Source organism: Sinomonas atrocyanea (genome assembly GCF_030812675.1).
Taxonomy (GTDB): Bacteria; Actinomycetota; Actinomycetes; order Actinomycetales; family Micrococcaceae; genus Sinomonas; species Sinomonas atrocyanea_B.
Genome location: NZ_JAUSTE010000018.1, coordinates 1 through 43,190 on the forward strand (window position 1 = coordinate 1; position 43,190 = coordinate 43,190).

Consider the following 43,190-nt stretch of genomic DNA (forward strand, 5'->3'; position numbering starts at 1 on the left):
CTACCCCCCCCCCCCCCACCCAACACCCCGCCCGGCGCGCAACCCCCCCCCCCCCACCCCCCCCCCCCCCCCCCCCCCCCGGGGCGCCCCCCCCCGGGGGGGGGCCCCCCCCCCGACGTCTGTGCCCGGGTGCGGCTTCGCTCCCCCGGGCCGACGGGTCCGGCGGCTCAGCCCGTCCGGCGGGCGGCGCGGCGCTTGCTCAGCTCATCCCCGGGAAACGTCTGGTCTGCGGCGTGTTCGCTCGGCAGCTCGGCGAGACTCCCCTCGACCTCGCGCCATACGCGTCCGACGGCGATGCCGAAGACGCCCTGCCCTCCTTGGACGAGGTCGATCACCTCGTCGGCCGAGGTGCACTCGTAGACTGAGGCGCCGTCACTCATGAGGGTGATCTGCGCGAGGTCCTCGACGCCGCGCTCCCGGAGGTGCCCGACGGCGCTGCGGATCTGCTGGAGCGACACCCCGGTGTCGAGCAGCCGCTTGACCACCTTGAGGACGAGGATGTCGCGGAAGCCGTAGAGGCGCTGGGAGCCGCTGCCTGCGGCCCCGCGCACTGTGGGCTCGACGAGGCCCGTGCGGGCCCAGTAGTCGAGCTGGCGGTAGGTGATCCCGGCGGCCTTGCACGCGGTGGGGCCGCGGTAGCCGGCCTCCTCGTCCAGGGCGGGGAGGTCGTCGTCGAAGAGAAGGCCCTGAGTGCCGGTCGGCGTCTCGGTGCCGCTGCCGGAAATGTGCCTGAGATCTCCGTGCTCGCGCTGGGGACTCACTAAACCCTCCTTCACAGCTCCCCTGGGGGAAATCGCATCCTCCGCCAGGAAGCCTCGAAAGTGCCCCTCGTGTAATTACACTCGGGTCCACCCTCCAGTGTCACCTGAAGCTGTCGGGGAAGCAATGGGAGCTTGTCTCTAACGACGTTAGAACCGTCGGGAGCCGAAATCAAAGACATCGCGCCCGGCGGCGGGGCGTGTCGGCGGCAGCCGCGCCGGGGGTGCCCGGCGGGGCGGCTCATTCGTCGAAGTCCTCCGGCTCCACGTCGGCGAGGAACTCGCGGAAGCGGCGCATCTCGGTCTCCTCCTCCTCGGCGTTCGCGCCCTCCTCGGTCCCGTCACTGCCCTCGGCAAGCTGGACCCCGGCCTCCTCGAGGACGGCGTCCGCGCACCAGATCCGGCAGTTGACCCGCAGGGCCACGGCGAGGGCGTCGGAGGCCCGCGACTCGACGGTGGTCCCGTCGTCGAACCCGAGCTGCGCGTAGAACACGCTGTCCTCGACGGCCACGATGGTTGCGCTGACGATCTGCCGGCCCAGGCTGTGCACCACGCTCACGAGGAGGTCATGGGTGAGCGGCCGGGGCGGCACGACGTGCTGCTGGGCCAGGGCGATGGCACTGGCCTCCGCGGTGCCGATCCAGATCGGCAGGTGCCGCTCGCCGTGGGCCTCCTTCAGGAGGACCAGGGGCTGGTTGGACGGCAGCTCGATGCGGACTCCTACGACTTCTACCTCGATCATCAGCCATCCATCCTCGAGATCAGTCCGTGGACCAGAGCACGGTGCAGGGTCAGGAACAGCTCCCCGAGCTCGCGCGCCTCCTCGGCAGCCCGGACCCGCGAGGCGGGGTCCCGGCGCGACGCGCTCGGCGCCACGGCGCGCTCGATCAGTGCCACCTCCCGCTCCGCGGTGGTCTGGAAGGGCCGCAGGTGCCGGGGCTCGAGGCCGTGGTCCGCGAGGGCCACGCAGGAGCGGGCGACGGCGAGATCGTGCTCGTCGAACCGGCCGTCCTCGGCGCTGATGAGTCCGAACGTGGCCATGGCCTCGACGAGGGCAGCGCTCGCGCCGGACTCCGCCCGGAGCTGGGCCTCTCCCAGCGAACGGGGGCGTGCCCCGCCCCACTGGGCTCCGGGCTCCTCCGGGACGGCCAAGGGGGCGATGCTCGCTCCGCCCGGAAGGCTCTCCGGCCGTTCACCGCGGTCGACCGCGTCGAGGTAGTCCTTGATGACCTTCAGCGGCAGGTACTGGTCGCGCTGCAGCGCCAGGATGAAGCGGAGGCGCTCGACGTCGCCGTCGCTGTACTGCCGGTAGCCCGAGGGAGTCCGGTGCGGCGCGATGAGGCCCTTGTCCTCCAGGAACCGGATCTTGGACGCGGTCATCGACGGGAAGTCCTCGGCCAGGGTGGCGAGGACCTCACCGATGTTCAGGGCCACGGCCCCTTTGCGCTCAGGCTGGGCAGCTGCCATAGATCCGCCCCTCAGGCGGTAGGCCGCACCGGGCTCTGTGCGGGGCTGAGGTAGAAGGTGAGCCGGAACTTGCCGATCTGCACCTCCGAACCGTTGCGCAGGGCAACCTGGTCGACCCGGTCGTGGTTGACGTAAGTGCCGTTGAGGCTGCCCGCGTCGACGACCTCGAAGCCCCGGCCCACCCGCCGGAACTGCGCGTGGCGGCGGGAGACGGTCACATCGTCGAGGAAGATGTCCGCGTTCGGGTGCCGGCCCGCCGTCGTGACGTCCGAGTCGAGCAGGAACCGTGCACCCGCGTTGGGACCGGCATGCGCGATGAGCAGCGCCGAGCCATAGGGCAGCGCGGCGACCGCCTTGGCCTCCTCGGCGCTCAGCGCGGGTGCGATCGTCGTGTCGGCATGGATCGGCGGCATGTGGATCGACGTCGTCTCCGACGCCGATTCCTGACGCTGCGTCACCTCGTCGGCGCCGACGTCCCGGCGCTCGTGGCTCGCCATCAGTTCCTCCTGAACAGTCCCGGAATCAGACTTCTACCCTACCTGCTGCTCGTACTCGGCGGCACTGAGGAGGCTGTCCGTCTGCGCGTCGTCCGCGAGCCGGACCTCGAACAGCCAGCCCTCGCCGTAGGGATCGGAGTTCACGAGGGCCGGATCGGTGTCCAGGGCCTCGTTCCTCGCGACGACGGTCCCGCCGACCGGGGCGTAGATGTCGCTGACGCTCTTGGTCGACTCGACCTCGCCGACGACGCCGTTGGCGCTCACCTCGGTGCCGACCTCGGGCATCTGGACGTAGACCACGTCGCCGAGGGCGTCCTGCGCGAAGTCGGTGATGCCGATGCGCACCACGCCGTCGCCCGGCTCGGCCGAGACCCACTCGTGCTCTGCCGTGTAGGACAGCTCGGCGGGGACGTTGCTCATGGGGCTCGCCTTTCGTCGACGTCGAGGCCTGCGGGCGTGCCCGGGTCGCCTCTGGGTGCGGTGTCGCTGAAAGTATAGGCACAAGGACCGGCGGCGGATTCGCCACGGCCCGCTGCGCCGGGCGCCGTTTCCTGCCACGATGGAGCACGAGCAGTCCATCGAGGGTCAGGAGGGGTCCCATGCCGGAGCTGCCCGAGGTCACGGCACTGGCCGAGTACCTCGACCGGCGCCTTGCCGGGGCGGTCGTCGACCAGGTCCGGATCGGGGCCATCAACGCGCTCAAGACCGCGGATCCGCCGTACACCGCCCTCGTGGGACGGCGCGTCGACTCCGTGGGCCGCCGCGGCAAGTTCCTCGTCATGGTCACCATGCCGCCCTCTGCCGGGGATGGCGCATCCCCCGGCGGCGGGGCGGACGACGCCGGCCCGCTCGCCGTCGTCGTCCATCTCGCCCTGGGCGGGTGGGTACGGGTCACCGACCGCCTCCCCGAGGCGGCCCCGCCCCGGGGCAAGGGCTATGTCGCCGCGCGCTTCGGGTTCGTGCGGGACGGCGAGGAGACCGGAATCGACCTGACGGAGGCGGGGACCTGGAAGCGGCTCTCCGTGCACATCGTGCGCCGCCTCGAGGACGTGCCCGCCATCGCAGACCTCGGTCCTGAGCCGCTCGCGGAGGACTTCACGCTCGAGGCCTTCCGGAAGCTCTTGAACCACCGCAAGCAGGTCAAGGGCCTGCTCCGCGACCAGAAGACCATCGCCGGGATCGGGAACGCCTACAGCGACGAGATCCTGCATGCAGCGAAGATCTCTCCGTTCGCGATCGCCTCGACGCTCGACGATGCCTCCACCGCCCGGCTCTACGAACAGATGCGGCGGGTCCTCACGGCGGCCGTCGAGGAGGACCGGGGCCATCCCCCCGAGGAGCTCAAGGACGAGAAGCGCCGGATCATGCGCGTGCACCGGCGGGCGGGCGAGCCGTGTCCGGTGTGCGGGGACACGATCCTGGAGGTCTCGTTCGCGGACAGCGCGCTCCAGTACTGCCCCACGTGCCAGACCGGCGGGAAGCCGCTCGCGGACCGCCGCACCTCCAAGTTCCTCAAGTAGGCCGGAGGGCGTCCGCAGGCGCGCGGCCGGTGCGGGGCAGGCTCAGATGCGGTCGAGGAAGGCGAGGACGCGGTCCACCGCCAGCGATGCCGCAGCCGCGTCGAAGCCGGTCTGGCTCGAGTCGGCGAAGTAGTGGGCGGAGGACGGGTAGAGGAAGAGCTCTGCGTCCTGTGCCCCGGCGACGATCGCGCGGGCCGCGTCGACGTCGCCCTCCTCCATGAAGATCGGATCCTGTTCTGCCCCGTGGACCTGGAGGGGGACGCCGGCCGGCCACGGTCCGCCGAACTCCTCGGCCGGCACGCACGAGTAGAAGAAGACCGCGCCGCGCGCTCCGGGGCGCGTCTGGGCGAGCTTCTGGGCCGGCAGCACGCCGAGGGAGAGGCCCATGTACACGAGGTTCTCCGGCAGGGCCGACGCGGCACGCTCCCCCCGGGCCACGATCTCGCCGAAGCCGATCCCGCGGGCGTGCTCCACCCCCTCGTCGATGGTTGCGAAGGTCTTGCCCTCGAACAGGTCCGGCGTCGTCACGGTGTGCCCGTTGCGGATCAGGGTCTCCGCGAGGGACGCCACGCCGGGCGTGAGGCCGAGTGCGTGGTGGAACAGGAGGATGTCTGCCATGCCGCACACGCTAGCCGGAGCGCGGCCGGACGGCCAGCGGTGCGGCATCGGCGCGCGGCGGCGGCACGGTCAGGCGACCGGATCGCCCTCGACGGGGCCATCCGTGTTGGGCTTCCAGCCGAGCTCCGGGGCAACGAACCGGGCGAACGATTCGAGGATGTGCAGGTTGTAGTCGGCCCCGAGCTGGTTCGGGATGGTCAGCATCACGGTGTCGGCGGCCATGACGGCCGAGTCGGCCCGGAGCTGCTCGACCAGGTCCTCGGGCTCGGCCGCGTAGGTCTTGCCGAAGGTGGACTGGAAGCCGTCGATGATGCCGATCTGGTCCGAGTCCGTGCGCCGGCCGAAGTACATCGCGTCCTTGGAGTTGACGATCGGAAAGATGCTGCGGCTGACGGACACGCGCGGGGGCCGCGTGTGCCCGGCGTCCCTGTAGGCGGCCCGATAGGCATCGATCTGGTCACGCTGGAGCTCGTGGAACGGCACCCCGGTGGCCTCGGTCAGCAGGGTGGAGCTCATGAGGTTCAGGCCGAGCCGTCCGGTCCACTCGGCCGTCGCGCGGGTGCCGCTCCCCCACCAGATCCGTTCACGCAGGCCCGGGGAGTGGGGCTCAATCGGAAGGAGGGTCCCGGCCGGTGCCTGGCGCGGGTCCGCGGGTGCGAGGCCCTCGCCGTCGATGGCCCTGAGGAACGTCTCGAAGTGGGCCCGGGCGAGGTCTGCGCCGCGGGGGTCCTCGGCCCCCGCGTAGCCGAAGGCCTCGTACCCGCGCAGGGCCGGCTCGGGCGAGCCGCGGCTGACGCCGATCGCGATCCGGCCGGCGCTGATGATGTCGAGGGCCGCGAGCTCCTCGGCGAGGTAGAGCGGGTTCTCGTAGCGCATATCGATCACGCCGGTGCCGACCTCGATGCGCGCCGTCCGGGCGGCGATCGCGCTGAGGAGGGGTACCGGCGCGGCCTGCTGCGGGGCGAAGTGGTGGACGCGGAAGTAGGCGCCGTTCACTCCGAGCTCGTCTGCCCCGACGCCGAGGTCGACTGCCTGGCGGATCATGTCAGCCGCGCTGCCCGTCTGCGAGCCCCGCGCGGGGGCGTAGTGTCCGAAGGAGAGGAATCCGAAAGCCTTCACGGGGGCGTCAACTGCATGCATGCGCATGCGTATTCCTCGCGGGGCGGAAACGAGAAAGGGACCCGACCCGCGTCCGCGGATCGGATCCCTCCTGGTCGGGCTGACAGGATTTGAACCTGCGACCCCTTGACCCCCAGTCAAGTGCGCTACCAAGCTGCGCTACAGCCCGAACATCGCCCGCGCCCGGCGCTCTCACGCCCGGCGAAGCAACCGCTCCAGCATATCCGACCGGGGCGCTCGGCGCGAATCGGGAAGGGGTCGGCGAGCCTCCCTCACCGCGGCCACGGGGCGCTGTACGCGACCGTCAGGTTCTGGGGCTTCCGGCGCCCTCAGGCAGGACGGGGACCTGCCCCGTGGTGAGCGCCGCCGGCGGCGTGAGCATCGAGGCGGCCGAGTGCTCGGCAGAGTAGGCGAGGAACGCCAGGTGCGCCTCGTAGCGGTCGAGGACGTCGTCGATCACCTGCTGCCGGCTCAGGCCCATGAGGTCGTACCCTTCGGAACCGGTCTGGGTGAACACCTCCAGCCGGCAGTACGACTCCTCCTCCGGGTTCGCGCGGCCTCCGAACACCGGCACGGGCGCCTCGACGGCCGCGACCTCGTAGTGGAAGTCCCGCTCATGGTCGATGGCGACGGCGAGCGTGTGGCGGAAGATCCCTGTCCGCTCGTCGGGGAGGGTCCTCAGGCTCGCGTCGTGGCCCTGCGCAGCGAACTCTGCGGACACGTCCGTCAGGGCGGGCCGGACGGTCTTCTCCATGAACTGCGCCACTGCCCTGGCCGAGGGGTAGGAGCGCAGCCCTGCGATGCGCTGGCGCCAGCTCCGTTCTGGGACGGCGCCGCCGTGGGCGGCAGTGGTCCTGCGTCGGAGCACCTGCCCCTCGCGCTCGGCACGTTCCATCCGCAGCGCCTTGGAGAAGGAGGCCATCACGAGGTAGGCGATGACGGTCACCGGCAGCGCGAAGACGAGCGTCGCGTACTCCATCGTCGCCACGCCGCCCGCCACGAGCATCGCCACGGTCAGCACTGCCGTCAGCACGGCCCAGAAGATGCGCAGCCACCTGGCCCCGTCCTGGCCCGGATCGGGGATGGACGAGGAGAAGTTGGACATCACCATGGCCCCGGAGTTGGCGCTCGTGAGGTAGAACAGGAGGCCGGAGAGAGTCGCCAGTCCGATGAGGAACGGGGCTCCCGGGAACATCTCCAGCAGCGCGTACCAGCCCCGCTCCGGGCTCTCCATCGCGAGGTGGGCGAAGTCGAGATTTCCGCCCAGCACCTCCGAGAGGGCGCTGTTGCCGAAGATCGCGACGATGATGACGTCGCACAGCACCGGGGCGGTGACGGCCGCGATGACGAACTCCCGCAGCGTGCGCCCGCGGGAGATGCGGGCCAGGAACAGCCCGACGAACGGCCCCCAGGCGAGCCAGAACGCCCAGAAGAACAGGGTCCACGATCCCATCCATTCCGAGCCGCCGTCCTGGTAGGCGAAGGTCTGGAGCATGCGCTCGGGAAGGGTGGCGACGAACCGGCCGATGTTCTCCACGGTGCCGTTGAGGATGAACGAGGTCTTCCCCGTGACGAGGATGTAGAGCACCATCGCTGCCGCGCTCCAGAGGTTCAGCTCGGAGACGAGGCGGATGCCCTTGTCCACCCCGGAGGTGCAGGCAGCGACGGTCATGACGACCGCCACGACCACGAGCGCGATCTGGAGGCCGAGGCCCTGCTCGAGCCCGAACAGCACGGAGAACCCGACGTTGAGGAGCACCACTCCGATGCCCATCGACGTGGCGACTCCGAACACGGTCCCGACGAGCGCGAAGACGTCGATGGCGTCCCCCATGGCTCCCCGGACGCGTCTGCCCAGGAGGGGGTAGAGGGCGGCCCGGATCGACAGGGGCATCCCCCACCGGTGGGCGAAGTAGCCCATGGCCATGCCGAGCAGGGCGTACATGGCCCACCCGGCGATCCCGTAGTGGAACATCGTCCAGACCACCGCGTCCCGGGCGGCCTCCGGGGTCTGGCCGGTGCCCGAGGGCGGGGCCATGTACTGGGTGATCGGCCCGGTGACGGAGTAGAACAGCATGTCGATGCCGACCCCGGCAGCGAAGAGCATGGCAACCCACGTGAACAGGCCGTACTGGGGACGGGAATGGTCGGGCCCCAGCCGGACGCCGCCTTCCTTGGACAGGGCGACCCAGAGGACGAAGACGATGACGACCGCCACGGTGAGCACGTAGAACCAGCCGACGTTCACGGAGATCCACCCCACCGCCGCGTGCATGGTGCCCGCGGCCTGCCCGGGGGCGAGGATGGCCCAGAGGGAGAAGGCGAGGATGACCGCCGACGCGACGACGAGGACCCTCCAGCGGACCCGCGGGCCATGGCCGTCCGCAAAGTCTGCGGGGCCCCAGCGCAGTTCGGTGCTCGAGACGGGGGGTCTGCCCTCGCCTCCGCCGGTGCGGCGCCTCTCGGTGCCGCCCCATCGGCTGCGTTCGATGGTCGCCGCCGGCGACTCGGCCTCTGGTCCTCGGACATCCGCTGCTTCGGTCACTCATCCTCCTGTTCTGCGGCAGGACGGACCGAGGCGAGCGTGCGGGAGAACCTCCCAGATCTCAGGGGAACGGGGCGCGTGAGGTGCGTCGCCCGCTGCGCGGGGACGTCCTACCGGCTCCTTCCACTGTAGCTCCTCCCGAGGACGACGCCGGCGGCCCGCCCGCGAGGGGCGGCCCGCCGGCGAGGGGCGGCCCGCCGGCGTCGTGCGGGGCTACTTCTTCTTCGAGCGGCGCTCGCGGACGCGCATGCTGATCTCGATGGGCGTGCCCTCGAAGCCGAACGTCTCGCGGAGCCGGCGGGTGATGAAGCGGCGGTAGCCGGGGTCGAGGAACCCGGTGGTGAACAGGACGAACTTCGGCGGCCGGCTCTGGGCCTGGGTGCCGAAGAGGATGCGCGGCTGCTTGCCCCCGCGCACCGGGTGCGGATGCGCGGCGACGAGCTCGCCGAGGAACGCGTTGAGGCGGCCCGTGGGGATGCGGGTGTCCCAGCCGGCGAGGGCCTTGTCGAGCGCGGGCACGAGGCGGTCGCGGTGCCAGCCGGTCTTCGCGGAGAGGTTGACGCGCGGCGCCCACTCCACGTGGGCGAGGTCCTTCTCGATCTCGCGCTCGAGCCAGCGGCGGCGCTCGTCGTCCATGAGGTCCCATTTGTTGAACGCGATGACGAGGGCGCGCCCGGACTCGATCGCGAGCGAGAGGATGCGCACGTCCTGCTCGGAGAGCACCTCGTCCGAGGCGAGGAGCACGACGGCGACCTCCGCCTTCTCGAGCGCGGCCTGGGTCCGCAGGGACGCGTAGTACTCGGCGCCCTGGGCCATGTGCTGCCGGCGGCGGATGCCCGCGGTGTCCACGAAGCGCCACGTCCGGCCGCCGAGCTCGATGTACTCGTCGACCGGGTCGCGGGTGGTGCCCGCGAGCTCGTTCACGACGGAGCGCTCGGAGCCGGCGAGCTTGTTCAGGAGCGAGGACTTGCCCACGTTGGGGCGGCCGATGAGGGCGACGCGGCGCGGGCCCCCGGAGCGCTCGACACCGGCGATGGCCGAGAACTCGGGCAGGACCTCGAGCGCGGCGTCGAGCAGGTCTGCCACCCCGCGCCCGTGGAGGGCCGAGACGGGGTACGGCTGGCCGAAGCCGAGGCCCCACAGCATGGAGGCATCGGCCTCCTGGGCGAAGTCGTCGACCTTGTTCGCCACGAGCAGCACGGGCTTCTTGGACTTGCGCAGCATGCGCATGACGGCCTCGTCGGTGGCTGTCGCCCCGACCGTGGCGTCGACGACGAACAGGACGGCGTCCGCCATGCTGACGGCGACCTCGGCCTGCTCGGCGACCATCGCGTGCAGGCCCTTGGCGTCGTGCTCCCAGCCGCCGGTGTCCACGAGCGTGAACTTCCGGCCGGTCCATTCGGCGGGGTAGGAGACGCGGTCGCGGGTGACGCCGGGGACGTCCTCGACGACAGCCTCGCGGCGGCCGAGGATGCGGTTGACGAGCGTCGACTTGCCCACGTTGGGGCGGCCGATGATCGCGAGGACGGGGTCCATCCGCGTCGGCGTGTCCGCGTCCCAGTCCTCGCCCTGGCCGGCGAGGAGGCGCGCGTCCTCCTCGTCCAGGTCGTAGTCGTCCAGGCCCGCGCGCAGGGTGGCCGCGCGCTGCTCCGCCTCGGCGTCGTCCATCGCGGCGAGGTGCTCGGCGACCTGGTCGGCGCCCTCGGGCACGTACTCGTCGTTCCCGGCGGCGCCGGCGGTCCCGGTGTCCAGGGAATCGGTCATGGGGGTCTCCTTGAAGGGTGTCAGTGGGCCGGGCTCACGCGCCGGCCGGGCGGCTCACGGCCGCGTGCACGACGCCGAGGACGGCGTCGACGGTCTGGTCGAAGTCGAGGTCCGAGGAGTCGACGGTGTAGACGCCGTCGGCGGCCTGGGTGAAGCTGGCCACCGCGGAGTCCTTCGCATCCCGGGCGATGACCTGCTCGCGGAGTTCCTCGGCGTTCTGGGTGCCGCCGAGCTGGGCTCCGCGGCGGCGCATGCGGGCCTCCTTGGAAGCGGTGAGCAGGAGCCGCACCTCGGCGTCGCGCGCCACCACGGTGGTGATGTCCCGGCCCTCGACGACCATGCGCCGGCCGTGGGCCGCGATGATCGCGCGCTGGCGGCGGATCAGCTCGTCCCGCACGCCGAGATTGGTCGCGACGGCGCTCACCGAGGAGGAGATGCGGGGCTCGCGGATGGCCGCGGTCACGTCCGCGCCACGCACAAGGACCCGCTCCGTGGCGGGGCTCGTGCTCAGCTCAAGGTCGAGCCCCCGGGCGGCGGCCTCCACGAGGGCGCCGTCCGTGAGGTCGAGTCCGCGCTCGAGGCAGTCCCACGCGACCGCGCGGTACATGGCGCCGGTGTCGAGGTAGGCCAGCCGCAGCCGCCGGGCGACCTCCTTCGAGACGCTCGACTTCCCCGAGCCGCTCGGGCCGTCGATCGCCACGACAAGGGGCCGGCCGAGCCGCAGGGGCTCGGCGCCGGGGGCGGGCATGTAGCGCACGGACGTACCCTGTGCCGTGCTGAGGGAATGGAGCTCCGTCCCGGCCTGCACGCCGTGCTCCGTCTCCCGCTCGCTCATTGCAGTACCCGCCATCCGCGCTCCTCCAGTTCCGCCACCAGGGCGTCGTGCTTGCTCGGCAGCACCGAGATCTCCACCATGCCCACGTTCCGCCCCGACGAGTGGTCGAGGCGGAGGTCTTCGAGGTTCACCCCGATCTCGCCGATCTCCGTCAGGAGCCGGGCGATCTGCCCGGGCCTGTCGTCGACGAGGACCGTGAGCCACGCGAACGCCTGCGGCGGCCCCCCGTGCTTGCCGGGGATCCGCGCCTGGCCCGCGTTGCCCTCGGTCATGAGCTGCGCCAGGTCGAGCCGGGCCCCCGGGGCCGTGGGTGCCTCGAGGGTGCGGATGAGGCGTTCGACGTCCTCGCGCACACCGTACAGGTGCTCGACGATCCTGCCCGCATTCGCCCCGAGGATCTGCACCCACAGGCCCGGGTCGCTCGCCGCGATGCGCGTCGTGTCGCGCAGGCCGTTGCCGGCCAGGGCCAGCAGCCGCAGGTCCGTGCCCTGCAGGCGCGAGGCCAGCAGCGAGGACATGACCTGGGGCAGGTGGCTCACGAGGGCGACCGCCTCGTCGTGCTCGTCGGCGTCGAACTCGACGACGATGCCGCCGAGGTCGGAGCCGAGGGCCTTGGCGAGGCGGACCGCGCCGGGCTCGGACTCGGGCGCCGCGCAGACCACCCAGGGCATCGAGGTGAACAGCTCGCCGCGGGCGGCGACCGGGCCGGACTTCTCCCGGCCCGCCATCGGGTGCGTGCCGACATAGCGGGCCAGGTCTGCGCCGCGGGCGCGCAGCCCGCGCACGATGGCGCCCTTGACGCTGGCGATGTCCACGACGGTGGCGCGCGGCCAGCGCTCGAGGGCGTGCGCGGCGACGTCGACGGCCACGTCGGGAGGCGTGGCCACGACGACGAGCTCCGGCTGGGCGCCGCGGTCCGCCTCGAGCTCGGCGACCGGGCGGCCCGCGCCGATGTCGACGGCGACGGCCTGGTTGGTGGGCGAGGTGTCCTCGAGGAAGACCGGGACGCCGCGGTGCTCGAGCCCGAGGCCGATGCTGGTCCCGAGCAGCCCGGTGCCGATGACGACGACGGGCCCGTGCAGGTGTGTTGCGGACATGCTCTCCCCCTACAGGCCGACGGCGGCCATGAGGTGCCCGATCTCCTGCTTGCCGAGCCGGCGGATCGTGCCCTGCTTCTGGTCGCCGAGCCCGATCGGGCCGATCTTGGCGCGCACGAGCCGCTGGACCGGGAAGCCCACGGCGTCGAACATGCGGCGCACGACCCGGTTCTTGCCGGAGTGCAGGACCACCTCGACGAGCACGAACCCGGGCGTGGAGTCCACGAGCCGGAACGAGTCGACCTTGGCGAGGCCGTCCTCGAGCTCGACGCCGCGGCGCAGCTGGGCGCCGATGCCCTGGGGCATGGGGCCGCGCACCTGCACGACGTACGTCTTGGGCACCTCGTAGGAGGGGTGCGTGAGGCGGTTGGCGAGCTCGCCGTCGTTCGTCAGGAGCAGCAGGCCCTCGGTGTTCGTGTCGAGGCGGCCCACGTGGAAGAGGCGCTCCGGCGAGCCGGGGCGCAGGTAGTCCGTGATGCACGGGCGGCCCTCGGGGTCGTCCATCGTGGAGACCACGCCGCGGGGCTTGTTGAACGCCATGTAGACGAGATGCTCGTCGGTCTGGACGCGGACCCCGTCGACGTGGATGACGTCGGTCTCGGGGTTGACCCGGGTGCCGAGCTCGGTCACGATCTGCCCGTTGACCTCGACGCGGCCCTCGGCGATGAGCTCCTCGCACACCCGGCGCGAGGCGACGCCCGCGTTGGCCATGACCTTCTGCAGGCGCACCCCGTCCTCGGCCATCTGGGCCCGGGTCCGCGGCTCGTGGGCCGGCAGGGCGGCCGGCTGCCTGCGGGCCGCGCCCTGGCCGGCCTTGCCCACCGGGCCGAGGCTCCTGCCGAAGCGCTCGTTCGCGAAGGGCGCCGCGCCCGTCCCCTTGGGGGTGGGGCGCTCGCCGCGCTTGCGCTGCCCGCCCTTCGGGGCGCCCTTGGCGCCTCCGCGCGCCGCGCTGCCGCGCGCGCTGTTCCTGCGGGGGTTGTCCCCGTTGCGTGGTGAACCCTGGCGTCCCGCCTGTGCCATAACCAATGCCTCTGCAGTATGAAGCAGCCCCTCCGGGGCCGCGTTGGTGGTAGAAAGTGGGCGAATGCCCCCGTCAAGGATACCGGATCGGCCCTCCGGGCCCGCCCGGGGCCTCAGAACGGGGCGTCGATGCCGCCCAGCTCGTCGAGCCCGGGCAGGTGCGGCGAGAGCTTGGGCAGCTCGGCTGCAGAGCCGATCCCGAGCCGCTCCAGGAAGTACGACGTCGTCCGGTACAGGATCGCTCCCGACTCCGGGTCCGTGCCGGCCTCCTCGACGAGGCCTCGGGCCACGAGGGTCTTCACCACGGAGTCGACGTTGACCCCCCGGATCGCGGCGACGCGCGAGCGGCCTACCGGCTGGCGGTAGGCGATGACGGCGAGCGTCTCGAGCGCGGCCTGGGTCAGCCGCGCAGTCTGGCCTTCGAGCACGTACCGGGACACGATGTCCGCGTACTCCGGGCGCGAGTAGAAGCGCCACCCGCCGGCGACGGCGCGGAGCTCGAATCCCCTCCCCTGCGTCGTGTACTCGGCCGCGAGCTCCTCGAGCGCTCCCTCGGCCTCGTGCTGGGGCACCTCGAGGGTGGCGGCGAGCTCGGCCGCGCTGATCGGCTCGTCGACGACCATGAGCACGGCCTCGAGGGCCGCGCGGATCGCCGGATCAGCCTGCTGCATGCTGTCCCTCCCTGTCTGGGGCATCCTCGTACTCCTCGCTGACCCGCTCGGCGCTCCAGTCCTCCCCCGCGGTCCACCGCACGCTCAGTTCGGCGAGCGGCGCCGCCTGCTCGAAGGCCACGGCCCGGTCGCGGAAGAGCTCCAGCAGGGCCAGGAAGCGGGCCACCACGACGAGCCGTGTCTCGGCGTCGGCCGTCAGTGCCCGGAAGCTCAGGGGGCCCGAGCCCTGCAGCCGCAGGCCGATGAGCTCGGCCTGCTCGCGCACGCTCACCGGCGGCGCGTGCAGGTGGTCGGTCCCGACCTCGCTCGGCGGGGCCTCCTTGGGTGCGAACGCCTTCGCGGCGAGGGCGGCGAACTGCTCGGGCGTGTGCCGCCACACGAGCTCGGGCAGCAGGGCGGCGAAGGACGGCTCGAGGGTCACCGAACGCGGGAAGCGGCGCGCCTCGGCGTCGAGGGTCGCGGCGAAGATCGCGGCGATCTCCTTGAAGGCGCGGTACTGCAGGAGCCGTGCGAAGAGGAGGTCGCGGGCCTCGAGGCGGGCCACGTCCTCCTCGTCGTCGACCTCGCCCTGGGGCAGGAGCCGGGCGGCCTTGAGGTCGAGGAGGGTCGCGGCGATGACGAGGAACTCGCTGGCCTCGTCGAGCGCCCAGTCCTCTCCCCTGGCCTGGAGCGCCCGGGTGTAGGCGATGAAGTCGTCGGTGACGGTCGCCAGGGCCACCTCGGTGATGTCGAGGCGATGCTTGGCGATGAGTCCGAGCAGGAGGTCGAACGGGCCGGTGAAGTTCTCGAGGCGGACCTCGAAGCCGCCCGCGCTCTGCGCGGAGTCGGCCGGCTGGGTGTCAGGGAGCTCCACCGCGGGCCACGAGCTCGCGGGCGAGGCTGCGGTACGCCTCGGCGCCCGGGTGGTTGGACGCGTACCGGGTGATGGGCTCCGCGGCGACCGTGGCGTCGGCGAACTTGATGGTCCTCTTGATGACGGTCTCGAAGACCTTGTCGCCGAACGCCTCCACGAGGCGGGCGAGCACTTCGCGGCTGTGCAGCGTGCGGGCGTCGTACATGGTGGCGAGCACGCCGTCCACGACGAGGCGCGGGTTGAGGCGGTCCTGGACCTTCTCGATCGTCTCCACGAGCAGGGCCACGGCACGCAGCGCGAAGAACTCGCAGATGAGCGGGATGACCACGCCGTGCGCGGCGGTGAGCGCATTGACCGTGAGGAGGCCGAGGGAGGGCTGGCAGTCGATGAGGATGACGTCGTACTCGTCCTCGACCTTGCGCAGCGCACTCGCGAGGACCTGCTCGCGCGCCACCTCGGTGACGAGCTGCACCTCGGCGGCGGAGAGGTCGATGTTGGCCGGGAGGAGGTCCACGTTGGGCTCCTCCGTGCTGCGGATGGCTTGGCGGACGTCCACGTGGCGGTCCATCATCACGTTGTAGACGGTGGTATCGAGCTCGTGCGGGTTGATGCCGAGGCCGGCGGAGAGGGCGCCCTGGGGGTCGAAGTCGACGAGCAGGACCTTCCGGCCGTACTCCGCGAGCGCCGCGGCCAGGTTGATGGTCGAGGTCGTCTTGCCGACCCCGCCCTTCTGGTTGACCATCGCGATGATGCGGGCCGGTCCGTGCGAGCTCAGGGGCGCGGGGACCGCGAACGTGTGCAGGGGCCGGCCCGTGGGTCCGAGCTCCACCGTGCCCTCCGTGCCCTCGAGGGAGCCGGAGATGCCGTCCAGAGTCGCTGCGCTCTGTTCTGTGCTCACGTGTCCATCCACACTTTCGATCTCGTTGGCGGCGATTCGCATGCCTACGGCGTCCTTGGCTCCCCAGCCTACACACGGGCGACATGCATTGTGCGGACCTTGACAATCGGCCCCCGGCGCGCCTCACCCTCAACTGGAACTTCAAGGTTCGCGGTCGCGGAGGCGAGCACGACGGCGGGCGGGCCACCCCGTGGAGGCGGCCCGCCCGTCGTCGTGCGCGGCATCCGGCAGCGGCCGGTCAGGCGCGGACGAGCTCCTCCTCGGCCCCGGCCCCCGTGGCCCCGACCTCGGCCTCGCCGCCCTCGCCGTGGCCGTGACCGGCGATCATGGTGGTCTCGTCGAACGGCAGGCGGCCGGAGAGCACCTCGGTCGCCTGGGCGGCGTCGATCTCCTTGGTCCAGGTCCCCATGAGGACCGTGGCCACCGCGTTGCCGGTGAAGTTGGTCAGGGCGCGGGCCTCGGACATGAACCGGTCGATGCCGACGATGAAGGACACGCCGCCCACGAGCTGCGGGGCGTGGGCCTGGAGGCCGCCGGCGAGGGTGGCGAGGCCGGCGCCGGAGACGCCCGCGGCGCCCTTGGAGGCGACGATCATGAAGATGAGCAGGCCGATCTGCTCACCGAGGGCGAGCGGCTGGCCCATCGCGGTGGCGATGAACAGGGAGGCCATCGTCAGGTAGATCGCGGTGCCGTCGAGGTTGAAGGAGTAGCCCGTCGGCACGGTGACGCCGACCACCGGCTTGGAGACGCCGAGGTGCTCCATCTTGGCGATCAGGCGCGGCAGGGCGGCCTCGGAGGAGGACGTCGAGACGATGATGAGGTACTCGCGGCCGAGGTACTTCATGAGCTTGAAGATGTTCACGCCGGAGACGACCTTGAGGACCGTGCCGAGGACCACCACGATGAACAGGATGCAGGTGATGTAGAAGGCGATCATGAGCGTCGCGAGGCTGAGGACTGCCTTCCAGCCGGTGGCGCCGACCACGGCGGCGATCGCGCCGAATGCGCCGATGGGCGCGACCCACATGATCATGATGAGAATCCGGAAGACGAGGGCCTGCGCCTGGGCGATGAAGTCGAGCAGCAGCCGGCCGGTCTTGCCCATGCGCTGGAGCGCGAAGCCCACGAGGAGGGCCACGAAGAGGGTCTGGAGGACGTCGCCGGCGGTGAGCGAGGAGAGCAGGGACTTGGGGATGATGCCGAGGAGGAAGTCCGTGGTGCCTGCCGACTCGGTGGCCTTGTAGGTGGCGTCCTTGAGGTTGAGGCCCTGGCCCGGGTGGACCAGGTTGCCCACGACGAGGCCGATGCCGAGCGCGAACGTGCTCATGACCATGAAGTACAGCAGGGCGAGGCCGCCGACCTTCCCCACCGTCTTGGCCTTCGCGATCGACCCGATGCCCAGGACGATCGTGCAGAAGATGACCGGGGAGATCATCATCTTGATCAGGGCCACGAACCCGTCGCCGAGCGGCTTGAGGTTCGCGGCGAACCCGTCCTTGCCCGGGAACATGAGGCCCACGGCCACGCCGAGAACCACCGCGATGACGACGGCGATGTAGAGCCAATGGGTGCGGTCGACCGACTTCTTCTTCGCGGGCGCCGCATCGGGTGCCGTAGGCGACATTGCCACGGAGTGCTCCTTCGTTGATACCTTGACTTCTGGCCCGGGTGGGCCGGTTCACACTCCACTGTGGATGACGCTGTGACAGACCTCACCGTTGCGGTCATATTGGTCACTGGGAGGAGGAGAGCCGATGCGCCCGCTGAGTCTCGCAGCCCGGATGCTCTGGACCCTCGTGCTCGCCGTCATCGTGCTCACGGGGTTCATGGGGACGGCGATGTACGTCGATGCCCGGGACCAGACGCATGAGCAGGCCGGGCGCCGCACCCTCGCCGTGGCCTCGGCCCTCGCGGACAGCCCGTTCGTGGTGGACGCGGCCCGGCGCGCCGCCGCCGTCAGCCCCACCACCGCCCTCCAGCCGTACGCGATGGAGGTGATGGCCGACGCGGGCCTGGACTTCATCACGATCATGGCCCCGGACCGGACCCGGTGGACGCACCCCGACCCCACCCAGATCGGCGGCAAGTACATCGGCAGCATCGACCAGGCGCTCGCCGGGCGCCCGTTCACCGAGGAGGTCGAGGGGACCCTGGGACCCTCCGTGCGCACCATCGTGCCGATCAGGGACGGCGGGAAGGTCATCGGCATGGTCGCCGCGGGCGTCACGGTGAGCGCCATCGAGGTCGCCGTCGCCGGCCGGCTGCCCGCGCTCCTGGCGATCGCCGCCGCCGTGCTCGCCCTCGGCTCCCTCGGCTCGCTCGGCGTGGGGCGGTACCTCAAGCGGGTCACGCGCGGCTACGGGCCCGAGCAGCTCGGCCAGCTCTTCGCCTACTACGAGTCGGTGCTGCACTCGGTGCGGGAGGGGGTCCTCCTCGTGGACGCCAAGGGGCGCGTGGTGATCCGCAACGACCAGGCTTCCAGGCTCCTCGGCCTGCCGGAGGCGCCGGACGCGGACGACGCCGGCCCCCCCGCCTCGCGCGGGCGCCGCCGCTCCCTCCCCGCGCCGCCCGCCCTCAGCCGGCTCGGCGTCCCGGGGAGCCTGCGCGAGCTGCTCGCGAGCGGACGGACGGCGCGCGACGAGATCCATGTGACCGACGAGCGCGTCCTCGTGGTGAACCAGGAGCCCGCGGTGTCGCAGGAGGGCCGGCGCAGCCGCGTCCTCGGTTCGGTGGCGACGCTGCGGGACCAGACGGAGATCGAGGCCCTCGGCAACGAGCTCGAGACGATGCGCACGCTGTCCGACGCGCTCAGGAGCCAGACCCACGAGCACGCCAACCGGCTGCACACCATCGTCTCGCTCCTCGAGCTCGGGCAGACGGACCGGGCCCTGGCCTTCGCGACCGACGACCTGCGGCTGAGCCAGTCGCTGGCCGACGAGCTCGTCGTCTCGATCGACGAGCCGGTCCTCGCCGCCCTCATCATGGGCAAGGCGGCCCAGGCCAACGAGCGGGGGGTCCGGTTCGATGCGGAGGCCACTGCGTCCCTGGCCGGGGCGGGGCTCGCGGCGGCCGACCTCGTGACCATCGTCGGCAACCTCGTCGACAACGCCATCGACGCCGCCGCTGCGGCGGACGCCCCGCGCTGGGTCTCGCTCGAGATCGCCGAGCACGGGACCTCACTCGTGATCGAGGTCGCCGACTCGGGGCCCGGCGTCCCCGGCGGCGAGGCGGAGAAGATCCTGCGCTACGGATACTCGACCAAGCCCCATGCGGGCCACGGCCGCGGGCTCGGCCTCGCCCTCGTGAAGCGGTCCGTCGAGCGCCTCGGCGGCACCCTGTCCATCACGGGCGGGGCCGGGGCCGTGTTCACGGTCGAGATCCCGCGGAAGGAGGCCGCGCCGTGAGCGCCGCGAGGCCCCGAGGCGGCGCTGCCCCCGGGATCCGGGTGCTCGTGGTCGAGGACGAGCCCATCGCCGCTGCCGCGCACGCCGCGTACCTCGGCCGGGTCCCGGGATTCGTCCACGCCGGGACGGCGCACGACGGCGCGTCGGCCCTGCGCCTGGCCGGCGAGCTGGCGGCGGCCGGGGAGCCGGTGGACCTCGTCCTGCTGGACATGAACCTGCCCGACCTGCACGGGCTGGACGTCGGGCGGCGCATGCGGGCGGCGGGCCATCCGGTGGACATCATCGCGATCACGGCGGTGCGCGAGCTCCCGGTGGTGCGCCGGGCGATCTCGGTCGGCGTGGTGCAGTACCTCATCAAGCCGTTCACCTTTGCCGCGTTCGCCGAGCGGCTCGAGCACTACCGCGCCTACCGGGAGGCCCTCGCGGACGGCGCGGGCCCGGCGTCCCAGGCTGCCGTGGACGAGGCGCTCGCGGTGCTCCGCGCGCCGGTCGCCACGCCCCTGCCCAAGGGCCTCTCGGCGGGGACGCTCGAGGCGATCCGCGACGTACTCCGGGCCAAGGGCGCGCCCGTGTCCGCCTCGGAGGTGACCGAGGCCGTCGGCGTCTCGCGGGTGACGGCCCGGAGGTACCTCGAGCACCTCGCCGAGACGAAGGAGGTCACGCGCTCGGCCCGGTACGGCGCGCCGGGGCGTCCCGAGAACGAGTACCGCTGGATCGGCTGAGGGCCGCCGCGGAGGCCCTGTCGCGAGCGGCGCAAGCAGCCTAGATTTGATGCAGGAACAGCGAGAGGACGCACGATGACCCACAGCCTCGATTTCGGCAACACCGAGGACGATGACCTCACCGAGCCCCTCGACGGCCGCGACAGCCAGGCCCCGGAGGGGTCGAGCGACAATCCGGAGACCATGGACGAGCTCGACCCGCTCCACGATCCGCGCCGGATGATCGAGCTCGACTCCGAGGAGGAAGAGAACCCCGACGTCGAGCTCGGCATCGACTGACAGCCCCGGCCGGGAACGGCCGCGCAGAAATAGGTCCTGCGTGGCGCTCGCACCGGCGGCCCCGCTCCTGTACCGTTGTACCTGTAGTCGTTGTGTTTCACGTTGTGCCTGTACGGCTCCTGCCTCCACCGGATGGCCAGGGCGGTGCGTGCTAGCGGTTTTACGAACACCGCTGCATATCAGGTCCCGACCGTCGGGACCTGCACCGACCCCGAAGGGCAGTCATGACAACCGGCACCGTCAAGTGGTTCAACAGCGAAAAGGGCTTCGGCTTCATCGCCCCCGACGACAACTCCGCTGATGTGTTCGTTCACTTCAGCGCCATCGAATCGAACGGCTACCGCGAGCTCCTCGAGGGCCAGAAGGTCGAGTTCGAGACCCAGCAGGGCCCCAAGGGCCTCCAGGCCGCCAAGGTCCGCCCGCTCTGATTCGAGGACGCCCCGCACGGGGCGCCTGTGAGCAGTGAGCCCGAGAGGGCCGGCAGCGATTCGCTGCCGGCCCTCTCGGCGTCTCGGGACCCAGACCCGGCCCGGGGGCGGCCCGGCCGGGAGCCGGATCCTCCTAGACGTGGTCTCGCCAGGAGTGGCGCGGGTCGTACCCGAGCAGCCTGCGGGCCTTGTCGATCCCGAGCAGGGTCTCGTGCTCGCCCAGGCCCTCCCGCACCTGGACGCCGGGGAAGACCTCGGCGGCCAGCGAGGCGGAGCTGCGCGACATGACCGTGTCCGCCGCGGCGATGATGTACGCCTCGAAGCCCGGATGGGCAGACTGGAGGGCGCGCTCGACGGCCTGCGCGCCGTCGCGGGCGTCGATGTAGCCCCACAGGTTCCACTTGCGCTGCAGCGGGTCGGCGTCGAACGAGGGGAACGCGGCATAGTCCTCGGGCACCATGACGTTGGAGAACCTGAAGGCACTGATGCTCAGCTCAGGGTCCCAGCGGCACAGCTGGATCGCCATCTGCTCCTCGAGGTGCTTCACGAGCGAGTAGGTGCTCTCGGGCCGGGCCGCGTACTCCTCGTCGACCGGGATGTAGGGCGGCGGTGTGTCGAAGGGCAGCCCGAGCACGGTCTCGCTCGAGGCGTAGGCGATCCGCTTCACGCCCGCCCGCCTCGCCGACTGGAACACGTTGTATGTGGCCAGCATGTTGTTGCGGAACGTCGCGGCGTCCGGGACGAGCCCGGGTGCCGGGATCGCGCCGAGGTGCACGACGGCGTCGATCCCGGCGTGGCGGTCGTCGACACCGAGGAAGGCGTCCACCACCTGGCCGTAGTCGGTGAGGTCGGTGCGGATGAAGCCGGGGTCCCGCTCCCCCGCCACATCGAGGCTCCACACGCGGTGGCCCGCCTCGCGCAGGTGCGTCAGGACCACCCGCCCGAGCTTCCCGCTTCCTCCGGTGAGCACGATCTCCATGAACTCCCCTTCCCGTGCGGCCCGTGTGGCCACTGCCGACCATCCTTGTCCGGTTGGGCCGCGGCCGCCACCCCTGCGCGCGTCAGAGCGCGGCGGCCCCGGCACGGACGGACTCGAGGGCCTTGGTCCAGGTCACGAGCTGGTCCAGCATCGGATCGACCGAGGCGGCCTGCATCTCGGTCGGAGCGAAGGCCGAGAAGTTCTCGAAGTCGCCGAAGAGCGAGAACATGCCGGTCTTCTGCACGTGGGCGATCTGGAGTTCGGAGAGGATCCCGCGCAGGTGCTCGACGGCGCGGACGCCGAACGCCGAGCCGTAGGAGACGATCCCCGCGGCCTTGTTGGCCCACTCCGCGTTGAGGTAGGAGAGCGCGTTGGCCAGGGCCGGGGCCACCGAGTGGTTGTACTCGGGCGTGACGAAGATGAAGCCGTCGAACTCGTCGATGCGGGCAGAGAATTCCTTGGTGGCCTCGTTGCTGTACTGCTGGTAGCCCGCGGGGACGGCCTCGTTGAGGAGCGGGAGGTTGAAGTCGGCGATGTCCACGAGCTCGAACTCGACCTCGGGCTGGCGCTCCTGGGCGCGTGCGAGCACCCACTCGGCGACCTGGAGGTTGTTGCGGCCCGGACGCGTGCTGCCGGTGATGACGGCGATCTTGCTCATATGCTCTCCTTGTTGACGCATCAATCAAAACTTGATGGTTCAACTACAGCATGGGCATAATTGATGTGTCAAACATCTGGGGACCTGAGGAGACGCTGTGAGCACCCACACCACGGCCGGGCCGCACTGGCTCGACGAACGCGAGAAGGACGTCTGGCTGGCGCTGCGCCGGCTCGTGTGGGGCCTCACCCCCGCCATCGACAGGCAGCTCACGAGGGACTCGCGGCTGTCCGGACCCGAGTACTCGGTGCTCGCGACGCTCTCGGAGTGCCCCGACGGCGTGCTGCGCTCCGGGACCGCTGCGCAGGAGCTCGGCTGGGAGCGCAGCCGCCTCTCCCACATCCTGCGGCGCATGGAGGCCAAGGGGCTCGTCCACCGCAGCTGCTCCGCGGACGACGCCCGCGGTCAGGACGTGACCCTCACCGAGGCCGGGAGGGCCGCGATCACCGAGGCGGCGCCCGGCCACGTCGAGTTCGTCCGGCGCGTTGTCTTCGACCCGCTCACGCCCGACCAGCAGGACGTGCTCGGGCAGGCATGCCACCGGATCGCGGAGGCCATCGCGGCGGCCGAGGGCGGGCCCGTGGGATCCGCCGCGTCCGGGGACGGCGGCCAGTAGACTGCACGGATGACCTGGCATCGCACGGCGTCCCAGTGGTTCCGACTCCCCGCCGGCCCCCTCTGGGAGGTGCTCTCCGAGGTGCGGCGGTGGCCCGAATGGAACCCCGCGGTCGGTGAGGCCGGGCTGGATTCGGCGCTCGCGGAGGGCACCAGGGGCCACTATGCACCCGCCCAGCGGGTCTTCGGGGCCCTGCACCGGCGCACCGCTCCCGGGTTCACCGTCACCCAGGTCGATCCGGGCCGCCGGCTCGTGCTCCGCCAGCCCCAGCCCGGGGGCGGCCAGGAGATCGAGTGGTCGCTGCAGGAGCGGGACGGCGGAACGCTCTTCACCCAGCGCGTCGTGGTCGACGGCCCGCTCGCGCAGCAGTTCGGCCTCACGGCGGGCGAGCCCCTCGTGCGCGGCTTCGCGGAGCAGTGTGCGCGCCTGTACCGGCTCGCGGCCCCCGCCGGCGACACGGACGACACCGCCGACGACGCGGCGCGGCCCCCACTCACCGTCCTCGCCGGCGGCACCGGATACCTCGGCACACTGCTCGCGGCGGACCTCCTCTGCTCGGGGCACGAGGTGGCCCTCCTCACCCGGTCCCGCCAGCCGGGGCCCTTCCGGCAGATCCTCTGGGACGGGCGCAGCCAGGGTCCCTGGAGCGCCGAGCTGGGCGCTGCCGGGAGGCTGGCCCTTGTCAACCTCAGCGGCGTGAGCCTCGACCGGCCGGGCACCGAGGCGAACCTCGCGCTGCTCCGCGACAGCCGGGTCGCGCCCACGCGGGCCCTCGTCGAGGCCAGCCGGACCTGGCCTCGGCCGGTGGAGCGCTGGGTGCAGCAGAGCGCCGTCGGCATCTACGGCGACTCGCAGGAACCGATGGACGAGCGGGCCGCTCCCCCGTCCGACGCCCCCGGCCTCGCGGCCGTGGTGCGCGACTGGGAGGCCGCGTTCGATCCGTCCGCCGCCGCCCGGGCGACGGTGCTGCGCACGGCCGTGGTGCTGGACCGCGACGCCGCGGTGCTGTCCCGGCTCACCGGTCCAGCGCGGCTCGGGGCCGGCGGCCACCTCGGCACGGGCGAGCAGTGGTTCAGCTGGATTCACGCGGCCGACTGGCTGCGGATCGCCCGTGCGGGCCTGGGCGTGCCCCCCTCGGCGGGCGAGGCGCCGGTGGAGCTCCCCGACGGCGTGGTCAACGCGACCTCGCCGCAGCCCGTGCAGAACCGCGAGCTCATGGCGCACATCCGGGAGTTCGTTGGCGTCCCCGTCGGCATCCCGGCCCCGGCAGGGCTGCTGCGCGCGGCCGCCGGCGTGCTGCGCACCAACCCCGACCTCGCCCTCGACAGCGTCCGGGCCGTGCCCGGTGTGCTCAAAGACGCCGGGTTCGACTTCCGCTACCCCCAGCTCGCGGCGGCCTTCCGCGAGATGTCCGCCTAGCCCGACGCCCGGGGTCAGCGCCCGACGGCGTACCCGGCCATCCCCCGCGGGTTCGCCCCGGCGCGCAGCACTCCCGTGGCGGGGTCCCGGGCCACCGCGCACAGGCGCCCGATCTCCCAGTCCCCGGCCACACCGACCCGGTGGCCCCGCCGCCGCAGGCCCTCCACGACGTCCGCCCCGAAACGCCCCTCGAGCAGTGCCACGCCGGGCTGGTGCTCGTGCGGGTAGAAGCTCGAGGGCGAGTGGACGGAGTGGAACCCCGGCGCGTCGATCGCCTCCTGGAGCCCGGCTCCCCGCAGGGCCACGTCGAGGAAGAAGTGCGGCTGCCACTGGTCCTGCTGGTCGCCGCCGGGCGACCCGAAGGCGAGCACGGCCTCCCCGCCGCGCAGGGCCAGGGAGGGCGAGAGCGTGGTGCGCGGCCTGCGCCCGGGCGCGAGGGTGTTGGGCAGGCCCTCCTCGAGCCAGGCCATCTGGAGGCGGGTGCCGAGCGGGAACCCCAGCTCGGGGATGACGGGCGAGCTCGAGAGCCAGCCGCCGCTCGGGGTCGCCGACACCATGTTCCCCCAGCGGTCGACCACATCGACATGGACGGTCTCCGTCCTGGCCCTCCCGTCCGCCGCCGGCAGGCTGCCCGAGGAAGCCTCCTGCAGCGCCCGCACGGCGTTGGGCTCCCCCAGCCCGTTCACCCCGGCCGCGTCGAAGCCGCCCCGCACCACGAGGTCGGGCAGGCGGGGCGCCCTGCCGTCCGGCGAGCCGGGGAGCAGCTCGAGTGAGGCCGTCCTGCCGATGAGCGCCGCCCGCTGGGCCGCGTACCCGGGCGAGAGCAGCTCCGCGGCCGGCACGCCGGGCCCGTCGCCGTACCATGCGTCCCGGTCCGCGAGCGCGAGCTTGGTCGCCTCGAGCACGGTGTGGAGGTAGCCCTCGGTGCCCGGGGCGAGGGCTCCCTCGCCGAAGCCGGGGACCGCGTCCAGGATCGCGAGCTGCTGCAGGAAGGCGGGGCCCTGGCTGAAGAACCCGCACTTGTGGACGGTCCAGCCGCGGAAGTCGAGGGAGACCGTCGGCTCGTAGTGGGGACGCCAGGCGGCGAGGTCCGCCGCGGTGATGAGCCCCGCGTGCGCGTCGCCGCTCGAGTCCCGCTGCGGCGCGCGGCAGAACGCGTCGATCGCCTCCGCGACGAAGCCGTCCGTCCACTCATGGACGGCGGCGCCGATCGCCTCCGCGCGGCCTGCGCCGCCGGCGCCCGCGCGGGACTCGGCGTCGAGGAGCCGGCGCCAGGTGCGGGCGAGCGCGGGATTGCGCAGCAGGCTGTCGGCCGCGACGGGCTTCCCGTCGGGGGCGTACACGGCCGCGGAGGAGGGCCAGTGGCTGCGGAAGTGGTGCGCCATGCGCTCCAGGACGGCGGCGAGGCGCGCCGCGACGGGGAGGCCGTCCTCGACCACCGCCAGCGCCGGCGCGAGGACCTCCGCGAGGGCCAGGGTGCCGTGGTCGGCCAGGAGGGTGAGCCAGCCCAGGGTCGATCCCGGGATGGCCGCCGCCAGGAGCCCCGTGCCGGGCACATGTCCGAGGCCGAGCGCCCGGAACGCCTCGGGCGTCGCCCCGGCGGGGGCGGGGCCCTGGGCGCTCAGGACGCGCGGCGCCTGCCCCGGCTCCGCGAAGATGAGGGTCATGTCGCCGCCCGGGCCGTTCTGCTGCGGCTCCGCGGCCTGGAGCGCGAAGCCGGCGGCAGCGGCGGCGTCGAACGCGTTGCCTCCTCGCTCGAGCATCGCCATGCCTGCCTGCGCGCCGATCCAGTGGGTGGCCGAGACCATGCCGAAGGTGCCGGCAAGCTCCGGCCGCGTCGTGAAGTCCATCACCCCACGCTAGCCCTACCAGAGGTGCGGGGCGGGGCGGCGCGTGCTCGGCAGGGCATTCTCCTCGCGCCAGCGGTGGAGGAACTCGGGCAGCACGAGGTCGGCGGGCGGTCGGCCGATCTCGGCGAAGATCTCCTCGTTGCCCACCGGCCCGGACCTCGAGACGAGGCGCGTGGCGAGGTACGCGCGGGCGTAGATCTCCCCGCCTGCCACCATCCGCTGCTCGAAGAAGATGGCCCTCTCGTCGAACCCGATGATCCTGGTCTCGATGGTGTAGGCCTGCCAGAGGGTCAGCGACCTGCGGAACGTGATCGTCTCCAGGTTCACCACCGGGTTCCAGCCGCGGGCGCGCATGCGGTCCCAGACCCCGGCGCGCACCATGAGGTCGAACCTGCCGAGGTCCATGAGCGAGAAGTACATGCCGTTGTTGACGTGCAGGGCGATGTCGATGTCCGTGGGGAGGACGCGCAGCTTCAGCGACGAGGTCCCCCACAGGCTCAGCGGGGGCCGTCGGCGCGAGGTGACCAGGAGCAGCAGGGTGCGCAGGAGCAGGTGCATGCCGCCATGTTACCGGTCGGTAACCCGTGCTGGTCAGCCGGCGCGGAGGACGGGGACGAGGCGCTCGATCACCTCCGGGTCCTCGATGGTGGAGGGCACCGTGTACTCCTCGCCGTCGGCGATCTGCCGCATGGTCTTGCGCAGGATCTTCCCCGAGCGGGTCTTCGGCAGGGCGTCGACGACGAGGGCCTGCTTGAAGTCGGCCACGGCGCCGATCTGCGAGCGCACGAGCGCCACGAGCTCGGCGGCGAGGGCCTCCTCCGACACCTCTGCCCCGGCCTTGAGCACCACGTAGCCCACGGCGCGCTGGCCCTTGAGGCTGTCCCTGAGGCCGATCACGGCGCACTCCGCGACCGCCGGGTGGCCCGCGAGCACCGCCTCGATGGCTCCCGTGGAGAGACGGTGGCCGGCGACATTGATGATGTCGTCGGTGCGGCCCATGACGAACACGTACCCGTCCGCGTCGCGGTAGCCGGAGTCGCCCGTGGCGTAGCAGCCGGGGAAGGCGCTCAGATAGGAGGAGATGTAGCGCTCGTCGTTGTGCCAGAGGGTGGTGAGGGTTCCGGGCGGCAGCGGCAGGCGCAGGACGATGTTGCCCTCCTCGCCCGCCTCGACGGGCTCCCCGGCCCCGTCCAGGATGTCGAGGTCGTAGCCGGGCATCGGCACCGACGGCGACCCCGCCTTGAGCGGGAGCTCCTCGAGCCCGCGCGGGCTGCCGCAGATGGCCCATCCGGTCTCGGTCTGCCACCAGTGGTCGATCACCGGGACCCCGAGCTTCTCCCCCGCCCAGCGGTAGGTCTCGGGGTCGAGGCGCTCGCCGGCGGCGTAGAGGCGCTCGAGCGTGGAGAGGTCATAGCCCGCGAGAAGCGCGGCCTCGGGATCCGCCCGGCGGATGGCCCGCAGGGCGGTGGGCGCCGTGAAGAGGACCTTGACCCGGTGCTCCGCCGCCACGCGCCAGAACGCCCCGGCGTCCGGCGTGCCTACCGGCTTGCCCTCGTACAGCACCGTCGTGGCCCCGGCCAGGAGCGGTCCGTAGACGATGTAGGAGTGGCCCACGACCCAGCCCACGTCCGAGGCCGTCCACATGACCTCCCCCGGCCCCACGCCGTAGAGGTTCTTCAGGGTCCAGGCGAGCGCGACGGCGTGGCCGCCGTTGTCCCGCTGCACCCCCTTGGGGGTCCCGGTGGTCCCGGAGGTGTAGAGCACGTAGAGGGGGTGGGAGGCCGCGACCGGCACGCACTCCGCGGGCCGGGCGGCCCGGAGGGCGGCGTCGCAGTCCTCCCAGCCGGGGTAGTCCGCGAGCTGGTGCGCGAACCCGGGGCGGACCTTGACGAGGACGGGGACCTGCGGCACCTCCGCGATCTCGAGGGCCTCCGCGACCGCCGGCAGGTATTCGACACGGCGGTTCGGCTCGATGCCGCCGCTGGCCGTCACGACGAGTGCGGGCCGCGCGTCCCTGATCCTCGCGGCGAGCTCCCGCGGGGCGAATCCGCCGAACACCACCGAATGGACCGCTCCGAGCCGCGCGCACGCCAGCATGGCGACGACGGCCTCCGGAATCATCGGCATGTAGATGACGACACGGTCCCCGGTCCCGACGCCGCGGGCGGCCAGGGCGCCCGCGAACCGGGCCACGAGGTCTGTGAGCTGTGCATAGGTGAACGTGGCCTTGGTCCCGGTCACTGCCGAGTCGTAGACCAGGGCTGCGGCGTCCCCGCGGCCGGCCTCGACGTGGCGGTCCAGGGCGTTGTAGGCCGTGTTGAGGGTTCCGCCCGGGAACCACCGGTAGAGCGGGGGCTCTGAGCCGTCCAGAGCTGCCGTGGGCTCCTCCACCCAGTCGACGGCCCGGGCGGCATCGAGCCAGAAGGCCTCGCGGTCCGCCAGGCTCCGGCGGTACGCCTCGGCATACGGTCCCGTCCCCTGCATTCCTGTTGCCTGGGTCATGGCAGCGCTCCTCACTTCCTCGTGATGAGGCCAGCGTAGGGCAGCGGTCCGCGGACGACAAGGGTTCTGTATACATTGAGCAGGCCGAAACGTGCTGCTGGCCTTGATTTCCTCGGATCGTCCTGCGAATGTATACATAAGCGCCGATGGGCGGACACCATGCGGAGGCCGGAGAGGAGAACCGTGAAAGCCAGCGACCGTGCCTACGCCTCACTGCGCGAGGACATCGTGGAATGGCGGCTGCCTCCCGGGACGGTGCTCGGCGAGGTCGAGCAGTCGGAACGCCTCGGGGTCTCGCGCACCCCGCTGCGCGAGGCCCTGGCACGCCTCACCGCGGAGGGCCTCGCCTCGGCCCAGCGGGGCCGCGGCGTGGTGGTCAGCGACATCTCCCTGGCCCACATCGACGAGCTGTTCGAGCTGCGGGAGGCGCTCGAGGCGAAGGCGGCCGCGCTCGCGGCGCTGCGCGGTGACCCTGAGCGGTTCGCCGGGCTGCGCGACCGGTTCGCGGCGGCTCCAGCCCTCCTGCACGACGAGGATCCGCAGCGCCAGCAGTACTACGCCCTCGCCGCCGAGCTCGATGCGGCGATCAACGAGTCGATCGCCAACTCCTACCTTGCCCAGTCGCTCGACGGCCTGCGCGTCCACCTGACCAGGGTGCGGCGGCTGGCCAAGGATGACGCGGCCCGCCTGAGGCAGGCGGCCTCGGAGCACGCCGCCATCGCCGGGGCAATCGCGGACGGCAATGCCCACCTCGCGGCCGCGGCCACCGCCGTCCACCTCAGCAACAGCCTGCACCACATCAAGAACACCCACCCGCTTCCCTAAGCCCCACCGAAAGGTCAGCCATGGTCGAGATGCACAAGGTCCGCGTCTACAAGAGCGAGGAGAACCTCCCCCGCGAGGACCAGCTCGCGCACAAGATCGCCGCGGTCGCCGCCGACCCCGTGGAGGTCTCCGACGAGGTCGCGGAGATGATCATCAACCGGATCATCGACAACGCCTCGGTCGCGATCGCCTCGCTCAACCGGGGGCCCATCATCGCGGCGCGGGCGCAGGCGCTGGCCCACACGCCGTCGTCCGGGGGGAAGGGCTCCCTCCTGTACGGGGTCACCGACCGGGTCTCCCCCGAGTGGGCCGCGTGGGCCAACGGCGTGGCCGTGCGCGAACTCGACTACCACGACACGTTCCTCGCCGCCGAGTACTCCCACCCCGGCGACAACATCCCGCCGATCCTCGCGGTGGCGCAGCATGTCGGCTCCACCGGCCGGGACCTCATCCGCGGCATCGCCACCGGCTACGAGATCCAGGTGGACCTCGTGAAGGCGATCAGCCTGCACAAGCACAAGATCGACCACGTCGCCCACCTGGGCCCGTCCGCGGCCGCAGGGATCGGCACCCTGCTCGGCCTCGACATCGAGACGATCTTCCAGGCCGTGGGCCAGGCGCTGCATACCACCACGGCGACCCGGCAGTCCCGCAAGGGCGAGATCTCGACCTGGAAGGCCCACGCCCCGGCGTTCGCCGGCAAGATGGCCGTCGAGGCCGTGGACCGCGCCATGCGGGGCCAGACCTCCCCCGTGCCGATCTACGAGGGCGAGGACGGGGTCATCGCGTGGATGCTCGACGGGCCCGACGCGGCCTACGAGGTCCCGCTGCCCGCGCCCGGCGAGGCGAAGCGCGCGATCCTCGACACCTACACCAAGGAGCACTCCGCCGAGTACCAGGCCCAGGCCTGGATCGACCTGGCCCGCAAGCTCCACCGCGAGCATCCCGAGGCGACAGACCCGCAGAACGTGGCCAGCATCCTCATCAGGACCAGCCACCACACCCACTACGTGATCGGCTCCGGCGCGAACGACCCGCAGAAGTACGACCCGACGGCCTCGCGCGAGACCCTCGACCACTCGATTCCCTACATCTTCGCCGTGGCCCTCCAGGACGGCACATGGCACCACGTCGACTCCTACTCCCCCGAGCGCGCCGGCCGGGCCGACACGGTGGCGCTGTGGCACAAGGTCACCACGGAGGAGGACGCGGAGTGGACGCGCCGCTACCACTCCCTCGACATCGCCGAGAAGGCGTTCGGCGGCTCCGTGGTCATCACGCTCGCCGACGGGACCGTGATCGAGGACGAGATCGCCGTGGCGGACGCCCATCCGCTCGGCGCGCGCCCGTTCGGCCGCGAGCAGTACATCGCGAAGTTCAGGACCCTGGCGGCCGAGTCGGTGGCCCAGGAGGAGATCGAGCGCTTCCTCGGCGCCGTGCAGCGGCTGCCCGAGCTCGGCGCCGGAGAGCTGGACGCGCTCAACATCGTCGCCAAGGAGGGCGTGATCGACCTCGCCTCCGCCCCGAAGGGACTCTTCTGATGCTGTACTCGACGACCACCCCCGAGCAGAAGCGCGCCACGCTGCGCGAGATCCTCGGCTCGGGCACCCTGCAGCAGTTCCCGGGCGCCTTCAGCCCGCTCTCCGCGCGGCTCATCGAGGAGAAGGGCTTCCCTGGGGTCTACATCTCCGGCGCGGTCCTGGCCAACGACCTCGGTCTGCCGGACATCGGGCTCACCACCCTCACGGAGGTCGCCACCCGCGCCGGGCAGATCGCGCGGATGACCGACCTGCCCGCCATCGTCGACGCCGACACCGGGTTCGGCGAGGCGATGAACGTGGCCCGCACCGTCCAGGAGCTCGAGAATGCCGGCCTGGCCGGGATGCACATCGAGGACCAGGTCAACCCGAAGCGCTGCGGCCACCTCGACGGCAAGGCGGTCGTGGACCTCGACACGGCGCTCCAGCGCGTCAGGGCCGCCGCCGACGCCCGCCGCGACCCCAACTTCCTCATCATGGCCCGCACCGACGTCCGTGCCACCGGCGAGGGGGCGGCGGGCCTGGAGGCCGCCGTCGAGCGCGCGAAGGCCCTCGTCGAGGCGGGGGCGGACGCGATCTTCCCCGAGGCCATGGCCAGCCTCGAGGAGTTCAAGGCCATCCGCGATGCTGTGGACGTTCCGGTGCTGGCCAACATGACCGAGTTCGGCAAGAGCCGCCTGTTCACCGCCGAGGAGCTCGCCGGTGTGGGGATCAACCTCGTAATCTACCCGGTGACCCTGCTGCGCATGGCCATGGGCGCCGCGGAACGTACGCTGGAGAGCATCCGGGCGGACGGCACCCAGGAGGCCCAGGTGGCGAACATGCTGACTCGCTCCCGCCTCTACGAGCTGGTTGACTACGAGGCGTACAACCGTTTCGACACCGGCGTTTTCAACTTTCAGGTTCCCGGCCGATACTGAGGCCACGGGGCCATTGACGAAGGAGTCCTGCGATGACACAGGTGCCCAACACCGAAGAGATCAAGAAGGGCCTTGCCGGCGTGGTGGTGGACTACACCGCCATCTCGAAGGTGAGTCCTGAGACCAACTCGCTCCTCTACCGGGGCTACCCGGTGCAGGAGCTCGCCGCCCGCTGCAGCTTCGAGGAGGTCGCCTACCTGCTGTGGCACGGCGAGCTGCCCACCCCCGAGCAGCTGGCGGAGTTCGAGGCGCGCGAGCGCTCCGGCCGGGCCCTCGACCCGCTCCTGAAGCGGCTCATCGACGAGCTCCCTGCCACGTGCCACCCGATGGACGTGTGCCGGACCGCGGCCAGCGTGCAGGGCGCGCGGCACCCCAAGGCAGGCGACTCCTCCCGCGAGGCGAACCTGGCCAAGGCCCTCGACCTGTTCGCCGCGATGCCGGCGGTCGTGGCCTACGACCAGCGCCGTCGGCGCGGGCAGGACGTGGTCGAACCGCGGGACGACCTCGGCTACTCCGCGAACTTCCTGTGGATGGCCTTCGGCGAGGAGGCCGCCCCCGAGGTGGTGCGGGCCTTCGAGGTCTCGATGATCCTCTACGCCGAGCACTCGTTCAACGCCTCGACCTTCACCGCGCGGGTCGTCACCTCGACCCTCTCGGACCTCCACTCGGCCGTGACGGCCGCGATCGGCGCCCTCAAGGGCCCGCTCCACGGCGGCGCGAACGAGGCCGTGATGGAGACGTTCGAGGAGATCGGCATCCGCACGGACGAGACGCACGAGCAGGCCAAGGTCCGGGCCAAGGCCTGGATGGACGAGGCCCTCGCCGCCAAGAAGAAGGTCATGGGGTTCGGCCACCGCGTCTACAAGCACGGCGACTCCCGGGTACCCACCATGAAGGCCGCCCTCGACGACCTCATCGCCTTCTACGGCCGGCCCGAGGTCCTGGGCCTGTACGACGGCCTCGAGCAGTCGATGGACGAGGCCAAGGGCATCAAGCCGAACCTGGACTACCCGACGGGCCCGGCGTACCACCTCATGGGCTTCGACATCCCCACCTTCACGCCGCTGTTCGTGGCCAGCCGGATCGTCGGCTGGACCGCCCACGTGATGGAGCAGCTCGAGAGCAACTCGCTCATCCGCCCGCTCTCGGCCTACAACGGCCCGGACGAGCGCCACCTGGACTGATCAGCCCCGGCGGAGCGCCCTCGCGGGGGCCTCCGAGGATCACCGGCCGAGGACAGCGAAACGGAACACCGTCTCGTTGTCCTCGGCCATTTCCACGTAGAAGTCCGCGACGGTGCCGGCCAGGACCAGGGGCAGCCAGTGGTCGGCGTCCTGCCACATCCCCTCGACCGGCAGGTCCTCGACTGGGTACCACGAGGGCTCGATCTCCTCGCTCTCGCCGATCTCCCCGTCCCAGACGGCCGCAGTGAACATGGTGCACTCCATGTCCCATGCGGGCCGGGCGGGGAAGCGGAAGTCGACGGTGCCGGCGGGCACCAGCACGGCGAGGTCGAGTACGACGCCGGCCTCCTCCTCGAGCTCGCGCACGGCCGCCTCCGCGGGGGTCTCTCCCGGTTCGACGTGGCCGCCGAGGCCGACGATCTTGCCCTGGCCGAAGCCGCGCTTCTTGCGGCCGAGCAGGACCTCCCGGCCCGCCGCGGTCTCGCGCAGGAGGAAGCACAGCGCCACCGGCGCGCCCATCAGGGCGCCCCTCGCGCCGGGGCGCCGGCGCTCATCCGCGGGCCCTCGGGTGGGCGGCCGCGTAGACCTCGCGCAGGGTGTCCGCAGTGACCAGCGTGTACACCTGCGTGGTCGTCACCGAGGCATGCCCGAGCAGCTCCTGGACCACACGGACGTCCGCGCCGCCCTCGAGGAGATGGGTGGCGAACGAGTGGCGCAGGGTGTGCGGCGAGACGTCGCGGTCGATCCGGGCCTTCTCGGCGACATCCTTGAGGATGGTCCAGGCGCTCTGCCGGCTCAGTCGGCCGCCGCGGGCGTTGAGGAAGAGGGCGGGAGTGCCGCGTCCCTTCGCCACGAGGGCCGGACGGCCGCGGACGATGTACGCGTCGAGCGCACGGGCCGCGTAGGAGCCGATGGGCACGAGGCGCTCCTTGGAGCCCTTGCCGAAGAGCCGGACCACGGCGGGACCGCCGTCGCCCGCCTCGAGCCGCAGGTCGTCCACATCGAGTCCCACGGCCTCGCTGATGCGCGCCCCGGTGGCGTAGAGGAACTCGAGCAGGGCCCGGTCGCGCAGCCCGGGGGGCGTGTCGGCCGAGGCAGCCTCGAGGATCCGGGTGACCTCGTGCACGGTGATGGCCTTGGGCAGCCGCTGCCCGGCGAGCGGCGGGTGGACGTCCGCCGCGGGGTCGTCCGGGGTGGTGCCCTCGAGCGCCCAGAAGCGGTGCAGGCCGCGGACGGCGACCACGGTCCTCGCCGCGGAGCGCGCGGTCAGCGGGCTGCCGCCGTCGGCCCCGTCGCGCAGCGCCTGGGCGAAGGACCCGACGTGGCCCCGCCCGACGCCGCGCGGCGCGGCGACGCCCTGCCCGGCGAGGTAGGCGCCGTACCGGGCGAGGTCCCGGCGGTAGGCGGCCAGGGTGTTCGCTGCCAGGCCACGCTCGACGGCGAGGTGACGGAGGTAGTCCTCGACGGCGCGGGCCAGCGCCGGGGGGACGTCCGGCGCCGCCGGGGCGGCGGGGGCGGGCGCTGCGGCCAGCGTGGGTTCGGGTGCCTGCACGGCGCCGCTCAGCGCTGGGCCGGGTGGGCCGGCCAGGGGCTGTCGCCGGGCCGCAGCGAGGCGTAGCCGCTGCGGCGTGCGGCGTCCGCGGCCAGCACCGCCACGACGGCGCTGGGGTTGTGGAGCCGGCCGGAGAGCACGGCCTGCACGGCGTCGTCGAGCTCTACCCAGACGAACTCGATCTCCGCCTCCTCGTCGGTGCGCTCGTGCCGGTCGGCATGCGGGATCTCCGTCAGCCCCTGGGCGAGGAAGATCCGGATGGCCTCGCTCGAGGATCCCGGGGAAGTGAAGAACTCGGCGAGGATGTGCCACTCGGAGGCGGTCAGGTCCGCCTCCTCGGCGAGCTCCCGCGAGGCGGCGTCGAGGGCGTGCTCGCCCTCGACGTCGAGCAGCCCGGCGGGGATCTCCCAGAGGTCCATCCCGACGGGGTGGCGGTACTGGCGCAGCAGCAGGATGCGGCCGTCCTCGTCCATGGGGAGGATGGCCACGGCCCCGGGATGGTCGATGTAGTCCCGCTGGAGGGTGCCGGCGCCGTCTGCCAGCTCGAAGGCGTCGCTGCGGACGTCCCAGATGCGCCCGCGGTACACCGTCTCGGAGGACAGCACGCGCCGCGGGCTCAGGGCATCCTCGACTTCCGAGGCGCGGTGGCCGGATGTCGGATCGCCGTGCGCCCCCGGCGCGTGCGTGCCCACGGCGCTACTTGCCCTTGCCCGCAGCGGCCGCGGGGGCCGCGGCCGAGTCGGCCGTGCCCGCCTGGCCGCGGCCCTTGGGGGCCGCAGGGCCGGCCTGGCGCTCGAGCGCGGCCTTGACGAGCCCCACGAAGAGCGGGTGCGGGCGCGTGGGCCGCGAGCCGAGCTCGGGGTGCGCCTGGGTGGCCACGTAGTACGGGTGCACGTGCTTGGGCAGCTCGACGAACTCGACGAGCTTCCCGTCCGGCGAGGTGCCGGAGAAGACGAGGCCCTTGGCGGCGATCTGCTCGCGGTAGGCGTTGTTCACCTCGTAGCGGTGGCGGTGGCGCTCGGCGACCTTCGTGGTGCCGTAGGTCCCCGCGACGACGGAGCCCTCGTCGAGGACCGCGTCGTAGAGGCCGAGGCGCATCGTGCCGCCCAGGTCGCCCTTGCCCTCGACGATGTCGAGCTGCTCCGCCATGGTCGCGATGACCGGGTACTTCGAATCGGGCTCGAACTCGCTCGACGAGGCGCCCTCGAGGCCCACGACGTTGCGCGCGTACTCGATGACCATGCACTGCAGGCCGAGGCAGAGGCCCAGCGTGGGCAGGCCCGTCTCGCGGGCGAGCGTCAGGGCGCCGAGCTTGCCCTCCAGGCCACGGATGCCGAAGCCGCCGGGCACGAGGATCGCATCCACACCGGCGAGGGCCTTCCTGGCTCCGGCCGGCGTCTGGCACTCGTCCGAGGGGACCCAGCGGATGTTGACCTTGGCGTCGTTCGCGAAGCCGCCGGCGCGGAGCGCCTCGGTGACGGACAGGTAGGCGTCCGGGAGGTCGATGTACTTGCCGACGAGCGCGATCTCGACCTGGTGCGCGGGGTGGTGGACCACCTCGAGCAGCCGGTCCCACTTGGTCCAGTCGACGTCCTTGAACGGCAGGTCCAGGGCACGCACGATGTACGAGTCCAGGCCCTGGGCGTGCAGCACCTTCGGGATGTCGTAGATGCTCGGGGCGTCGGGGCAGCTGATCACGGCGTCCGTGTCGACGTCGCACATCCGGCCGATCTTGTCCCGCATCGCGTCGGGGATCTCGCGGTCCGAGCGGATGACGATGGCCTCCGGCTGGATGCCGATAGAGCGGAGGGCCGCGACCGAGTGCTGGGTGGGCTTGGTCTTGAGCTCCTGCGACGGGCCGATGTACGGCACGAGCGAGACGTGCACGAAGAAGACGTTCGTCCGGCCCACGTCCTGGCGGACCTGGCGGGCCGCCTCGAGGAACGGCTGGGACTCGATGTCGCCCACCGTGCCGCCGATCTCGGTGATGATCACGTCCGGGGCATTCTCGCCTTCGGAGGGCAGGCGCATGCGCCGCTTGATCTCGTCCGTGATGTGCGGGATGACCTGGACGGTGTCGCCGAGGTACTCGCCGCGGCGCTCCTTGGCGATCACCGTCGAGTAGACCTGGCCGGTGGTCACGTTGGCCGAGCCGTCGAGGGACTCGTCGAGGAAGCGCTCGTAGTGGCCGATGTCGAGGTCGGTCTCCGCGCCGTCCTCGGTGACGAAGACCTCTCCGTGCTGGAAGGGATTCATCGTGCCCGGGTCCACATTGAGATAGGGATCGAGCTTCTGCATCGTGACCGAGAGGCCGCGGCCGCGCAGCAGGTGGCCGAGGCTGGACGCCGTCAGGCCTTTCCCGAGCGAGGAGGCCACGCCACCGGTGACGAAGATCTGCTTGGTCGTCTTGGCGGAGTCTGAGAAACGGGAATGAGTTCGCTGCACCACGGAATTCGAGCTTATCACCGATTCAGGCGCGGGCCTCCCGCCGCCGGGCGTGTCCCCGCACGTCCTGCGGCCGGGGCCCTCACCCGGCCGCGGCGGCCCTCGACGACTGGGCGTCCTCGAGGAGCTCGAGGGCGTGCGCGCGGGCGCTCGCGGAGTCCTCCTGGCCGGCCAGCATGCGCGCGAGCTCGACCACGCGCTCGGACTCGTCCAGGACCCGCACGTCGCTCGAGGTGACGCCCGCGACGCCTTCCGCCGAGCGGCCCGAGGCGACCGAGGTCTTGATCACGGTGATGTGCCGGTCCGCGAACGCCGCCACCTGGGGCAGGTGCGTGACGACGAGCACCTGGACGTGGCGGGCGAGCATGGCGAGCCTGCGCCCGATCTCGACCGCGGCGCGGCCGCCCACTCCCGAGTCGACCTCGTCGAAGACGAACGTGGGCACCGGGTCCACGGCGGCCAGCACCACCTCGATGGCCAGCATGACGCGCGAGAGCTCGCCGCCGGAGGCGCCCTTGCCCAGCGGGCGCGCGGGGGCGCCCGCGTGCGGCTGCAGGAGGATCGCCACGGTGTCGGAGCCGTCGGGTCCGAGCTCTCCGGTCTCCTCGACCTCGACCTTGAGGGCCGCGTCCGGCATGGCGAGCGCCGTGAGCTCCTCGCTGACGCGCTCGGCGAGCTCCACGGCCGCGGCCCGGCGCTGGGCCGTCATCTCGCCCGCGAGCTCCTTCAGGCGTGCCTCGTCCTCGCCGATCTGGGCCGTGAGGGACTCGATGCGCCCGTCGTCGTCCTGGAGCTCGAAGAGGCGGGCCTGGCCTGCCTCGGCCCACGCGATGACCTCCTCGAGCGTGGGTGCGTACTTGCGGGTCAGGCCGCCGAGCGCGGCCCTGCGCTCCTCGACCTCGGCCAGGCGTCCCGGCCCCTCGGTGTCGAGCGAGGCTGCGTAGCTGGCGAGCTCCTGGGCGATGTCTGCGAGGGTGTAGCCCACCTCGGCGAGCCTCTGGGCCGAGGCGCCCAGCGCGGCGTCGTGCTCGGCGACATGCTCGAGTGCGCGGCGGGCGCCGTCCACGAGGGTGGTCGCGTCGCGCACCTCGCTGAAGTCCTCGGCGACGATGGCCTCGTGGGCCTCCTGCGCGGCCAGGCGCAGCGCCTCCGCGTTGGAGAGCCGCTCGGACTCCGCCTTGAGGGCGGCGTCCTCCCCGGGCTGGGGGTCCACCTCCGCGATCTCGGCCAGGGCGGCGCCCAGCGACTCGGCCTCGCGGATCCGCTCGCGCGAGGAGGACCTGAGCTCCTCGAGCTCCCGCCGGGCCGCGGTCCACGCGGCGTAGAGCACGGAGTAGGCGGACTGCTTCTCGGCGAGCGGGCCGCCGGCGAACGTGTCGAGCGCGCGGCGCTGGGCCGCCGGCCCCTTCAGGCGCAGCTGCTCGGACTGGCCGTGGATGACCACGAGCTGGGAGCCGACCTCGGCCAGGGCGCCCACGGGCGCGGAACGCCCGCCGACGTGGGCGCGGCTGCGGCCGTCCGAGCCCACGGTGCGGGCCAGCAGGAGCTCGGCGGCGCCGTCGTGCTCTTCGACGTCCGCACCCGCCTCCTCGGCGCGCACGACGGCGGCGTGGCCGGGCTCGAGCTTCACGGTCGCCTCCGCGACCGCGGACTTCGCCCCGGTGCGCACGGCGCCGGCGTCCGAGCGGCCGCCGAGCAGCAGCCCTAGCGCGGTGACCACCATCGTCTTGCCCGCGCCGGTCTCGCCCGTCACGACGCTCAGGCCCGGGCCGAGCGGCAGGGCCGCGTCCGTGATGACACCCAGGTCGCGGATTCTCAGTTCCTCGATCATGCGTGCTCCTCGCTGGCTGCATCGGTGCCGTCGACGTCCCCGGCGGCGCGCTGGGCCCAGGCCACGGGCGGGACCTCCGGGACCATCGGCCCGGGTTCGGCGAGCGGGGCACCGGCGGCGGGCCCGCGCCAGCCGTGGATGGGCAGTTCGAATTTGCGCACCAGGCGCGCCGAGAACGGGGTCGTGCTGATCCTCGCGAGCCGGACCGGAAGGGGCGACTTCGTCACCTCGACGCGGGAGCCCGGCGGCAGGTCGACGGACCGGCGGCCGTCGCACCACAGCACCGCGGCGGCGTCGGTGCGGCCCAGGATCTCGACCGCGAGGGTGGAGCGCGGGGAGACGACGAGGGGCTTGGCGAAGAGGGCGTGTGCGCTGATCGGCGCGATGAGGAGGGCCTCCACCTCGGGCCAGACGACGGGGCCGCCGGCCGAGAACGCGTAGGCCGTGCTGCCGGTCGGAGTGGCGAGCACGATCCCGTCGCACCCATAGGAGGTGAGCGGCTTGCCGTCCACCTCGGTGACGACCTCGATCATCCGCTCCCGGTTGGCCTTCTCGATCGCCGCCTCGTTGAGGGCCCAGGTGTGGGCGATCTTGGTGCCGTGCTGCCACACGGTCACGTCGATGGTCATGCGCTCCTCGACGGAGTAGCTCTTGGAGGCGATCCACTGGACGGTCTGGGCCAGGTCGGCCCGCTCGCTCTCCGCGAGGAATCCGACGTGTCCGAGGTTGACCCCGAGCAGCGGGACGTCGACGTGGCGGACGAGCTCGGCCGCGCGCAGGATGGTCCCGTCGCCGCCGAGCACCATGACGAGTTCGACGTCCTCGAGCTGGACCTCCTGCCCGAGGACCTCGGTGGGGTGGTCGAGGCCGTCGAAGCGGGCCTCGAGGTGCGCCTGCTGCCCGGCGGGCATCACCGGGGATAGGCCCGATCCGTACAGCTGGGCCGAGGCCTCGCGGGCGGCGAGCATGGAGTCCTCGCGGCCGAGGTGGGCAAGGAGCAGAACACGGCGGGTCACGCGGGCGCCTCCTGGGGGTCGGTGGCAGGCCAGTGGGCGGCGACCCACTGCGCGGGATCCTCCTCTGGCGATGCGGGGTGGCCGGCGGAGCCCGCGGCGTGGTCGCCGGGGCGTGCGAGCCAGAGGAAGTATTCGCGGTTGCCGTCCTGGCCGGGCAGCGGGCTGAGGACGAGGCCGCACAGGGCCAGTCCCTCGCGGGCCGCCGCCTCCGCGACGGCGGTGACCGCGCGGCGTCGTTCGCCGTCAGAGCTGACGACGCCGGTCCGGGCCAGCCGCTCCCGGCCCACCTCGAACTGCGGCTTGACCATGAGCAGGAGGTCTCCGCCAGCCTCGGTGCACGCGGCGAGGGCCCCGACCACGAGGGTGAGGGAGATGAAGGAGAGGTCGGCGACGGTCAGCGCCGCGGGGCCGCCGATCTGGTCGGGGCCCATGTCGCGGACGTTGAGGCCCTCGTGGACGCGGACGCGCGGGTCGTGGCGGAGCGCGTCGACGAGCTGCCCGTGCCCGACGTCCACGGCCACGACCTCGGCCGCACCGGCCTGCAGCAGCACATCCGTGAAGCCGCCCGTCGAGGCGCCCGCGTCGAGACAGCGCCTGCCAGCCGGGCCGATGCGGGGAAAGGCGGCCAGCGCGCCGGCGAGCTTGTGCCCTGCCCGGCTCACATAGCGGTCGTGCTCGCTCGCGGCGACGCTGATGTCCGCGTGCTCGTCGACCGGCTGGGAGGGGCGGGCGGCCGGGGCGTCCGCGACGCGCACCGCGCCGCTGGCGATCAGCTTCGCGGCGTGCGTGCGGGATCGCGCCAGCCCACGGTGGACGAGTTCGAGGTCGAGTCGGGCCACCGCTACTCCGCCGGCTCCGTGTCGAGGATCTCGGACAGCGCCGCGTGGAATGCATCGAAGGCGTCGGCCTGCTCGGCGAGCGGGCGTCCGGCGGCGGCGGCGTCCAGCGCCGCGAGGGCGGCGTGGGCCTCGGGCAGCGCCGGGGCCGTCGCGGCCGTCTGCGGATCCTCGCTCATGCGTCCAGCTTAGCGAGACTCGGCGGCGCCTCGTCTCAGGCTCCGCTCCGTCAGTGTGCCCAGCGCAGCTCGGGGGCGGTCCTCTCCTCGGCCTCGGGCAGCGCGGACCACCACGCGGCGCAGGCGGCGCGCCAGGCGTCCAGGTCCTCGCGGGACCCGGCCACCTCGACGACTTCGCCGTTGGTGCGCGCTGACGAGGCGCCGACGTGCCAGACGCCGCCGGAGGCGACGGGCTCGGGGTACGGGCGGAAGAGGTCATCGAGCGTCCGCAGGATATAGGTGGGCCGCTCCGCGTGGCGTGCGCCGAGGATGGACTGCTCGGTGTCCACCCCGGTGAGCACCACCGCTGTCGCGAAGCCGGCGCGGTTGCCGCCCAGGATGTCGGTGTCGAGCCGATCGCCCACCACGACGGGGCGGCGCGAACCGAGCCGCTCCGCCGCCGCGAGGAACAGGGGCGCCTCCGGCTTGCCGGCGACCAGCGGCTCGCGGCCGGTGGCCGCGCGCACCGCGGCGACGAGCGTGCCGTTGCCGGGCGCCATGCCGCGAGCCTGCGGGATGGACATGTCCGTGTTGGTCGCGATCCACACCGCGCCGGCGGCCACGGCATAGGCCGCCTCGGCCAGGTCCCGCCAGCCGAGGTCCGGGCTGAAGCCCTGGATCACGGCGGCGGGGTCCTCCTCCGCGGAGCGCACCGGAGTCAGCCCGCGCAGCTCGACCTCGCGGGCGAGCGCGGCGCTCCCGGTGACAAGCACCCGGGCCCCGGCGGCCACCTGCTGCGCGAGCAGCGACGCGCCCGCCTGGGCCGAGCTCACCACGTCGTCGTCCCCGGCGGGGGCGCCGAGCTCGCGCAGGTGGGCGGCGACCTCCGCCGGCGACCGGGAGGCGTTGTTCGTCACGTACCCCAGCCGGACCCCGCGCGGGGCGAGCGCCTGGAGCGCCTCGACCGCACCGGGGATGGCGTGCGGACCGGCGTAGACGACGCCGTCGAGATCGGACAGGACGGCGTCGAAGGCCTCGATGAGCTCCGCCATGCTACGCCCGGTCGTCCTCGCTGCCGGGCGCCTGCTCGTCTGCGGGAGCGGCCTCGCTGGAGCCGTCCGCCGCGGGCTCGGCGTCGTCGGCGGTCTCGTCGGCGGTCTCGTGAATGCCGATCTCGTCCTCGGCCAGACCCGTCTCCTCGCCGCTGACCTCGTCCGCGTCCTCGTCCGACAGCGTGTGGCCGTCATCCGTCGCGCCCTCGTGCTCCTCGTCGGCGTCGCCGCGGGGCGAGGCGGCAGCGGACTTGGCGCGGCGCTCCTCGTCCTCGCGTCGCTGCTCCTCCTCGTCCCAGCCGAGGTCCACGATCTCGGGCTCCTCGTACTCGCCGACCCCGAGTGCCTTCTCCGCGACACCGATCTGGCGGTACCACTTGGAGGCCTCGGACGAGCGCCCCGCGGCGGAGAGCGCATCGGCGTACGCCTCGAAGAGGCGCGGGCTGAAGGAGAACGCCCGGTTGATGTCGAGCTGCGGGATCTCGAGCTCTGCCACGGCGCCGGCGTGGTCGCCCATGTCCGACCGCGCGCCGGAGGCCACGATGGCGAGCTCGGCCTTGTTGGCGTTGTCGAGCATGTTCCGCTCGTCCGAGTGGGCGAGCTCGAGGGCCTTTTCGGGCCGGCCGAGGCCACGCTCGCAGTCCGCCATGTGGGCCAGGTGGATGCTTGAGCCCGTGATCCGGCGGAACGTGCGGAACTCGCGGAGCGCGTCATCGTAGCGGCCCGCAGCATAGGCGGTCATGCCGACGGCCTCGCGGACGGCGCCGATGCGCCCGCCGCGCCGGCTCGCGGCGAGGGCATGCTGGAACGCGGCCTCGGGGTCATCGTCGATCAGGCGTCCGGCCATCACGAGGTGCTTGGCGACCCAGTCGCTGTTGTTGCCCTCGAGGGTCCGGAGCTGGCCGATCGTGCCGCGGTCGAGCTCGCGCCCGGTGACATCCGGGTCGATCTCCGGAGACCGCTCGCGGTCGGGGCGGTTCGAGACCCGCAGGTCTCCGGCGTTGTGCGGGCGGGGGCGCTCCTCACGGTCGGGCCGCTCGTCGCGGTCGAAGCGCCGGGGCGCACGGTCATCGCGCTGGAACGGACGACGCTCACCACGGTCATCACGCTGGAACGGACGACGCTCACCACGGTCATCACGCTGGAACGGACGACGCTCACCACGGTCCTGGCGGTCGAACTGCCGCGGACCACGGTCGTCACGCTGGGGACGGTCACCGAACGGACGACGCTCACCACGGTCATCACGCTGGAACGGACGACGCTCACCACGGTCCTGGCGGTCGAACTGCCGCGGACCACGGTCGTCACGCT

The 43,190-nt window shown here is 72.3% G+C and carries 43 protein-coding genes and 1 tRNA gene; 12 read left to right on the forward strand and 32 right to left on the reverse strand.

The window, feature by feature from the left end; translation table 11 throughout:
- Positions 1–167 precede the first annotated feature (167 nt).
- From J2W20_RS17895 to gcvH, 5 genes are all read right to left on the reverse strand, one after another.
- On the reverse strand, positions 168–725 hold the full coding sequence (locus J2W20_RS17895) for a MerR family transcriptional regulator (RefSeq protein WP_307008399.1): 558 nt from the start codon (positions 723–725) through the stop codon (positions 168–170).
- A 274-nt stretch (positions 726–999) separates the two neighbouring features.
- On the reverse strand, positions 1,000–1,500 hold the full coding sequence (locus J2W20_RS17900) for a bifunctional nuclease family protein (protein WP_307008331.1): 501 nt from the start codon (positions 1,498–1,500) through the stop codon (positions 1,000–1,002).
- Positions 1,500–2,225, reverse strand: a complete 726-nt coding sequence (gene ftsR, locus J2W20_RS17905; protein ID WP_307008333.1) for a transcriptional regulator FtsR — start codon at positions 2,223–2,225, stop codon at positions 1,500–1,502. Before ftsR ends, J2W20_RS17900 begins: the two co-directional genes overlap by 1 nt.
- A gap of 11 nt (positions 2,226–2,236) precedes the next feature.
- Positions 2,237–2,722, reverse strand: coding sequence for an FHA domain-containing protein (locus J2W20_RS17910; RefSeq protein WP_307008335.1), 486 nt, complete (start codon positions 2,720–2,722; stop codon positions 2,237–2,239).
- Between the two features lie 33 nt (positions 2,723–2,755).
- Entirely contained in the window at positions 2,756–3,142 is a 387-nt protein-coding gene (gene gcvH / locus J2W20_RS17915) for a glycine cleavage system protein GcvH (protein ID WP_307008337.1), read from the reverse strand.
- Between the two features lie 179 nt (positions 3,143–3,321).
- Between gcvH and J2W20_RS17920 the strand changes: the two genes are divergently transcribed.
- Positions 3,322–4,242: an Fpg/Nei family DNA glycosylase gene (locus tag J2W20_RS17920; RefSeq protein WP_307008338.1), complete on the forward strand. Its 921-nt coding sequence runs from the start codon at positions 3,322–3,324 to the stop codon at positions 4,240–4,242.
- A 42-nt stretch (positions 4,243–4,284) separates the two neighbouring features.
- On the opposite strand, the gene J2W20_RS17925 is transcribed toward J2W20_RS17920, so the two are convergent.
- The 12 genes from J2W20_RS17925 to J2W20_RS17980 all read right to left on the reverse strand — a co-directional run bounded on the left by J2W20_RS17925 (position 4,285) and on the right by J2W20_RS17980 (position 17,286).
- Positions 4,285–4,860, reverse strand: coding sequence for a dienelactone hydrolase family protein (locus tag J2W20_RS17925; protein ID WP_307008340.1), 576 nt, complete (start codon positions 4,858–4,860; stop codon positions 4,285–4,287).
- A 69-nt stretch (positions 4,861–4,929) separates the two neighbouring features.
- The gene (locus tag J2W20_RS17930; protein ID WP_307008402.1) at positions 4,930–5,979 is read right to left on the reverse strand and encodes an LLM class flavin-dependent oxidoreductase; all 1,050 of its coding nucleotides are present in this window, start codon (positions 5,977–5,979) and stop codon (positions 4,930–4,932) included.
- A gap of 92 nt (positions 5,980–6,071) precedes the next feature.
- Positions 6,072–6,148, reverse strand: a tRNA-Pro gene (locus J2W20_RS17935).
- 135 nt (positions 6,149–6,283) lie between these two features.
- Positions 6,284–8,524 (reverse strand): choline BCCT transporter BetT, encoded by a 2,241-nt coding sequence (betT, locus tag J2W20_RS17940; RefSeq protein ID WP_307008342.1) that lies wholly within the window; start codon positions 8,522–8,524, stop codon positions 6,284–6,286.
- A gap of 213 nt (positions 8,525–8,737) precedes the next feature.
- Positions 8,738–10,288 carry a ribosome biogenesis GTPase Der gene (der, locus tag J2W20_RS17945; protein ID WP_307008344.1) on the reverse strand — a complete coding sequence of 517 codons (1,551 nt, stop codon included), beginning with the start codon at positions 10,286–10,288 and terminating at the stop codon, positions 8,738–8,740.
- A 34-nt stretch (positions 10,289–10,322) separates the two neighbouring features.
- Positions 10,323–11,036 carry a (d)CMP kinase gene (gene cmk / locus J2W20_RS17950; protein ID WP_307008404.1) on the reverse strand — a complete coding sequence of 238 codons (714 nt, stop codon included), beginning with the start codon at positions 11,034–11,036 and terminating at the stop codon, positions 10,323–10,325.
- A gap of 83 nt (positions 11,037–11,119) precedes the next feature.
- The gene (locus J2W20_RS17955; RefSeq protein WP_307008346.1) at positions 11,120–12,220 is read right to left on the reverse strand and encodes a prephenate dehydrogenase; all 1,101 of its coding nucleotides are present in this window, start codon (positions 12,218–12,220) and stop codon (positions 11,120–11,122) included.
- A gap of 9 nt (positions 12,221–12,229) precedes the next feature.
- A complete protein-coding gene (locus J2W20_RS17960; protein WP_307008348.1) occupies positions 12,230–13,240 on the reverse strand; it encodes a pseudouridine synthase in 1,011 nt (336 codons plus the stop codon).
- Positions 13,241–13,353: 113 nt separating this feature from the next.
- Positions 13,354–13,911, reverse strand: coding sequence for an SMC-Scp complex subunit ScpB (gene scpB, locus J2W20_RS17965; protein WP_307008350.1), 558 nt, complete (start codon positions 13,909–13,911; stop codon positions 13,354–13,356).
- The gene (locus J2W20_RS17970) at positions 13,898–14,764 is read right to left on the reverse strand and encodes a segregation and condensation protein A (RefSeq protein ID WP_307008351.1); all 867 of its coding nucleotides are present in this window, start codon (positions 14,762–14,764) and stop codon (positions 13,898–13,900) included. Before J2W20_RS17970 ends, scpB begins: the two co-directional genes overlap by 14 nt.
- On the reverse strand, positions 14,751–15,662 hold the full coding sequence (locus J2W20_RS17975) for a ParA family protein (protein ID WP_307008353.1): 912 nt from the start codon (positions 15,660–15,662) through the stop codon (positions 14,751–14,753). Before J2W20_RS17975 ends, J2W20_RS17970 begins: the two co-directional genes overlap by 14 nt.
- A 238-nt stretch (positions 15,663–15,900) precedes the next feature.
- Positions 15,901–17,286, reverse strand: a complete 1,386-nt coding sequence (locus J2W20_RS17980) for a cation:dicarboxylate symporter family transporter (RefSeq protein ID WP_307008406.1) — start codon at positions 17,284–17,286, stop codon at positions 15,901–15,903.
- Between the two features lie 130 nt (positions 17,287–17,416).
- Here J2W20_RS17980 and J2W20_RS17985 point away from each other — a divergent pair, with 130 nt between their 5' ends.
- The 4 genes from J2W20_RS17985 (at position 17,417) to J2W20_RS18000 (ending at position 20,495) form a co-directional block, all read left to right on the forward strand.
- A complete protein-coding gene (locus J2W20_RS17985; protein ID WP_307008355.1) occupies positions 17,417–19,066 on the forward strand; it encodes a sensor histidine kinase in 1,650 nt (549 codons plus the stop codon).
- On the forward strand, positions 19,063–19,788 hold the full coding sequence (locus tag J2W20_RS17990; RefSeq protein WP_307008357.1) for a response regulator: 726 nt from the start codon (positions 19,063–19,065) through the stop codon (positions 19,786–19,788). The genes J2W20_RS17985 and J2W20_RS17990 overlap by 4 nt, the downstream gene beginning before the upstream one ends.
- 75 nt (positions 19,789–19,863) lie before the next feature.
- Entirely contained in the window at positions 19,864–20,067 is a 204-nt protein-coding gene (locus J2W20_RS17995) for a hypothetical protein (protein WP_307008359.1), read from the forward strand.
- Between the two features lie 224 nt (positions 20,068–20,291).
- Positions 20,292–20,495, forward strand: coding sequence for a cold-shock protein (locus tag J2W20_RS18000; RefSeq protein ID WP_066497363.1), 204 nt, complete (start codon positions 20,292–20,294; stop codon positions 20,493–20,495).
- A gap of 133 nt (positions 20,496–20,628) precedes the next feature.
- Here J2W20_RS18000 and J2W20_RS18005 read toward each other — a convergent pair whose 3' ends face one another.
- Positions 20,629–21,474 carry an NAD-dependent epimerase/dehydratase family protein gene (locus J2W20_RS18005; RefSeq protein WP_307008408.1) on the reverse strand — a complete coding sequence of 282 codons (846 nt, stop codon included), beginning with the start codon at positions 21,472–21,474 and terminating at the stop codon, positions 20,629–20,631.
- Positions 21,475–21,556: 82 nt separating this feature from the next.
- Positions 21,557–22,132 carry an NADPH-dependent FMN reductase gene (locus tag J2W20_RS18010; RefSeq protein ID WP_307008360.1) on the reverse strand — a complete coding sequence of 192 codons (576 nt, stop codon included), beginning with the start codon at positions 22,130–22,132 and terminating at the stop codon, positions 21,557–21,559.
- Between the two features lie 97 nt (positions 22,133–22,229).
- Between J2W20_RS18010 and J2W20_RS18015 the strand changes: the two genes are divergently transcribed.
- Positions 22,230–22,748 carry a MarR family winged helix-turn-helix transcriptional regulator gene (locus J2W20_RS18015; RefSeq protein WP_307008362.1) on the forward strand — a complete coding sequence of 173 codons (519 nt, stop codon included), beginning with the start codon at positions 22,230–22,232 and terminating at the stop codon, positions 22,746–22,748.
- A 9-nt stretch (positions 22,749–22,757) separates the two neighbouring features.
- Positions 22,758–24,167 (forward strand): DUF1731 domain-containing protein, encoded by a 1,410-nt coding sequence (locus tag J2W20_RS18020; protein WP_307008363.1) that lies wholly within the window; start codon positions 22,758–22,760, stop codon positions 24,165–24,167.
- A 14-nt stretch (positions 24,168–24,181) separates the two neighbouring features.
- Here J2W20_RS18020 and J2W20_RS18025 read toward each other — a convergent pair whose 3' ends face one another.
- The 3 genes from J2W20_RS18025 to J2W20_RS18035 are packed head-to-tail and all read right to left on the reverse strand — an operon-like array spanning position 24,182 to position 28,519.
- On the reverse strand, positions 24,182–26,017 hold the full coding sequence (locus tag J2W20_RS18025; RefSeq protein ID WP_307008366.1) for a gamma-glutamyltransferase family protein: 1,836 nt from the start codon (positions 26,015–26,017) through the stop codon (positions 24,182–24,184).
- 15 nt (positions 26,018–26,032) lie between these two features.
- Positions 26,033–26,575: an acyl-CoA thioesterase gene (locus J2W20_RS18030; protein WP_307008370.1), complete on the reverse strand. Its 543-nt coding sequence runs from the start codon at positions 26,573–26,575 to the stop codon at positions 26,033–26,035.
- A 33-nt stretch (positions 26,576–26,608) separates the two neighbouring features.
- The gene (locus tag J2W20_RS18035) at positions 26,609–28,519 is read right to left on the reverse strand and encodes a propionyl-CoA synthetase (protein WP_307008372.1); all 1,911 of its coding nucleotides are present in this window, start codon (positions 28,517–28,519) and stop codon (positions 26,609–26,611) included.
- 183 nt (positions 28,520–28,702) lie between these two features.
- Here J2W20_RS18035 and J2W20_RS18040 point away from each other — a divergent pair, with 183 nt between their 5' ends.
- From J2W20_RS18040 to J2W20_RS18055, 4 genes are read left to right on the forward strand one after another with little or no spacing between them, the layout of a single operon-like run.
- Positions 28,703–29,344: a GntR family transcriptional regulator gene (locus J2W20_RS18040; protein ID WP_307008374.1), complete on the forward strand. Its 642-nt coding sequence runs from the start codon at positions 28,703–28,705 to the stop codon at positions 29,342–29,344.
- A 20-nt stretch (positions 29,345–29,364) separates the two neighbouring features.
- Positions 29,365–30,885: an MmgE/PrpD family protein gene (locus tag J2W20_RS18045; RefSeq protein WP_307008375.1), complete on the forward strand. Its 1,521-nt coding sequence runs from the start codon at positions 29,365–29,367 to the stop codon at positions 30,883–30,885.
- Positions 30,885–31,802, forward strand: coding sequence for a methylisocitrate lyase (prpB, locus tag J2W20_RS18050; RefSeq protein ID WP_307008378.1), 918 nt, complete (start codon positions 30,885–30,887; stop codon positions 31,800–31,802). Before J2W20_RS18045 ends, prpB begins: the two co-directional genes overlap by 1 nt.
- Positions 31,803–31,834: 32 nt before the next feature.
- Entirely contained in the window at positions 31,835–32,986 is a 1,152-nt protein-coding gene (locus J2W20_RS18055; protein WP_307008380.1) for a bifunctional 2-methylcitrate synthase/citrate synthase, read from the forward strand.
- Positions 32,987–33,025: 39 nt separating this feature from the next.
- On the opposite strand, the gene J2W20_RS18060 is transcribed toward J2W20_RS18055, so the two are convergent.
- The 10 genes from J2W20_RS18060 to J2W20_RS18105 all read right to left on the reverse strand — a co-directional run bounded on the left by J2W20_RS18060 (position 33,026) and on the right by J2W20_RS18105 (position 42,723).
- On the reverse strand, positions 33,026–33,508 hold the full coding sequence (locus tag J2W20_RS18060) for an 8-oxo-dGTP diphosphatase (RefSeq protein ID WP_373458051.1): 483 nt from the start codon (positions 33,506–33,508) through the stop codon (positions 33,026–33,028).
- Positions 33,509–33,536: 28 nt separating this feature from the next.
- Positions 33,537–34,517 (reverse strand): site-specific tyrosine recombinase XerD, encoded by a 981-nt coding sequence (gene xerD, locus J2W20_RS18065; RefSeq protein ID WP_307008409.1) that lies wholly within the window; start codon positions 34,515–34,517, stop codon positions 33,537–33,539.
- A gap of 29 nt (positions 34,518–34,546) precedes the next feature.
- Positions 34,547–35,230: an NUDIX domain-containing protein gene (locus tag J2W20_RS18070; protein ID WP_307008384.1), complete on the reverse strand. Its 684-nt coding sequence runs from the start codon at positions 35,228–35,230 to the stop codon at positions 34,547–34,549.
- A 4-nt stretch (positions 35,231–35,234) separates the two neighbouring features.
- Positions 35,235–37,004: a CTP synthase gene (locus tag J2W20_RS18075; protein WP_307008386.1), complete on the reverse strand. Its 1,770-nt coding sequence runs from the start codon at positions 37,002–37,004 to the stop codon at positions 35,235–35,237.
- Positions 37,005–37,065: 61 nt separating this feature from the next.
- The gene (gene recN, locus J2W20_RS18080; protein WP_307008388.1) at positions 37,066–38,814 is read right to left on the reverse strand and encodes a DNA repair protein RecN; all 1,749 of its coding nucleotides are present in this window, start codon (positions 38,812–38,814) and stop codon (positions 37,066–37,068) included.
- On the reverse strand, positions 38,811–39,830 hold the full coding sequence (locus tag J2W20_RS18085) for an NAD kinase (protein ID WP_307008390.1): 1,020 nt from the start codon (positions 39,828–39,830) through the stop codon (positions 38,811–38,813). Before J2W20_RS18085 ends, recN begins: the two co-directional genes overlap by 4 nt.
- Positions 39,827–40,669, reverse strand: a complete 843-nt coding sequence (locus J2W20_RS18090) for a TlyA family RNA methyltransferase (RefSeq protein ID WP_307008392.1) — start codon at positions 40,667–40,669, stop codon at positions 39,827–39,829. The genes J2W20_RS18085 and J2W20_RS18090 overlap by 4 nt, the downstream gene beginning before the upstream one ends.
- A 2-nt stretch (positions 40,670–40,671) precedes the next feature.
- The gene (locus tag J2W20_RS18095) at positions 40,672–40,845 is read right to left on the reverse strand and encodes a hypothetical protein (RefSeq protein ID WP_307008394.1); all 174 of its coding nucleotides are present in this window, start codon (positions 40,843–40,845) and stop codon (positions 40,672–40,674) included.
- A 50-nt stretch (positions 40,846–40,895) separates the two neighbouring features.
- The gene (locus J2W20_RS18100; protein ID WP_307008395.1) at positions 40,896–41,876 is read right to left on the reverse strand and encodes an HAD-IIA family hydrolase; all 981 of its coding nucleotides are present in this window, start codon (positions 41,874–41,876) and stop codon (positions 40,896–40,898) included.
- 1 nt (position 41,877) lies between these two features.
- Positions 41,878–42,723: a hypothetical protein gene (locus tag J2W20_RS18105; RefSeq protein ID WP_307008396.1), complete on the reverse strand. Its 846-nt coding sequence runs from the start codon at positions 42,721–42,723 to the stop codon at positions 41,878–41,880.
- Between J2W20_RS18105 and J2W20_RS18110 the strand changes: the two genes are divergently transcribed.
- Positions 42,676–43,190: hypothetical protein (locus J2W20_RS18110; RefSeq protein WP_307008397.1), on the forward strand; the 515-nt coding region annotated here is incomplete at its 3' end. The two genes, J2W20_RS18105 and J2W20_RS18110, sit on opposite strands and share 48 nt — an antisense overlap.

Bases quoted from the DNA above. Each gene is read 5' to 3' on its own strand.
- der (WP_307008344.1), bottom strand. From the start codon at position 10,288: ATGACCGATTCCCTGGACACCGGGACCGCCGGCGCCGCCGGGAACGAC.
- J2W20_RS18105 (WP_307008396.1), bottom strand. From the start codon at position 42,723: ATGGCCGGACGCCTGATCGACGATGACCCCGAGGCCGCGTTCCAGCAT.
- scpB (WP_307008350.1), bottom strand. From the start codon at position 13,911: ATGCAGCAGGCTGATCCGGCGATCCGCGCGGCCCTCGAGGCCGTGCTC.
- cmk (WP_307008404.1), bottom strand. From the start codon at position 11,036: ATGCCCGCCCCCGGCGCCGAGCCCCTGCGGCTCGGCCGGCCCCTTGTC.
- J2W20_RS18055 (WP_307008380.1), top strand. From the start codon at position 31,835: ATGACACAGGTGCCCAACACCGAAGAGATCAAGAAGGGCCTTGCCGGC.
- prpB (WP_307008378.1), top strand. From the start codon at position 30,885: ATGCTGTACTCGACGACCACCCCCGAGCAGAAGCGCGCCACGCTGCGC.
- J2W20_RS18020 (WP_307008363.1), top strand. From the start codon at position 22,758: ATGACCTGGCATCGCACGGCGTCCCAGTGGTTCCGACTCCCCGCCGGC.
- recN (WP_307008388.1), bottom strand. From the start codon at position 38,814: ATGATCGAGGAACTGAGAATCCGCGACCTGGGTGTCATCACGGACGCG.
- J2W20_RS18095 (WP_307008394.1), bottom strand. From the start codon at position 40,845: ATGAGCGAGGATCCGCAGACGGCCGCGACGGCCCCGGCGCTGCCCGAG.
- J2W20_RS18005 (WP_307008408.1), bottom strand. From the start codon at position 21,474: ATGGAGATCGTGCTCACCGGAGGAAGCGGGAAGCTCGGGCGGGTGGTC.
- ftsR (WP_307008333.1), bottom strand. From the start codon at position 2,225: ATGGCAGCTGCCCAGCCTGAGCGCAAAGGGGCCGTGGCCCTGAACATC.
- J2W20_RS18025 (WP_307008366.1), bottom strand. From the start codon at position 26,017: ATGGACTTCACGACGCGGCCGGAGCTTGCCGGCACCTTCGGCATGGTC.
- J2W20_RS17925 (WP_307008340.1), bottom strand. From the start codon at position 4,860: ATGGCAGACATCCTCCTGTTCCACCACGCACTCGGCCTCACGCCCGGC.
- J2W20_RS17985 (WP_307008355.1), top strand. From the start codon at position 17,417: ATGCGCCCGCTGAGTCTCGCAGCCCGGATGCTCTGGACCCTCGTGCTC.
- J2W20_RS17995 (WP_307008359.1), top strand. From the start codon at position 19,864: ATGACCCACAGCCTCGATTTCGGCAACACCGAGGACGATGACCTCACC.
- J2W20_RS17920 (WP_307008338.1), top strand. From the start codon at position 3,322: ATGCCGGAGCTGCCCGAGGTCACGGCACTGGCCGAGTACCTCGACCGG.
- J2W20_RS18030 (WP_307008370.1), bottom strand. From the start codon at position 26,575: ATGCACCTGCTCCTGCGCACCCTGCTGCTCCTGGTCACCTCGCGCCGA.
- J2W20_RS17960 (WP_307008348.1), bottom strand. From the start codon at position 13,240: ATGGCACAGGCGGGACGCCAGGGTTCACCACGCAACGGGGACAACCCC.
- J2W20_RS18010 (WP_307008360.1), bottom strand. From the start codon at position 22,132: ATGAGCAAGATCGCCGTCATCACCGGCAGCACGCGTCCGGGCCGCAAC.
- J2W20_RS18000 (WP_066497363.1), top strand. From the start codon at position 20,292: ATGACAACCGGCACCGTCAAGTGGTTCAACAGCGAAAAGGGCTTCGGC.
- J2W20_RS17910 (WP_307008335.1), bottom strand. From the start codon at position 2,722: ATGGCGAGCCACGAGCGCCGGGACGTCGGCGCCGACGAGGTGACGCAG.
- J2W20_RS17980 (WP_307008406.1), bottom strand. From the start codon at position 17,286: ATGTCGCCTACGGCACCCGATGCGGCGCCCGCGAAGAAGAAGTCGGTC.
- J2W20_RS18045 (WP_307008375.1), top strand. From the start codon at position 29,365: ATGGTCGAGATGCACAAGGTCCGCGTCTACAAGAGCGAGGAGAACCTC.
- J2W20_RS17900 (WP_307008331.1), bottom strand. From the start codon at position 1,500: ATGATCGAGGTAGAAGTCGTAGGAGTCCGCATCGAGCTGCCGTCCAAC.
- J2W20_RS18035 (WP_307008372.1), bottom strand. From the start codon at position 28,519: ATGACCCAGGCAACAGGAATGCAGGGGACGGGACCGTATGCCGAGGCG.
- J2W20_RS17955 (WP_307008346.1), bottom strand. From the start codon at position 12,220: ATGTCCGCAACACACCTGCACGGGCCCGTCGTCGTCATCGGCACCGGG.
- gcvH (WP_307008337.1), bottom strand. From the start codon at position 3,142: ATGAGCAACGTCCCCGCCGAGCTGTCCTACACGGCAGAGCACGAGTGG.
- J2W20_RS18100 (WP_307008395.1), bottom strand. From the start codon at position 41,876: ATGGCGGAGCTCATCGAGGCCTTCGACGCCGTCCTGTCCGATCTCGAC.